We start from the raw sequence: 55185 nt of genomic DNA, 5'->3' as shown, positions 1-55185 counted from the left end.
TTCTCCGCGAGCTCGTCCGACACGCCGGGGTACAGTCCGTTCTTCCGCTGCTTGATGGGCTCGCTCTCGTCCGGGGTCTCCGGTGTGAGCTCCTCGGCCACGGTCATCCTCCTCGATACGGCACTGGACCCCCTCCACTGTACGGCCGTACGAAAGGGGGTCCGGGGCGGTGACGAGGGGTTACTCGAACCGCGCCGCCAGCAGCACCACGTCCTCCTCGCTGTCGGCCGAGGCCCGCCCCCGCGGGAGTACGGCCCGCAGCACATGGTCGGCGACCGCGCCCGGGTCGCCGCGCAGCGCCCGGGGCACCCCGGCCGCCGCCGCGTGCAGCCGGGCGAAGGCGCGGTCGGTGGGGTCGCCGGTACGGTGCAGCAGCCCGTCGGTGTACAGCAGAACCGTCTCTCCGGGCTCCGCGTGGATCTCCACGCTCGGTGCCTCCCAGCAGGCGAGCATGCCCAGCGGCGCGGAGACGGAGGTCTCGACGAACTCCGTGCGCCGGGGGCCGATCAGCAGCGGAGGGCTGTGCCCGGCACCGGCCAGCGTGATCTTGCCGGCGGCCGGTTCGCAGTAGCCGAACAGGGCGGTGGCCGAGCGGGCGGGCTCGGTCAGCCGCAGCAGCAGTTCCAGGTCGGACAGCACGGCGACCGGGTCCTCGCCCTCCATCACCGCGTACGCCCGCAGGGAGGCCCGCAGCCGCCCCATCGCCGCGACCGCGCTGGGCCCCGACCCGGTGACGGAGCCGACGGCCAGCCCGAGCGCGGCGTCGGGCAGCGGCAGCGCGTCGTACCAGTCGCCGCCGCCGCGCGGGCCGGTGCGGTGCCGGGCGGCCAGCTGGACGCCGGGGACGCGGGGCAGGCGCGAGGGGAGCAGTTCCTCGGAGATGGTCGCCATGCACGCGCGCGTGCGCTCGACCTCCAGCAGCCGGGCGAGGTGCTCGGTGGCGTAGCGGGCGTACAGGCCGAGGAGGTGACGGCTGCGCTCGGACGGCTCGGCGGGCTCGTCGTAGAGCCACGCGGCGGCGCCCAGGCGGCCGGCCGCCTCGGTGGACAGGGGGAGGGCGTAGCTGGCGGCGTAGCCGAGGCGGGCGGCGACCTCGCGGTGGCGCGGGTCGAGGCCCTGCTCGGCGAACAGGTCGGGCTCGGTGATCTCGGTGTCGCCGCCCGGCAGTCCGTCGAGGATCCGGCCGTGGGACAGGGACCCGCGCGGCACGGTCTCGATGTGGCCGAGGTCGGAGCGGGTCAGGCCCAGCCCGACGGTGGTGTCCGGGCCGTGGCCGTCGGCCGGTTCGAGGGCGACGAGCCCGCGCCGGGCACCCACCAGGGCGGCTCCGGCGCGCAGCAGTTCCTCGAGGGCGTCGCCGAGCGCGCTGGTGCGGGCGAGGCGTTCGGTGAGTTCGTGGAGGGTCGTCAGGTCCGAGACCCAGCCGGCGAGCCGGTCCTGGAGGACCGCGCCGGGTGCGTTGAGGGGGTTTGGCGAGGAGGTCGGGGAGGAACCCGTCGCGACGGGCGCGACAGTGTGTGCGGGGGCCGGCACCGTTGAATCGATTCCGGCCACTTTCGGAGGGTGCGGGGCGTTCATGGCGTCCGGCTTTCCGACCGGTACGTACTGCTCAAAAGCATCGCAAACCCCCATGTCATTCTGCGTCGCTAGCAGTGTCTCCACATGTACACGCACTCGTGAGGAGATGTCCAGCATTGTCCTGCTGGGATTGCTGGTGTCTGTGTGACGTGAGGGGCCTCCTTGTGAACCCCTTGCAAAAAAGCAAAGTTGGCTGGAAACTGCCGCAGGTGACCGCTTCTTGCGGTCGACTGGGCTTGCTCGACGGAGCGTCACAGCGGTCGTGATGGGTACGTACTCGGTGAAGTCCAGGGGTGGTGGTGAACCACCCGGAACCTGGTGACGGACCCGGGCGTCTTAACCACCGACGGCCGTGCCCCATCCTCCCGTGGCGGAGGCGGAGAGAAACACGCGCGACGGCAAAACGCCAGACTTCGCCACCCCACGCCATGCCCATGCTTCTGGTAGACGCAGTATGGGTGCAGCGGCTGCGGACGCGGCCAGTGCTCGCCCCACAGGGGTCCCCACGCCTCCGGCTGGGGTGTGATGCGCCAACAGGTACGCACAGTGAAGTGATCGACACATGATGTGATGTGGACCACGGTGTTGCCAGGCGTGCAACGGAAAGGAACGAGCGCTGATGCGCGAGATCCTCGGAAGGCGACGCAGGCTCCTGTCCCAGCGCAAGGACGGGAGGGCTGAGTTGATCGGCGCGGCCCTGACCTTCGCGACGAAATGGCAGTGGCCCGTACTCCCGGGCGTGGCGGCAAACCCGCAGGGCAGGTCCCGCTGCGGCTGCCCCGACCCGGACTGCACGGTGCCCGGCGCGCATCCCTTCGACCCCGGTCTCCTCGCGGCGACCACCGACGCGCGCATGGTGCGCTGGTGGTGGACGAACCGGCCGGCCGCACCGATCATCCTGGCCACCGGCGGCAGGGCCCCCTGCGCGGTGTCCCTGCCCGCGCTGCCGGCCGCCCGCGCCCTGGCCGCGCTGGACCGCCTCGGCATGCGGCTCGGCCCGGTCGTCGCCTCGCCGGCCCGCTGGTCGATCCTGGTGAAGCCGTACTCCCTGGAGCGGCTGGGCGAGCTGCTGTACGCCAAGGACTTCGTGCCCGGCTCGCTGCGCTTCCACGGCGAGGGCGGCTACCTGGCCCTGCCCCCGTCCGAGACCGGGCAGGGCGAGATCCGCTGGGAGCGCGCGCCGCTGCCCGGCCCGGCCGCCCCGTGGCTGCCGGACGTCGAGGCCGTGGTGGACGCCGTGGTCGAGGCCCTCACTCGTACGGGTGTGAGCGCGCCCGAGCTCTGAGAGTCCCGGGCGCGCCCGGGGCCGGCGCCCGCCCCGGGGCGTTATCTTCCGGGGCCATGCCGCGTCATGCCCAGGGCCGCCGAGCCCGGGATCCCCGAAGAGTCCGTCCGCTCGCCCTCGCGGGAGCCCTGGCGGCCTGCGCGGTCGCGCTGCCGCTGGCCGTGGCGGCGTCGGGGTCCGTGACCGCCGGGCGTGGCCAGGGCGTCGTGCTGCGCGATGACGGCAGGGGTGCTGCCGCCGACTCCGCCCGTTCCGGCCCGCTGACCGGCCTCTCGCTGCCCGCCGCCGTGCGTTGCGGCCCGGCTCTCTCCTCCCCCGACGGTGTCGAGGCGCGGACGTGTGTCGTCACTGAGGGGCGGCAGACCTGGGCGCGGACCTCCTATCGCAACCTCACCGGGGAGGCGCTGGACGCCGTGCTCAGCCTCATGGGTCCCGGCGGACGGACCGTGCAGATCCACTGCGTGGCCGGTGCCGGGGACGGGCCGGGGACGTGCGAGACACCACGCGAGGCCACCCGGGGCGACCTGGCGGCGTACACCGCGGTGGCGGAGTTCGCCGACCGGACCGAAAGTGGCCCGCTGCTGCTGCGCTCCGGGAGCAACTCGCCGAAGTGAACGGGGAGTTGGTGCGCGAGCGCGGTCGGTGAGCGGCGGCCGTCATGGAAAGACCCGGTTGCTGGCGACGGGGGATGCACCAGCAACCGGGCTGATGGAACGGTAACAAGAGATCGGCGGTTCGCAAATTCGGTCCTGGCGATTCCGGTCACCGACTGGCTTGTCTTCGTGGGGAGTTGAGCGAGGACATGCCACCGGGACGCCGTACGGGACCCCCGCCTGGACCGCGGCGCGCCCGGGTCTCAGCTGAGCGTGATCTGCCGGTTGGTCAGGCCGCCGCGCGCGCGGCGCTCGTCCGAGGTGAGCGGCGCGTCGGTGGCCAGGGCCTCGGCGAGGCGCTCGGCGAACTCGGCGGCCGGCTTCTCCACGTCCTGCGCGCCGACTCCGCTCGGCAGGTCCCACACCGGCACCGTGAGCCCGTGGGCCCGGAAGGAGCCCACCAGGCGGGTGCCCTCACCGAGGCTCGACCGGCCCGCCGCGTGCAGCCGCGCGAGGGCGTCCAGCAGCTGCTCCTCGGGGTGCGGCATGACCCAGCGCAGGTGGTTCTTCTCCGGTGTCTCGCACCAGTACGCGGCCTCCACGCTCTCCAGCCGCACGGTCGGGATCGCCGCGGCGTTGGCCCGCTCCAGGGAGGCGGTCACCTCCGGGGTGGCGTTCTCCGGGTCCGGCACCCAGAACTCGAAGCCGCTGTGCACAACTGGCTCGAACCCGCCCTCCGGGTCGAGCAGGTCCTGCAGCCGCGGTCCGTCGGCCGGGGCGCGGCGGCCCCGCACCGGGGTGCCGGGGTCGGCCGTGAGCGCGCGCTGCAGAGTGTCGGCGAGGTCGCGGCTGATGTCGCCGGAGGCGGTGTCGTTCTGCAGGCCGAGCAGCACCGAGCCGTCGTCGCGGCGCAGGGCCGGCCAGGCCATGGGCAGCACGGTGGCCAGCGTCACCGACGGGACGCCCTCGGGCAGGCCGTCCTTCAGGGTGAGCTCGACGGTGGCCGCCGGCACGAGTTCGCGCAGCGCCACCCAGTCGCACTCGCCCGGCAGGCCCTCGAAGGGGCGCCGCACCAGCTCGGTCACGGCCTGCGCGGCGGCCCGGCCGTGGCAGGCCTTGTAGCGGCGGCCGCTGCCGCAGGGGCAGGGCTCGCGGGCGCCGACCACCGGGATCTCCCCGTTGCTGATCTGCGGGCGCTTGGCCTTCGTCTGGGGGCGCTTCTTGGCCATGGTGGGTGTCTCCCGGTTACGGCTCGTCTCGTACGGGCGCGAGCCTAGTCGTTCGCGCCGGGATGGACGGGGTCCTGTGGACGACGTGCCGGGGGCGTCGTGGCTGCCCGGGGAACAGGGACTCCTGGCCGGCTGGGACACCAGGCCGGACGGAACTCCTGGCCGGCTGGGACACCAGGCCGGACGGAACCCCTGGCCGGCTCCGGCACTCGGCCGGATCAGTCCACGTCCTCGAAGGCGTCCGCGAAGTCCAGTCCCGGTATCTCCGACACGGCCGGAGCCGCGACCCGGGTCGCGAAGTCGTCGCGGCGGTGTCCGGCGTCCGGGTCGTGGACGTCGTCGTGGACGACCACCCACACCGTGACCTCGCCGCGAGCGTCGTCGCGGACGCCCCAGTCGTCGGCCAGCGCGGTGATGATGTTCAGCCCGCGGCCGCCGTGTGCGGTGACCGACGGGGTGGCCGGTGCCGGGCGGGTCGGGCCGCCGCCGTCCGTGACCTCGACGATGAGCCGGCCGCCGGCATCCACGCGCCAGGCGGCACGGACGTCGCCGTCCCCGGCCAGGGCGTCGCCCAGGGGCCGGCCGTGTTTGCACGCATTGCTCAAGAGCTCGGAAAGGATCAGTACGGCGTCGTCGATGACCGATTCCGCGACCCCGCCTCTGCGCAACTGATCACGCATGCGGTGCCGTGCCTTCCCCACGCCCGCAGGGCCATGGGGTACGGCCATGCTCGACGACGTGGGCACCTCCTGTGCCACCACCAACGCCACCCCCGAGACCTCCTTCGCCCCACGCCACGGTGTGGATGCCCCATTGGCCTGTACCGGAAACCGGCCAATCCGTGTCTGGAGACGCATTCACCACGATCGAACACGGACCGAACGCGCCGGAGCACTCCCCGTAACCTTGCGGCTGGATTTCGTCGGTGTGGCCGAGATGTGAGGATGCTGGCCGCTCAGGGTGAGGGTCAAGAGGTGTGCGGTAAAGGTGGGGCAAGAGGGGCTTCTGTGAAGAAGCGGTTCTCTTCGCATGTCCTTCCGCCCAGGCGCGTTGCGGTGCGGATCACCGGCCGAGCTGGTCGAGCACCGCGCGCGGGCGGTTGGTGATGATGGCGTCGACGCCCAGGCGCACGCACAGGTCCACGTCCTCCGGCTCGTTCACCGTCCACACGTGCACCTGGTGGCCGGCCCGCTTCCACCGCTCCACGTACGCGGGATGGCTGCGCACGACGCGGACGGAGGGGCCCGCGATACGGACGCCCACGGGCAGCCGCCCGTCGCGCATCCGGGGCGAGACGAACTGCATCAGGTAGACCGTCGGCAGCGTCGGCGAGGCGGCACGCACGCGGTGCAGTGACCGGGCGGAGAAGCTCATGACGCGCACCGGGGACTCCTCCGCCGAGGCGGGGGCGTCCAGTCCGAACCGCTTCAGCAGGACCAGCAGCCGTTCCTCGACCTGGCCGGCCCAGCGGGTGGGGTGCTTGGTCTCGATGGCGAGCTCCACCCGCCGCCCCGCGTCGGCGACCAGTTCCAGCAGCCGTTCCAGGGTGAGGACGCTGGTCGCCTCCCGGTCCTCCGGGCGATGCTCCCAGTCGGGCTCCTCGTCGCGGCCCCGGAAGGCGTCGCGGTTCTTCCAGGAGCCGAAGTCCAGGGCGGCGAGATCGGCCAGCTCCAGCGCGGAGACCGCTCCGCGGCCGTTGGACGTACGGTTGACGCGGCGGTCGTGGACGCACACCAGGTGTCCGTCGGCGGTCAGGCGCACATCGCACTCGAGGGCGTCGGCACCGTCCTCGATGGCCTTCCGGTACGCGGCCAGGGTGTGCTCCGGGGCGTCCTCGGAGGCCCCGCGGTGGGCGACGACGTCGATCCGGTGCTGTCGTGCGTGGGTCACCGCGTCATGGTGCCACCACGATCGGGTAGACGTCCGGTCGGACGGATTCGGCGGAGGCGGCGGTCCGGACGGAGGCACCGGGATTGCGTCCTTTCTGTGAAGAAGGCCCTATGTAAAGAGCAGAATGCCCTATATAAAGAACGGCCTCGGACCCACAGCCACCGCTTATGGTGCCCTGACGGCCCGTGGGAAAAGCTGACGTCATACAAAAGACGTGCACAGCTGCATCGTGCCGGGCCCGTGGACCAGCGTGAACGAGCGTGAGTGCGTGCGCCCGAGTGCGATCGAGAACAACAGCCGTGGATCGAGGAGAGAAGCTGTGAGCACCGAGAACGAGGGCACCGCGGTACCCCCGGCCCCGTCCGCACCGCCCGCGCCGGTGGATGCTCCCGCTGCTCAGCCGTCGCAGGAGCGCACGGCTACGGCCGGGGGCGGCACCGGCACGCCTCCGGTTCCTCCCCACCCGGCGACCGCACCCGGGGCGCAGGCACCGGGCGGCCAGGACCAGCCGGGTCACGGCTCCCCGTCCGCGCCCGGACCGGCCTCCGGCGGCTTCGGGTCGGCCCCCGACCCCTCCTGGCCCCCGCCCCCGCCGCCGCAGACCCCGTCGTACGGCGGTGGCGGCGGTGCCGGTGGCGGCGGCTGGGGAGCAGCCCCGTACCAGGCGCCGGAGCCGAAGGCCCGCGGGCGGCGCGGCGGGCTCATCGCGGCGGTGCTGGCGGCCGCGCTGGTCGCGGGCGGCCTGGGCGGCGGCCTCGGCTACACCCTGGCCAGGAGCAACGACGACACCGGCTCCACCACCGTCTCCGCCTCCACCAGCGGCGGAGACGTCAAGCGCGACCCGGGCACGATCGCGGCCGTGGCCGCCCGGGCGCTGCCCAGCACGGTCACCATCGAGGCCGAGAGCGACAGCGGCGAGGGCGGCACCGGGACGGGCTTCGTCTTCGACATGCAGGGCCACATCGTCACCAACAACCACGTGGTGGCGGGGGCCGTGGACGGCGGCAAGCTCACCGCGACCTTCCCGGACGGCAAGAAGTACGACGCCGAGGTGGTGGGCCACGCGCAGGGCTACGACGTGGCGGTCATCAAGCTGAAGAACGCCCCCTCGGACCTGAAGCCACTGCGCCTGGGCGACTCCGACAAGGTGGCCGTCGGCGACACCACGATCGCCATCGGCGCCCCCTTCGGCCTGTCCAACACGGTGACCGAGGGCATCATCAGCGCCAAGAACCGCCCGGTGGCCTCCAGCGACGGCACCGGCAGCCAGGCCTCCTACATGAGCGCCCTGCAGACCGACGCCTCGATCAACCCGGGCAACTCCGGCGGTCCGCTGCTGGACGCGCAGGGCAACGTCATCGGCATCAACTCCGCGATCCAGTCCACCGGCAACGGCGGCTTCGGCACCGGCCAGGCCGGCTCGATCGGCCTGGGCTTCGCCATCCCGATCAACCAGGCCAAGTACGTCGCCCAGCAGTTGATCAAGACCGGCAAGCCGGTGTACGCGAAGATCGGCGCGTCCGTCTCCCTGGAGGACGGCTCCAAGGGCGCCCAGATCACCGACCGGGGCGCGGGCGGCTCCGAGCCGGTGGAGCAGGGCGGCCCCGCCGACAAGGCCGGCCTGAAGCCCGGTGACGTGATCACCAAGCTCGACGACACGGTGATCGACTCGGGCCCGACCCTGATCGGCGAGATCTGGACCCACAAGCCGGGCGACAAGGTCACCCTCACCTACGAGCGCGGCGGCAAGGAGCACACCGCCGAGCTCACCCTCGGCTCCCGCGTCGGCGACAACTGACCGGCACACGCGCGTGCCGACCCGTTACCCTTGTCCCCGCGCCGCCGATCCCGGCCGGCGCGGGGAGGTGTGCCCGAGCGGCCGAAGGGAACGGTCTTGAAAACCGTCGTGGCAGCGATGTCACCGTGGGTTCAAATCCCACCGCCTCCGCGCGATGAGCAGTGAGAATGGCCCCTGACCTGGGTGTTTGGTCGGGGGCCGCTCTTACGTCCGCGTGCCGTGACTGCCCGGTGTTCCCCGTGGTTCCCTGCTCGATCGGGCACGGTTAGGGCACGGCCACCTTCTGATCCGTAGCTCTATGTGGATCGGTCGGTGGCGGTCATACCGGTTGCGCTACGGTCCTTCATGGACGCTGCCGGACGGGGCCGGTTGCTGTGGTTGCTGTACTGCTGGCGCATCCGCCTGGCCGAGAGACCTCTTCGTCCCGAAGCAACTTGGGCCGGGGCTCCGCCTTGGGCGGGAGCGCCTCTCACATGGGCTGACGTCCGCAGACGTCCGCGCTTGTCTGCCGTCGTGCGTGGGTGTTGTCACGCAGTTAGACACTCACCCGGTGCCTCCCCTCATGCGTGGGAAACACCGATGCGGTGCACTGAAGGCTGCCCTATCGTCAGCGGTCTGCGTCACCCGGCGCGCCGTAGACCCGCAGCACCGGCCCGTTGTGGAGGCGGTCCGCCCGTTCGAGCCGGGCCCCAGCTGGGAGCTTGGGTGGCGTCCTTGAAATCGGGCGACTTCATCAGAACCCGCCACTCCTCCTTGTCCGCGTCCCCGTCGCGGGGTGCTCAAAGCCGGGCCGCCGCGCGTGGCACTGAACAGTCGGGCGGTGCTTCAACTGGAGTGCCTCGTAGGGTGTTTCGTACGTGACGGCCGGTCAGGCGTGGCGCCTGCCGGTCGCGTGCGACTCCGTTACGTCACACCCCTGAGGCGGTGTTCATGACCCGAGTCATCAGTGTGGTAACGCCCGTCTACGACGGAGGGGAGAAGTACCTGGGCGAAGCGTATGAGTCCGTTCGGGACGAGCGTGCGCGGCTTCCCGATGGGTGGGACCTGCAGTGGCTCGTCCAGGAGGACGGGACCACGGGCAGGCCGCTCGACGTCATCCCGAGTGAGCCCTGGATCTCGCCCGGAATGGCGGACAAGGGCGGCGCCGGGGTGGCGCGCACGTTGACCCTGGCGCGCGCGACCGGCGAGTTGGTACGCAGCCTCGACGCAGACGACTTGATCACCCCCGGGGGCCTGGCCCGGGACATCGCCGCGATGGAAGAGCACCCGGAGCTGGGGTGGTGCATCTCCGCGGGGCTGGACCTGCTGCCGGACGGTTCCACGGTCGCCGGGCCGTACGACCCCCCGGAGGGGCCTCTCACCTACGAGACGTTGCTGGCGGCGTACGACGAGGATCGTTTTCCGGTCATCGGGACACATCTGACCGTGCGTACGCCGCTGCTCCTCGCGGTGGGGGCGTGGCCGGCCCTGCCGGCGTGGGAGACGATCGCCGTCGTCCTCGCCTGTGCTGCCGCCTGTGACGGGTGGATGATCCAAGCGCCGGGTGGCTTATACCGGAAGCACCCTGACCAGACGACCGCGCGGACCGACTACGTCGGCATCGCTGAAGCGGACCGGCTCCGCGTCGTCATCAGGGCGCAGGCCGAAGCCCTGCGCGCCTCCGGCCGGCGGTGGCCGCGGCCGTCCTCCAGCCGCCGCACTTAAGGCGCAGGGCAACGTAGATTTGGACGCGTGAACGCGGCCGGAGTGAAGGCGCTGAGCAGTATCGACGCGACACGGCCGGGCGACACGACGCCGCGGCTGGTGTGGTACACGAGCTACGGCTCGAACACGCACCTGGATCGCCTGGCGTGCTACATCACGGGCGGCCGGCCCCCGGGCGCGGCCAGGTACTACCCCGGGTGCCGCGATCCGCGGATGCCGTCGCGTTCCCTCGCGGTCGAGCTGACCGGCGCGATGTACTTCGCCACCGAGTCTCCCGTCTGGGGCGGCGGCCGGGCGTTCTACGACCCGTACGCGGACGGGCGGGTGCTCGCCCGGGCGCATCTGATCTCCGCCGAGCAGTTCTCCGACATCGCGGCGCAGGAGATGTACCGGGAGCCGGGCGGGACCCTCGACCTCACCGGGGTCATCCGGGACGGCCGGTGCGTGCTGGGCGACGGGCGCTACGAGACGCTGGTCTGCGCGGGGCAGGTCGAGGGACTGCCGGTGCTCACCTTCACCGCGCCGTGGACCATGAAGGACGTGCCGTGGACGCCGCCCTCCGCCGCGTACGTCCGGTACCTGGCGTCCGGCCTGCTGTCCGCCCGCGTCTGGGACGTGCCGGCGGTCGCCTCCTACCTCGCCGCGTGCCCGGGAGCCGACGGCCACTGGACGGTTGCGGCGCTGGTCGATCTGCTGGGTGCCTCCGGGCCGGGCGACGCGAGCTGACCGGTGCGCGATCCCGGGCGGCCGGGACCCCGCCGTGCCCTACGGAGTGCAGGCCTCGGCGATCGAGCGGCTGTTCTCGTAGAGGTGGTGGCGGGTGATGCGGCCGTTCTCGACGGTCAGGTGCAGGGCGAAGGGGCCCGAGAAAGACTTGCCCGTCGTACGGACGGTCCCCGCGAGGTGTCCCATCAGGACGGCGTCGGTGCCGTCGACGAGGAAGGTGTCGACGCGGGCGCGCGCGTCCTCCGGCACGGTGTGCTCCATCAGCTCCGTGAACTGGGCGGCGCACTCCGCCGCGGTGGACCGGGGGCGGATCCACGGGACGCCCGGGTTCTCGGCGAGCAGCCAGTCGACCTCGTCGGCGAACAGTTCGACGAGCCGGCCGGTGTCCCCGGCCAGCCGCGCGGTGAGGAACTCCCGCACGACGGCCCGGGTCTGCTCGGCGGCGGCACAGGCGGTGGTGGCGGGGGACGTGACGGACATGGTGTTCCTCCTCGCGGCAGCAGGGCGCGTACGGCCCCGGACCCCGGCGGGGTTCCGTTGACGGCTTCGATGCTGCCGGGGAGGAGGGGAGTGGTCGATTACCCGGGAGGTAAGCAGACGGCCGTCACGCGGTCTGCCAGGGCCGTTCGCATGGCCGTACGCCGGCGGCCTTCCCGCTCGGTACGCCCTCAGGCGTTCCGCCGGTACGCCGTCATCCGCTCCGCCGACGCGATCGTCGTGCGGGCCTCCCGCTCGGACAGGCCGGTGGCGCGGGCCGCCTCGACCAGGGGGTCCACGAGGGCGGCGCCGATGCCGTCCTCGTAGGCGCGGCAGGCCGCCCAGAACAGGCGGGTGTTGCGCTGGCCCTGGTGCGCGGCGAGGACGAACTGGACGAGGCCCTGGCCGTGGCCGCCCGCCGCCGGGGAGGCGGTGGAGTGCCGGCGGGGCGGAGGCAGCAGCAGCCGCAGGAGGGCCGGCGGGCAGGCGGCGGGGGCGAGGTGCGCGCTGCCGGAGGAGGCGGCGTACACGCCGTGGTCCGTGCGGGAGCCGGGGCCGACGAGGTAGCCGCCGGCGCCGCGGACGTCGATGCCGGGGGCGAGGCGGCCGGCCGAGTTGGGCACGACGACGCCGGGCCGGCCGCGCAGCCACAGGTGGCGGCCGCCGGACGGGGTCAGGACGACCACGGTGGGCGGGATCGTGAACAGGTGGCGCAGGGCCAGTTCGCGCAGGGCGGCCGGCGCGTCCGTGCCGGTCTTCACGTCCAGGTCGATGCCGATCAGGTGGTGCGGGGGCAGGCCGCAGGCGATGCCGTAGCCGGTCGCCCAGGGCGCGGCGGCGAACATCGCGCGGATCCGGGCGGGGTCGGTGGAGGCGTCGTGCACGCCGTGGCCGAAACGGCCGCACTCGCCGCGGCAGGGCGGTCCCACCGGGTCGGGGCCGGCGCGGTGCGGGGAGCGCAGGGCGGGGAGCTTGGCGCGGGACAGGGGGATGACGGCCAGTCCGCGTTCGGCGGCTGACAGGGCGTGTGCGAGGGCCAGGGTGGTGGCCTGCCGGTCGAGGGTCGCCATGCTCCCCATTTTCGTACGCACGTTCGAAAAAGGAAAGGGGGCGTGGGTGGGGCGGGGCCCTCTCCGCCCTGCCGCTCGCCGCCGCCCTCTTCGCCGGTGTCGACCACTTCGGCAACTCCGCCACCGCCCAGCAGCAGGCCGTCGGCGACGGCGCCTCGAACCTGAGGGTGCTGTCAAGGGTGAACAACGTCTGCGCGGCGGTGCTCCGGTGCCGCCGCGCAGGCGTGTGCGGGCCCGGCGCAAGGCGACGGCGCGGCGGCCCCCCAGGGGTGAACCCCCAGGACCCCTCCGCTTCCCGTCCACCTTCAGGAGGTGGGGCGGTGCCCCTCTCTACAACCTGAGGGGGACTGCGCTTCGACACCTGCGGCCGATGAGCGCGAGACCCTCCCGCTCATAGCGTGGAGCCATGACCACACCTGTCTGCACCAGCGCCTCGGACGCCGCTGCGCCAGCGACAGCGACGCGGACCCTTCCGTACCCGTCGTTCACGTCGTACGTCAGGGCCCGCCGGCCGGTGCTGCTGCGCACCGCCCGGTCCCTGACCGGGAACCCCAGCGACGCCGAGGACCTGCTGCAGAGCGCGCTCACCAAGACGTACGTCGCCTGGGAGCGCATCGAGGACCACCGCGCGCTCGACGGCTATGTGCGCCGGGCGCTGGTGAACACACGGACCTCGCAGTGGCGCAAGCGCAAGGTGGACGAGTTCGCCACCGACGAGCTTCCCGAGCCGGAGCCCGCCGTGGGCCACGACGACCCGGCGGAGCGGCAGGCGCTGCACGACGCGATGTGGCGGGCGATCATGCGGCTGCCCGTCCGGCAGCGGGCGATGGTCGTCCTCAGGTACTACGAGGACCTCAGCGAGGCCCAGACCGCCGAGGTGCTCGGCGTCTCGGTCGGCACGGTGAAGTCGGCGGTGTCGCGCGCGCTGGCCAAGCTGCGCGAGGACCCGGAGCTGGGGCTGACCCGGTGAGCCCCCGCCAGGAAGGCACGGGTGCCTGGCCGTGCCGTCCTGAGCTGCTGCTTGTTGGATCGTGGGCCGAAGCGTGGCGTAACGTCACCTGATCGATCAGCCGGGGAGTAGTGACATACCGCGCGGTATGTGCGCAGAATCAGCGCATCCCCTACCGCCGCGTAGGCAATGTCGCCATCCGGGAGGACGCCGTGCTGAGCACCATGCAGGACGTACCGCTGCTGATCTCGAGGATCCTGACCCACGGCTCGACGATCCACGGGACATCACAGGTGACCACCTGGACCGGTGAGGGCGAGCCGCACCGCCGCTCCTACGCCGATGTCGGAGCCCGCGCCGCCCAGCTCGCGCACGCGCTGCGCGAGGACCTCGGGGTGGCGGCCGACGACCGCGTGGCCACCTTGATGTGGAACAACGCCGAGCATGTGGAGGCCTACTTCGCGATCCCCTCCATGGGCGCGGTCCTCCACACCCTCAACCTGCGCCTCCCGGCCGAGCAGCTCGCCTGGATCGTCCAGCACGCCGCCGACCGGGTGATCATCGCCAACGGTTCGCTGCTCCCGCTCCTCGCCCCGCTGCTGCCCCACCTGAAGACGGTGGAGCACGTGGTGGTCGCCGGCCCGGGCGACCGCTCGCTGCTCGCCGAGGCGGCCGTACCGGTGCACGAGTACGAGGACCTGATCGCCGGGAAGCCGGTCACGTACGACTGGCCGGAGCTGGACGAGCGCCAGGCCGCCGCCATGTGCTACACCTCCGGCACCACCGGCGACCCCAAGGGCGTGGTCTACAGCCACCGCTCCATCTACCTGCACTCCATGCAGGTCAACATGGCCCAGTCGATGGGCCTGACCGACCAGGACACCTCCCTGGTGGTGGTCCCGCAGTTCCACGTCAACGCCTGGGGCCTGCCGCACGCCACCTTCATGACCGGCGTCAACATGCTGATGCCGGACCGCTTCCTGCAGCCGGGCCCGCTCGCCGAGATGATCGAGACCGAGAAGCCGACGCACGCGGCGGCCGTCCCGACCATCTGGCAGGGCCTGCTCGCCGAGCTGACCGCCAAGCCGCGGGACGTCTCCTCCCTCACCCAGGTCACCATCGGCGGCTCGGCCTGCCCGCCGGCGCTGATGGAGGCCTTCGACCAGCTGGGCATGCGGGTGTGTCACGCCTGGGGCATGACGGAGACCTCCCCGCTCGGCACGGTCGCCCGTCCCCCGGCCCATGTGGTGGGCACCGAGCAGGAGTTCGCCTACCGCCTCACCCAGGGCCGTTTCCCGGCCGGGGTCGAGGCCCGCCTGACCGGGCCGGGCGGCGAACGCCTCCCCTGGGACGGCACGTCCGCCGGCGAGCTGGAGGTGCGCGGGCCGTGGATCGCCGGCGCCTACTACAACGGCCCGGACGCCGAGCCGCTGCGCCCCGCCGACAAGTTCAGCGAGGACGGCTGGCTCAAGACGGGCGACGTCGGCACGATCTCCCCCGACGGCTTCCTCACCCTCACCGACCGCGCCAAGGACGTCATCAAGTCCGGCGGCGAGTGGATCTCGTCGGTCGAGCTGGAGAACGCCCTGATGTCCCACCCGGACGTCGCCGAGGCCGCGGTCGTCGCCGTCCCCGACGACAAGTGGGGCGAGCGCCCCCTGGCCACGGTCGTCCTCAAGGAGGGCGCCACGGCCGACTTCGAGACCCTGCGCGCCTTCCTCGCCGAGGAGGGCCGGATCGCCAAGTGGCAGCTCCCGGAGCGCTGGACGGTGATCGAGGCGGTGCCGAAGACGTCCGTCGGCAAGTTCGACAAGAAGGTGCTGCGCAGGAAGTACGCGGAGGGCGAGCTGGACGTCACCAGGCTCTGAGGTCCGGCCCCGGGGCGCGGCGGCCGCACGCGATCACCGCCGTACGGCCGTCGTCCCCCACCCCAGCACCAGCCACAGTCCCGCCACCGCGCACACCCCGCCCCAGCCGAAGTGGCTGAAGGCGTACCCGGCCAGGGCCGAGGCGGTGGCGCCGCCCGCGAAGCCCGCGACCACGTAGGCGGTGTTGGCGGTGGCCGGGGTGGCGGTGGTGGTCAGGGCCAGGGTCTGGTTGGCGACGTGGGAGGCGACGAGCGCCGCGTGGATGGCCACGGCGGCGGCGAACAGCGCCACCAGCGCGTGCCCGCCCAGCCAGAACAGCGGCACGGACACGGCCGCCGCGAGGTACGCCGTCCGTACCACCCTGGCCGCGCCGAACCGGTCGACCAGACCGCCCGCCAGCGGGGCCACCGCGGCGGCCGTGAGCCCGAACAGGCCGAACAGCCCGGCGGTGGCGGTGGACATCCCGTAGGCCGGCCCGGTGAGCAGCAGCGCGAGCGAGGTCCACAGCGCGCTCCACGCCCCGAACATGCCGGCCTGCCGCAGGCACGCCCGCCACAGGTCGGGCGAGCGGCGCACCAGGCCGGGCAGCGTGGCGAGCGCCGCGAACAGGGAGGCGCCCGGCCGCCGCTCGGAGGGCAGGACGTACGCGGTGGCGAGTCCCAGCACGGCGGTCAGCACGGCCGCGCCCGCGAACACCCAGCGCCAGCCGAAGGCCTGACCGGCCAGACCGCCGAGCACCCGGGCCGCGACGATGCCCGTGAACAGCCCGGAGATCACGACCGCGACATGACGGGCGCGGCGGTCGGCCGGGGCGCGCTCGGCGACCAGCGGGACCAGCAGCTGGGGGACGACGGTCGCGGCCGAGGCGACGAACACGGCCGCCGCGAGGGCGGTGGCTCCCGGCGCCGCCGCGCTCGCGGCCAGCGCGGCCGTGGTGACCAGGGTGAGGACGCCGACGAGGCGGCGGCGGTTCGCGCTGTCGCCGAGCGGGGCGAAGAACAGCAGGCCGACGGCGTATCCGAGCTGCGCGACGGAGGCGATCCAGGCCACGGCCGACGGCGCGGCATGGAAGTCGCGGGCCATCAGGGACAGCAGCGGAGCGGCGAGGTAGATGTTGGCGGCGGTGACCGCGCTGCACACCGCGACAAGGGTGAGGAAGACAGCGGGGGCCGGTTCGCGGCCCGGGGCCCGGGCCGGGGTCGTGGCCGGCCGGAGGGTCGGTGTCGTCGAGGACATGAGCGGGGGACTCCTTCGAGCCTGCTCTAGCAACTAACTGGTTGGTTGACTACTGCGCAACAGTGTCCGCCGTCCGTCCCTTCCCGTCAACCAACCAGTTGGTTATGTGCGCGCTACCCTGTCCCCATGGCAGCAAGGGACCCCGAGGCCACCAAGGCACGGATCTTCGAGGCGGCGACCGCCGAGTTCGCCCGCCACGGCATCGCCGGCGCCCGGATCGACCGCATCGCCGCCGAGGCCAAGGCCAACAAGCAGCTCATCTACGCCTACTTCGGCAACAAGGCCGAGCTGTTCGCCCGGGTCCTGGAGCGGTCCATGCTCGACCTGGCCGTCGCCGTCCCCGTCGACCCGGACGACATCGACGGCTGGATCGACCGCGTCATGGACTACCACGCCGCCCACCCGGAGGTGCTGCGCCTGCTGATCTGGGAGGGCATGGAGTACGGCAGCGGCATCGAACTGCCCGACGAGGACGAACGCCAGGAGCACTACCGCAGCAAGATCGCCGCCCTGCGCGACGGCCAGGAGCGCGGTGTGATCACCGACGCGATCCCGGCCCGCGATCTGCTCTTCCTGCTCATCGCCCTGGCCAACTGGGCCGCCGTGGTCCCGCAGATGCGCCGCATCGTGGTGGGCGTCGACGGGCCCGACCGGGACCGCCTGCGCGCCTCGGTCCGCGAGGCGGCCCGCAGGCTGATCGCGCCCTGATCCAGGCGTAGTCGGTCCCGACCCCCTAGTTGGTCCCGAATCCCCTAGTTGGTCCCGATCCGGGCCAGCAGGTCGACGATCCGGCTCTGCACCTCGGTGCTGGTGGACCGCTCCGCGAGGAACAGCACCGTCTCGCCCGAGGCCAGCCGCGGCAGGTCGGCCGGGTCGACGGCGGCGGTGTAGACGACGAGCGGGGTGCGGTTGAGCTGCCCGTTCGCGCGCAGCCAGTCCACGATCCCGGCGCGGCGCCGGTGCACCTGCATCAGGTCCATCACCACGAGGTTCGGCCGGAACTGCCCCGCCAGCATCACCGCGTCCGTGTCGCTCGCGGCCCGCGCCACCTGCATCCCGCGCCGCTCCAGCGTCGCGGTCAGCGCCAGCGCGATCTCCGCGTGCTCCTCGATCAGCAGCACGCGCGGCGGGTGCTGCTCACTGTCGCGCGGCGCCAGCGCCTTGAGCAGGACGGCCGGATCGGCACCGTAGGCGGCGTCCCGCGAGGCCTGCCCCAGCCCGGCGGTGACCAGCACGGGCACCTCGGCGGCGACGGCCGCCTGCCGCAGCGACTGCAGCGCCGTCCGGGTGATCGGCCCGGTCAGCGGGTCGACGAACAGCGCGGCGGGGAAGGCCGCGATCTGCGCGTCGACCTCCTCGCGCGAGTGCACGATGACGGGCCGGTAGCCCCGGTCGCTGAGCGCCTGCTGCGTGCTGACGTCCGGCGCGGGCCACACCAGCAGCCGGCGCGGGTTGTCCAGCGGCTCCGGCGGCAGCTCGTCGTCCATCGGCTGCGGGCGCGGCGGATCGGCGACCTCCACGGCCCCGCCGGGGCCGTCCAGCGGCTCGGGTCCCTCGGCGGCGTTCTCGTCCGGGGCGCCTATCGCGTACGACCGTCCGGCCCCCTCGGTCGCCGGCGCGAGCCGGGACTGACCGGCCAGCGAGGCGTGCGGCTGCGACTGAGGCTGGGCCGGGGCCGGGGCCGGTGTCTGCGGCTGCTCCGGCCGGGTGGCCGGGTCGGGCGGCGTACCGAGCTTGCGGCGACGCCCCGAACCGCCCGGCTGGTGCGGGGCCGGCGTCGCCGTGGGCTGCTGCACCTGGGCGGCCTGCCGGGTGAACGGCACGCCCTGTCCCAGCGTCCGCACACTGATCGCGCGCCCCTGCGAGGCGTTCGGATCACCGGCCGCCGCGGCTTCGGCGGGCAGCGGCTGCGCCACCCGCTGCCCCGGCGCCACGCCTCCGGGCGGCAGGGGAACACCGGGGGCGGGCGTCGACTGCTGCGGGGCGGCGGCCCCGTTCGGGGGTACGGGGGTGGCCTGCGGGGTCCCGTTCGATGGTACGGGTGCGGCGGGCGGGGGTACGGCGGTCCCGGGCGGGGTGGCGTGCGGGGGTACGGGCGTGCCCGCACCCGGGGTGTCGGCGGCCGTGGGCCAGGGCTGCGGGGCCGGGGTGCCCTGCCCCGGCTGCTCGGCGGTCGTGCCCGGGTGCGCGGAGGCAGGGCCCTGGTCGGCGGGCATCTGGCCCGGTACGCCCTGCGGCGGCAGCGGTTGCCCGGTGGCAACGGCCTGCTGGGCGGGCAGCCCGACCTGCCCGGACGCGGTGTGCGCCGGGCCGGGCTGGGCCTGGGCCTGCCCGTCGATCTGCTGCGGGGGGACCGGCCCGGGACCGGCGGCCTGCGCGCCCGGCCCGGCCGGGGCGCCCTGAACCGGCACGGCCGCGCCCTGCGCAGGCGTGCCCGCGCCCTGCGGCGGCACGGCCACGGCGTGCGGCGGCACCGCGCCCCCCTGCGGAGGAACGGCGTTGCCCTGCGGAGCGGCCTGGCCCTGCGGGGGAACGGGGGCGGCGCCGCCCTGCGGGGGAACCGGTCCACCCTGCGGCGGGGCCCCCTGAGCGGGGACGGGCGCTCCCTGGGGCGGGACCGTTCCGCCCTGCGGCGGGACCGGGGTTCCCTCGTGCGGGACCGTTCCGCCCTGCGGCGGGACGGGAGTGCCCTGCGGCGGGATCGGGGTTCCCTGGGGCGGGACCGGTCCACCCTGCGGCGGGACGGGGGCACCCTGAGCGGGGACGGGCGCTCCCTGGGGCGGGACCGTTCCGCCCTGCGGCGGGACCGGGGTTCCCTGGGGCGGAAGCGTTCCACCCTGCGGCGGGACGGGAGTGCCCTGCGGCGGGACCGGGGCCCCCGGTGCCGGAACGGCGGCATCACCCTGCGGCGGAACAGAAGCTCCCTGCGGCGGAACCGGAGCCCCCGGTGCCGGAGCGGCACCACCCTGCTGGGCCACCCCGCCACCCTGCGGCGGCACCGGACCGCCCTGGACCGGCGCCGGACCGCCCTGCGGCGGCACCGGGCCACCCTGCGGCGGCACCGGGGCGCCGAGCCCAGGCGCCTGCACCTCCGTACCGTGCGGCGGCGTCACCCCGCCCGCAGCCCCCTGGCCGGGCACGCCCTGCACTCCGCCGGCGACCTGGGCACCGGCCCCCTGCGCACCGGGCACCTGCCCGGCCACGCCCTGCGCGTGCCCGGGCCCGTCCTGGCCGCCCTGCCCGGGGACTCCCTGAGCGGGCGTACCGGTCGCCTCGGCCGGCTGGGCGGGGACCCGTCGGCGGCGCCCGGTCGGCGCGCTCGTGGGGTGCGGCTGCGGCGGGGTGTGGTCCTGGGACTGGTCGTGCGGGACGGCGTCGTGCCGCCCCTCGTCGGGCAGCGCGTCCGCCGCCCCCGCCTGCGGGGGCACCTGCTCGGCCTGCGCCGGGCTCTGGTCGGCCTCGGCGGGCGGCAGTGCGAACACCGTACGCGGCGCCGCCTCCTGCGCGGCGGCCCGCTCGTTCGCCGCGGCCAGGGCACGCCGGCGCCGTCCGGTCGGCTGCGCCGGGGGCTGCTGCGTCCCGGCGTCGCCGGACGGCGCGGGCAGGGCCGGCGGCAGGGCGTGCTGTTCGCCGGACTCGGGGGCGGCCCGTCGGCCGGAGGACACCGGAACGCCCTGCGGCGGCACGGTTCCGCCCAGCCCCGTGCCCGAGGCCGCGGTGCCGGCCGCATGTTCCGCGGCCGTGACGACGGCGCCCTCGGCGACCCCCTGCACGGAACTCCCCACGGCACCCGCGTCACCGCTCGCTCCACCGCCCGCGCCGACGTCCTCGGCGGGCCGGCCGCGCCGCCGCCCGGTCCCCCCGGACACCGGCGCGCCCTCGCCGGACGCCTGCGCGGGAACCGGCGCCGGTTCCCCGGCCGCCCGCCGCCTGCGCCGCCCGGTGGGCGCGGCGACGACCGCGACTTCCGCACCGGGGCCGCCGGCGGCCCCGGTGCCTTCGGCCGGATCCTGTCCCTCGCTCTCCAGGAAGGCATCCACGGAGGCGCGCCGCGCCCGCCGCCGTCCGCCTGCCGCGTTCTGCTCACCGGCGGCACCCGCGCCCTCCGGCACACCGGCCTCCACAGCGAGGCCCGCACCGGCCTGCGCGGCCGGCAGCTGCCCCTGCGCCTGGCCCTGCGCCTGCCCCTGCGCCTGGTCCTGGGCGGCGACGGCCCCGGCGCCGCCCCCGAGCGGCACTTCGAGCACGTACGCGCTGCCGCTCATGCCCGGCACCTCGTGCGTCTGGAGCACACCACCGTGGGCCCGCACGATCCCGCGCACGATCGGCTCGTGCACCGGGTCGCCGCCGGAGTACGGCCCGCGCACCTCGATGCGGACGACCTCACCGCGCTGCGCCGCGGCGACCACGACGGTGTTGTCCATGTAGCCGCCCGCCGACACCGGCGCGTTGCCGGTCGCGTCGACCCCGGCCACGTCCGCGACGAGGTGGGCGAGGGCGGTGGCGAGCAGCCGAGGGTCGACCTCGGCCTCGATGGGCGGCGCGTGCACGGCGAACTGCACCCGCCCCGGGCCGATCAGCTCCACGGCCCCGTCGACCCCGGAGGCGACGACGGCGTCGAGCATCACCTTCGTACGGGAGATCTGCTCGCTGCCCGTGTCGAGCCGCTGGTAGCCGAGGACGTTGTCGATCAGGGTGGTGATCCGCGAGTAGCCGGCCGACAGGTGGTGCAGCACCTGGTTGGCCTCGGGCCACAGCTGTCCGGCGTCGTCGGCGGCCAGGGCCGACAGTTCGCGGCGCAGCTCCTCCAGCGGCCCGCGCAGCGACTGCCCGAGCAGCGTCAGCAGTTGCTCGTGCCGTGCGGCGAGCGCCTCGTAACGGTCCTTCTCCCGCTCCCCGAGCGCGGCGTACCGCTCCTCGTTCGCCGCCAGCTCCTCGGCGTGCTTCTCGCGCAGTTCCTCGAGCTCGGTGACGTGCTGCTGGCGCAGGGCGGTGAGCTCGGAGGCGTGCTCCTCGGCGAGCCGCTCCAGCTCCTCGGCGTGCCGCTTGTCCGCGTCCTCCTTCTCCTTGACGACGGCGTCGTAAGGCCGCCGGTCGGTGAAGGTCAGCACGGCGCCGACGAGCTGGTCCCCGTCGCGCACCGGCGCGGTGGTCAGGTCGACCGGCACCTTCTCGCCGCTCTTGGCGAACATCACCTGCCCGCGCACCCGGTGCTTGCGCCCGGAGCGCAGGGTGTCGGCGAGCGGCGACTCGTCGTACGGGAACGGCGACCCGTCGGCCCGCGAGTGCAGCACCAGCGTGTGCAGTTCGCGCCCGCCGAGATCGCTGGCCCGGTAGCCCAGTATCTGAGCGGCGGCCGGATTGACGAGCACGATCCGCCCGTCGGTGTCGGTGCCGACCACGCCCTCGGAGGCGGCCCGCAGGATCATCTCGGTCTGCCGCTGCGAGCGCGCCAGCTCGGCCTCGGTGTCCACGGTCCCGGACAGGTCGCGGACGACGAGCATGAGCAGCTCGTCGCCGGAGTAGCTGTAGCCGTCGTAGGCCTGCTGCCCGTTCTCCAGGTTGGCGCTGGTGACCTCGACGGGGAACTCGGTGCCGTCGGTGCGCCGCGCGATCATCCGGGTCGGCTTGGTGCGTGCCCGCGGGTCGATGTGGTCCGGGCGCCGCATGGAGCCCGGGATCAGCTTGGAGTCGAACTGCGGCAGCAGGTCCAGCAGCCCGCGTCCGACGAGCGCGGTGCCGGGCGTCTCGAATGCCTCCAAGGCGATGGTGTTGGCGTTGACGACGGTGCCGTTGGCGTTGACCAGCACCAACGCGTCGGGGAGGGCGTCCAGTATGGCTGCGAGGCGAGCAGCGCCTCGGGATGGCCTGCTGCTCACGAGACGCTTCCTCCCTGTTACCGCACCTTGCCGACCGCTCGGGCCATCTTGCCAACCGGCCCGCGGCGTGTCACGCGAGGGAGTCTAAGCGCTGGGATCGCGCGCGCGGCGCCGTATGGGAGGGAGCTCGCACGACGAAGTGACGCCGACGTGAGGACCGCGCGAAGCCGCCCGCGCGGCCCCCTCCGCCCGCCGCCCCGCCTGCCTGCACCGATACCGCAGGACCTTCGCGGGACCTTTACGTCCCCGGCCGCGAACCGTCCGGCGACCCGGCGGCTAGGACGTTCTTACGGTGATCCAGGCTTACGGGGGACACGCCCCATGGCTCCGGTCTCAGACCGGGTCGTCGGACCCCATCTCCGGCAGAAGCGGCACGAGCCGGTTCCAGCGGGCGATCTGACAGCCGTCACGCCGGTCGTAGGTGGCGTCGACGGGGCGTCCGGCCCACGTCCCGGTGACACGCGCGGTGGCCGCGCCGCCGTACTGCAGGGTGCAGACACTGCCCTCGGGCACGGGGGCGAAGGCGTCCCTTCCCCCCCGCGTACTGCGCTCGACGGCGGCACACGCCGCGGTCGGGTCCGGGTGGCTGCCCCGATCGGGATGGCAGTACACGTCGTACGTCCCGTCCACCCCGTCGCCGGCGTTGCGCACGGTGACGGTGAGGTGGTCCCGGCCGGCGCGCTCCTGCTCGGGTACGGGCCGCGGCAGCGGAGCACCGGCACCGGCAGCGGCTCCGGGGAGGGCGTACGCGGCCGGACCCGCGGTGCCCAGCGAGGCGACGGCGGCGAGGGAGACGGCGGCACCGGCGAGGAGCCGCCGCAGCGCGGGCCCGGCAGCGGGGCGGAGGCGCGACGGCGGGCCGGACGGTGAGGGGGTGGTCCGGGGCAGAGCCCGGCAGGTGAACTGCGACATGACCTGCCTAACGCCACAGCGCGCCGGATGTTGCGCGCCCGGGCACCACTCGTGCGGGAAGACACCGGACAGACGCAGGGAAGTCCTTTGCCCTGCGGCCTTCCGGCCTAGTACCGTGGGGGGCGATTGGTGACACCGCGCTCGACTGTGTCATCATCGGCACGCACCACCCACTCGCACTCGCGCGCGGGAGGCTGTGTCTGGAGGCGTCGCCTAGTCCGGTCTATGGCGCCGCACTGCTAATGCGGTTTGGGCCTTAAAGCCCATCGAGGGTTCAAATCCCTCCGCCTCCGCACAAGATCACGAAGCCCCGGCCCTCAAGGCCGGGGCTTCGTCGTTCCCGGGGGTGCATCCCGCCCGTATCGACGTTTCCGCAGGTCACAAGGGGTGCGACAAACGGATTTCACATTGGCGGCGGCAGTCATGTAATGTTCTTCCTGTCGCCGCGAGCGGGCCGGAAGGGCCGGGAGCGGCGAAACAACAGAACAAGCACTCGTAGCTTAACGGATAGAGCATCTGACTACGGATCAGAAGGTTGCAGGTTCGAATCCTGCCGAGTGCGCACAGGACAGAGGCCCCGGAGCGATCCGGGGCCTCTGGCGTTTCCGGGGGCGTCGGCAGCGACGCTCGGCAGACGTACGGCGACCAGGGCGGTCCTCCCGGTGCCGGAGCTGTGCCGACGGTCACAGTGAGCAGGGAGCGCGCGGGGCCTCATACTGAGTCATGACAAAGCCTGCGGCACCGAAGCGCCATTTGCCCACCAGCCCGTTCAAGGCGCCGGTCCCCCCGGCTCCCAAGCACTTCTCCATGGGCGACCAGGTCACCCATGACATGTACGGCCTCGGCCGGGTGGTCGGCATCGAGGACGGGATCGCGGCGCTCGTGGATTTCGGCTCGGGGCACATCCGGATCGTGAGCCCGTACGCCAAGATGACCAAGCTCTGAGGACCGCTGTGCCCGGCCATCTGGCACGCCAGGCCCCGTCAGGGACCTGTAACGAAAGGCAGACTCTCATCGACCCGACGTCGCTGTTCTCCGCCCCGGAAGGGCAAACCCGCCGTTCCACTGCGGTGTCACCGCCTCCGACGATCCAGCCCTTCCAGGCCCCGGACTTCGGAGAAGACGCCATCTTCTTCTCCAAAGACACCCAGGAAGCCGCCCCTGGCACACGTGCTGCGCCGCCCGAGTTCGCCTAGCGGTGGTTCCGCGTCTCACCCAGGCGCCGGCCTCGGCTCTCCGCGATGCGGAGGGTGTTCTCCAGGGCCTCGGTGAGGCGTTCGGCGAGGTAGCGGAGGTCGCCGGGCGGGGTGTCGGGGAGCATGGCCCGGGCGTGGCCGACGAGTTGGGTGCCCATCTGGAGTTGCATCGACTCCATGGCGTCGGCCAGCCGGGAGATCGGTCCGCCGTCGGGGTCGCTGATCAGGTAGCAGGCCTTGCCCTCGGGGCCGGACCAGGGGAGCAGGCGGGGCTCGTCCTGCATCAGGCCGCCTCCAGTCCGTGGATCCAGGGGGTGGTCAGGTACGGGCGTACGGACCTGACGGCTGCGGCGTCCAGGGGCGTGTCGTCGTGCGTGTAGGGGCTGCGGTGGGCTGGGAGCGGCGGGGTGGCAGGCCAGAGGGGGAGGTCCAGTTGGTCTTGCAGGGGTGCGGATGTTGTACGGGGGCCCTTCAGTAGGACGGCCGCCCGGGTGAGGAGTCGGCGGATAAGGTCGGTCATGTCATCAGCTCCGATCGGTTTGGCTGGTGGCCGGACCCCCGGACGGCGGCACCCGTCGCGGGGGTCTCTCGTGGCCGCTTTGTTCGCGGTCTACCGCAGTCTACTGCGGTCGCGCGGTCTACCGCGGAGTTTTAGCGTCCACCGCATGAGTCCCGAGCTTGACCGCACCCGTCCCGTCTGGCGGCAGGTCGCCGCAACCATCGCCACACGCATTGCCGACGGTCAGTACCCGGTGGGTTCCCGTGTGCCGTCTGTCGTCGAGCTGTCCGCAGAGTTCGGCATCGCGACGTCGACTGCGCAGAAGGCGCTCGCGCACCTCAAGGCCGAGGGACTCATCCGTGCTGAGGTCGGGCTCGGTTCGTTCGTCGCCGAGCAGGCCAAAGAGAAGCTCTAGGAGCTAATGGGCCGGGTCCGTGTCGTAGGCCCGGCGGGCCTGTTCCACCTTGGGCAGGTTGTCGGACGCCCACTGGGTCAGGTGCGCGAAGAGCGGGGCCAGGCTGCGGCCGAGTTCGCTGATCTCGTACTCGACCCTCGGGGGGACCTCCGGGTGGTACGTGCGGATGACCAGGCCGTCGCGTTCTAGCTGGCGCAGCCGCTGGGTCAGGACCTTCGGCGTGATCGCGGTGATGCGCCGTTGCAGTTCGACGAAGCGTTGCCGGCCGTAGGTGTGCAGGGTCCACAGGATCGGTGTGGTCCACCGGCTGAACACGATGTCCACGACCGGGGCGATCGGGCAGGCGGCCTCGGGGTCCGTCGCCGTGGACGGCGTCGTCCAGGTCGTGTCACCGGCCATGTGCGTCCCTCCGGGGTAGCCACTTTCCTGTAGGTACCTACTATACCGGCGGTGTTAGCGTCCCCCCGTGGTGCCGAGAGCGGCAACCATCCCGAAGGACAAGGGAGTTGCTCATGTATGTAGTGACGGGGGCGACCGGGAACGTCGGCCGGGCGCTGGTGCAGGCCCTCGTGGCGACCGGGGAGGAGGTGACCGCGACCTCGCGGGGGATCTCGGAGGCGGATGTGCCGCAGGGGGTGCGGCACGGCACGGCCGACCTGACCGAAGCCGAGAGTCTGCGTCCCCTTCTCGACGGCGCCGACGCGCTGTTCCTTCAGAACGGCGGCGCCACCGCGCACCTGATGGATCCTCAGCAGATCCTCGGCGCCGCCAAGGCCGGCGGCGTGCGGCGCGTGGTGCTGCTGTCCTCGCAGGCAGTGGCGACCCGGCCGGAGTCGGCCTCCCACGGGAGGATCGGACGCGCCATCGAGGACGCCGTCCGGGAGTCGGGTCTGGAGTGGACGATTCTGCGGCCGGGCGGTTTCCACTCCAACGCGTACGCCTGGGCCGAGGCGGTGCGGGCGCGGCGGACCGTCGCCGCGCCGTTCGGCGACGTCGGACTGCCGAGCATCGACCCGGGCGACATCGCCGAGGTCGCCGCGGCGGCGCTGCGGCAGGACGGGCACGCCGGGCGGGTCTACGAGTTGACCGGCCCCTTTCTGAGTACGCCCAGGCAACGTGCAGAGGCCCTCGGTGAGGCGCTCGGTGAGCCGGTCCGCTTCGTGGAGCTGAGCCGGGACGAGGCCCGCGCGCAGTTGCTCGCGTTCATGCCCGAGCCGGTGGCCGAGACCACTCTGGACATCCTCGGTACACCCACCCCCGCCGAGCAGCGCGTCAGCCCCGATGCCGAACGTGTCCTCGGTCGCGCGCCCCGTACCTTCGCCGACTGGGCTCGGCGCCACGTCGGTGCCTTTCGCTGACCGAGGTCCGCGCGGTCAGCCCCGGCTCGGCCTCTGTGCCGGTCATGAGGTGCTCCGTCACGTACGAACACCCAGCTCGGCGAGCAGGCCCCGTACGCGGTGCTCGATCTCGTCGCGGATGGGGCGGACCGCGGTGACGCCCTGGCCCGCCGGGTCCTGGAGCTGCCAGTCCAGGTAGCGCTTGCCGGGGAAGACGGGGCAGGTGTCGCCGCAGCCCATCGTGATCACGACGTCGGAGGACCGCACCGCCTCGGTGGTGAGGATCTTCGGCGTCTCGGCGGAGATGTCGATGCCGACCTCCGCCATGGCCTCCACGACGGCCGGGTTGACCGTGTCGGCGGGGGCGGAGCCGGCCGAGCGTACCTCGACCCGGTCGCCGGCGAGGTGGGTGAGGAAGGCCGCGGCCATCTGGGAGCGGCCGGCGTTGTGGACGCAGACGAACAGGACGGAAGGGCGCGGGGCGGGAGTGCTCATGGGGTGAGTTTCCTAGGCGAGTTCGGGCTCGGGGTGCGCGGCGGTGACCTGGTCCGCGGCGGGGGCCGGGCGGCCGTACAGCACGGCCACGGCGCCCAGGCCGACCACCGCTCCGGCCAGTTGGGCCGCGATGAAGGGGGCGACGGAGGCGGGCGCGATGCCGGCGAAGGTGTCGGTGAAGGCGCGACCCAGGGTCACGGCCGGGTTCGCGAAGGACGTGGAGGACGTGAACCAGTAGGCGGCGCCGATGTAGGAGGCGACGGCCGCCGGGGCCAGCCGGGCGCGGCCGGTGCGGGCGAGGCCGAGGACGAGGAGGACCAGGCCGGCCGTGGCCACCGCCTCGCCGAGCCAGAGGTGGGGGGCCGACCGGTCGTGCGTGGACCACCGGACCAGCGGCTCGGCGAACATCGCGTCGGCCAGGACCGCCCCGCCGATCGCGCCGGCGAGCTGGGCGGGGACGTACGCGGCGACGTCCCGCAGGGGGACGCCGCCCGCCGTGCGGCGGCCGGTGAACCAGGCGGCGAGGGTGACGGCCGGGTTGAAGTGCGCGCCGGAGACCGGGCCGAGCAGCGCGATGAGCACGGCGAGGCCGAAGACGGTGGCGAGGGAGTTGGCGAGCAGCTGGACGCCGGCGTCGTGGGTGAGTGCCGTGGCCTGGATGCCGGAACCGACGACGACCGTGACCAGCAGGCCCGTGCCGATCGCCTCCGCGGCGGCGCGGCGGCCCAGCGGGGCGTTCACGCGGGGGCCCCGGCGGTCCGCGAGCCGGTCAGGAACGTGGCGAGCCGGTCCAGGACGCCGGGCCGCACCCAGTAGTAGACCCAGGTCCCGCGCCGCTCGCAGTCGATCAGGCCGGCCTGCCGGAGCAGCTTGAGATGGTGGGAGATCGTCGGCTGGGACAGCTCGAAGGCCGGCGTGAGCTCGCACACGCAGACCTCGCCGCCCTCCCCGCGCGACGCGATGAGCGACATCAGCCGCAGCCGGACCGGGTCGCCCAGGGCCTTGAACACCTTCGCCAGGTCGGCCGCCTGGTCCTCGTCCAGCGGCGCGGTGGACAGGCCCGCGCAGCAGCCGGTGTCCTGGCCGATCACCTCGAGCTGTTGTTTCGACATGCGTCTATGTTGACATCCGTCGATGCAGGGCGCAAGGTTGCATCGATGGATGTCAATACAGGCGCTTCGGGTGTCGTAGCGCCCTGTCACTGGGAGTGGGACATGAGCGAGCAGTCCACTGAGCTGCGGGAATCGGTCCGGCGGCGGTACGCGGCGGCGGCCGCGGCGGTCCTGGACCAGGGCGGCGGGAGCTCCTGTTGCGGGCCGCAGCCGGTCGAGGCCGACGAGCACTTCGGCTCGGCCCTGTACGCCGCCGACGAGCGTGAGGCCCTGCCCGCCGAGGCGGTCGCCGCGTCCCTGGGCTGCGGCAACCCGACCGCCGTCGCCGACCTGCGCGCCGGCGAACGCGTCCTGGACCTGGGGTCGGGCGGGGGCATCGACGTCCTGCTCTCGGCCCGGCGCGTCGGGCCGACCGGCAAGGCGTACGGGCTGGACATGACCGACGAGATGCTCGCCCTGGCCCTGGCCAACGCCCGGAAGGCGGGCGCGGCGAACGTCGAGTTCCTCAAGGGCACCATCGAGGCCGTCCCGCTGCCCGCCGGGACCGTCGACGTGGTGATCTCCAACTGCGTGATCAACCTGTCCGTGGACAAGCCCGCCGTGTTCGCGGAGATCCACCGGGTGCTCCGGCCCGGGGGGCGCGTCGGGATCTCCGACGTCGTCGCCGACGACGCCCTCACGCCCGGGCAGCGCGCCGAGCGTGGTGACTACGTGGGGTGCATCGCCGGGGCGCTGTCCTTCACCGAGTACCGCGAGGGGCTGGAGGCGGCCGGCTTCACGGACGTCGAGATCACACCGACCCATCCGGTGGCGGACGGCATGCACTCCGCGATCGTCCGGGCCGTCAAGCCTGTCGCGGTCGGGGAGACCGGGGGCGGCAGGGAGGCCGTGGGTCGCGCGGAGGTTGTGGAAGGCGCGGAACCCGCGGGCGCCGCGGAGATCGCGGGCGGGGCGGGGGCCGCGGGCGCCGCGGAGGTCGTGGGCGGGCCGGAGGTTGTGGAAGGCGCGGAACCCGCAGGCGCCGCGGAGGTCGTGGGCGGGCCGGGGGTCGTGGGCGGTACGCAGGCCGTGGGCGGCGCGGAGGGGGTGGGGGCCTCCGCGGCCGCCGACTGCTGCGGCGTACAGGCCTGTTGTTCCGTTCGGGAGCGGGCCGCCGACCCGGCGGTCACCGTCGCCGAGGCCAAGGCCGCGAGCGGATGCGGTTGCCAGGGGTGACGGCTCCCGGGTTCAGCCCATGCTCTTCGCGCCGTCCAGGCCTTCGCGGATGATGTCGGCGTGGCCGGAGTGCTGGGCGGTCTCGGCGATGATGTGCAGCAGCACCCGGCGGGCCGACCACCGCTCGTTCTCCTGCCACCACGGTGCCCGGGGCAGCGGCTGGGTGGCGTTCAGGTCGGGCAGGGTGGCGACCAGTTCGTCCGTGCGGCGCGCCGTCTCGGCGTAGGCGGCGAGCACTCCCGCCAGCGTCTCCCCGGGCAGCATGCGGAACTCGTCGGCCCGGCGCGCCCAGTCGGCCTCGGTCATGGCCGTGAAGTCACCCATCGCGGACGGGCCCTGCACGATGAAGGCGGCCCAGTTCCGTTCGACCGCGCTGACGTGCTTGATCAGTCCGCCCAGACACAGCTCGCTGACGGTGGTGCGCAGCCCGGCTTGCTCGTCGGTGAGGTCGCGGGTGGTCTGGCGCAGCATCTGGCGCTGGTGGGCGAGCATCGCCAGCAGGTCCGCACGCTCGCTGGACGGGGCGGAAGCGGGGGCAGCGTCGGTGGTCGACTGGGTGAAGGTCATGGTCGCCGTCCTTTGGTCGGGGCTGGTCTGCGGTCCGTGTGCCGCGGAGTAAGACCAAGCTATGGGCCATATAGGTCGGATCTTGACCTAGATCATCTGCAATGTTCTTCCAGGTACTGCGCCGCGAGCGTGCTCGCGCGGGAGAACCAGTCGTGGAGTACGGCGATCTCGTCGGGGGAGTAGTCGGCGAACAGGGCGTTCAGGCGGGCGTAGTACGGCTCGTAGACCTCTCGGATGCGGGCGACCGCAGCCGGTTCGGCGGCCACGCGGACGCGGCGCCGGTCCGCCGGGTCGGGGCGGCGGGTGATGTAGCCGGCGCGTTCCAGACGGTTGAGGATGCCGGTCACCGCGCCCGTGGTGACGTGGGCGCGTGCCGCCAGATCGCCTGCCGTCAGCAGGTTCTCGCCGGCTTCCAGGACGAAGGCGAAGCAGGTCAGGTCGGTGACGTTCAGGCCTACCTGCTGGGCGATCTCGTGCTGGCCCACGAGGTGGGTCGCGATGAGGTGGTCCATGGCCGACAGCGCCTGCTCGGGGGTGGCGGGCGGACGCGGCTTGGCTTGCATTCCGGCAATCCCTTAGTGTGTGAGAGGTTTATGGGCTAAATTGCTTACGTCGTGAGAGAAGGTGGGAGGCGGCACGTGAGCGCACATCAGTATGACCACGGGCATACGGTCGCGGGCTGGACCGGATTCGGGATCGCCACCGCGGGAGCGGTGCTGCTGGGGGCGGCGGTCTGCCTGGACTCGGCGCTGTTGCTGGCCGCAGGGCTCGCCGTCGGGGTGGTGAGTCTGCTGGTGACGTGGGTGCTGCACCTGGCCGGGTGGGGCAAGGCCCCGGGGCCGCGGCCCCGGCAGGAGTGGGGGTGGCGGGTGCGGGACACGGGGGCGCGCGGCGGGCACGCCGGGTGCCTGGGGTGCCGCCTGGCGGGGCGGGGAGGCCGGAACACTCGGCCGACGCGGTCGTGGCCGTGCCCGCCTCGTCGGGTGAGGCTGCCGCCGCACATCCGGCTGCGGCGGCTGCCGGTGACCGGTGGTCTGAGTAGCGGGTGTCACCAGGCCTCCCGGCGTCGGCGGTGGCAGCTCGGAGCTGCGACGCGCACGAAAGCCCCCATCCTGGGGCAAAGGCATCGAGCTGCCGTCCGCACGGAGAACGAAGGGACGAGGCCACGTGGATGACGAGGAGCGAAGAGAGACCTGGGACGCGTTTGGTGAGCTGGTGAACATGAGCCCGGCCGCGCTGGAGGAGTGGCTGGCCTCGGACGAGTCGTGGAGCGCCGGGCAGCACAAGGACGGCGGTGAGTCCACGGGGCACGCCTCCGGGCGCCGGATCGTGGAGATCCTGCGTACGGAGAGGAGCGGCCTGTCGGACGACGATTACCAGCACATGCGGAAAGTCGTCGGCTACGTCCGGCGGCATCTTGCCCAGCGGCCCTCCGGCGACGTCCAGGACACCCGGTGGAGGCATTCGCTCATGAACTGGGGCCACGACCCGCTGGCATGACGTGCGGCGGGACCCGAGCGGCAGCAGCGATGTCAGTGCCGGGCCCTAGTCTCGGCAGAGATGACCAAGGCGTGGACGTGCTCGGGGCTGCGATGGTCGGTGGACGGCCCCGAGCTGGTGTGGGACGGAGGGCGGCGCACTGCGCTGACCTGGGGGAAACGCGTGGCCTTCGGGGTCGCGGACGGGGGTGGGCGGACGTGTGTGGGTGCGCGGGGACATCCGTGCCCGGTGCGGGCGAGCGTGCCGGGGCGCGGTACGGGGGCGCGCTGCGAGGAGTGCGCGCGGCTGGACCGGGCGCACTCCGTGGCCGCCGACACGCTCGCGGACGACCCGCGGCCGTACCACGTGTACCTGGCGTGGTTCGGGCCCGGGATGGTCAAGGTCGGCATCACCGCCGTCGAGCGGGGCCCCGCCCGGCTGCTGGAGCAGGGGGCGGTCTGCTTCAGCTGGCTGGGGTCCGGGCCGCTGATGGCCGCGCGGCGGACCGAGGAACTGCTGCGGGCCGCACTGCGGGTGCCCGACCGGATTCCGTACGGCCAGAAACGGGTGGTGCGGTCCGCGCTGCCCCGGGACGAGGCGGAGCGGACCGCCGAGATCGCCGAGCTGCACGCGCGGGCGGTGGCGCTTAAGGGGTGGCCGGAGGCGCTCGTGCCCCAGCCGTTCCGGGCGGTGGACCACGTGCGGGTGTTCGGGCTGGCGGAGCTGCCGGCCGCTGCCGGGGAGGTGAGCGAGCTGGTGCCGGGCGGGGTGGTCGGCGGTGAGCTGGTGGCCGCCGCCGGGCCGGACCTGCATCTGGCGACGGAGCGGGGGATCGTCGTCCTGGACACGCGGCTGATGACCGGGTGGGGGCTGGTACCGGCGCTGGTTCCGGCCGGGGAGGCCCGACTCGCCGTGCCCGTCCGGCTGTTCCGGCAGGACACGGGCGTGCAGGACGGGTTGTTCTGAACGGGTTGTTCTGACCCGCCCGCGAGGGCGGGTGCGGCAGGGCCGGGGGCCGTGGGGATCCGTAGCGGCACCTTGTGGCACAGGGCTGGACCCGGTCCGCCGGGAGGGCCGATCGTGGGCGACATGAGCGATCACCGTCCGGCACCTGCCGGCCCCCTCGCCGCCACCCGGCCCGGCCCCCTCGCCGCCACCCGGCCCGGCCCCCTCGCCCCGGCCCGGCCCGTCGCCGCCCACGAACCCCCGTACTACGCGGTCGTCTTCACCTCCGTCCGTACGGACGACGACTCCGGCTACGGCGAGACCGCCGAGCGCATGGAGGAACGGGTGCGGGAGATCCCCGGCTTCCTCGGCCTCGACCACGCGCGGAGTCCGGGCGGGCTGTCCATCACCGTCGGCTACTTCCGCGACGCCGCCGCCATCGAGGAGTGGCGCGGTGACGCGGAGCACCGCACTGCGCAGCAGCGGGGACGCGCCCAGTGGTACGAGCGGTACACCGTGCACGTCGCCAGGGTGGAACGCAGCCACGGCTACGAGCGGGACCAGGACTGACGTACCGCGGCACGAGGCGGGCGACGCGCTCGGCGGACTCCCCCGCGTTCCCTGAGAGGCACCTGTGCGTTTCTCAGGGAAATCACAGAGTGCCGAAAGCCCCCTCTCAGAGCGCCCCGACATCGTGTCCGGTATGACCACGACCTCGCCCCAGGGGCGCACCGAACTGCTGAGGCCGGACGGGAGCCCCGTCCGGGTGCTTGTGGTGGACGACGAGCTGTCGATCACCGAACTGCTGTCCATGGCCCTGCGCTACGAGGGATGGCAGATCCGGACCGCCGGCGACGGGCAGGGCGCCGTGCAGAGCGCGCGGGCGTTCCGGCCCGACGCCGTCGTGCTCGACATGATGCTGCCGGACATGGACGGGCTGACCGTGCTCGGGCGGCTGCGCCGCGAACTGCCGGACGTGCCCGTGCTCTTCCTGACCGCCAAGGACGCGGTGGAGGACCGCATCGCCGGGCTGACCGCCGGCGGTGACGACTACGTCACCAAGCCGTTCAGCCTGGAGGAGGTCGTGGCGCGGCTGCGCGGGCTGATCCGCCGCTCCGGCGCGGCGGACCGCCGTCCCGACTCCCTGCTGGTGGTCGGCGACCTCACCCTCGACGAGGACAGCCACGAGGTCACCCGGGGCGGCGAGTCCATCCACCTCACCGCCACCGAGTTCGAGCTGCTGCGCTTCTTGATGCGCAACCCGCGGCGCGTGCTCAGCAAGGCGCAGATCCTGGACCGCGTGTGGTCCTACGACTTCGGTGGCCAGGCCAACGTGGTCGAGCTGTACATCTCCTACCTGCGGCGGAAGATCGACGCCGGGCGGGAGCCGATGATCCACACCCGGCGCGGCGCCGGTTACCTGATCAAGCCGGCGGTGTCATGAGCGGGCGACGGCGACCGCGGACGCAGCGCACGGGTGCCCGGCGAGCGGGCACGCCGCGCACCCTGCGCACGCGGCTCGTCGTCGCGTCCGTGACGCTGATCGCCGTGGTGTGCGCGGTGATCGGCACGGTGACCACGCTCGCGCTGCGGTCACACCTGTACGACCAGCTGGACGGGCAGCTCCACGAGGTCGCCTCGCGGGCCGCGCTGAGTCCTCCGAAGGAGCCCGGCCGCGGCACCGGCGGCAGCGACGGGGCAGCCTCGCCCGGGCAGCAGAAGCAGTTCAGCCTCGGCGACTTCGTCACCAAGGGCCCGCAGCCGAGCGGGACGATCGTCGCGAAGGTCGAGGGCGGCCGGATCACCGACGCCCGGCGGGGCGAGAAGTCCGACGACTTCCAGATGACCCCCAGGTCGCTCACCCCGGCCCAGCTCGCCGCGCTCGCCTCCGTGCCGCAGGCCGACGGGACCGTACGGACGGCCGAGCTGCCGGGCCTCGGCGACTACCGCGTCGAGTACAAGACGGGCGACAAGGGCAGCTACTACGTCGCCGTCCCCACCGCGGACGTCGACACCACCGTCACCACCCTGATCCTGGTGGAGGTCAGCGTCACCGCCGCCGGTCTCGCCGCCGCCGGCCTGGCCGGTTCCGTGCTGGTCGGCGTCGCCACCCGGCCTCTGCGCCGGGTCGCCGCCACCGCCACCCGGGTCTCCGAACTCCCGCTGCACAGCGGCGAGGTGAACCTCAGTGAGCGCGTCCCCGAGTCGGAGTGCGACCCGCACACCGAGGTCGGCCGGGTCGGCGCCGCGCTGAACCGGATGCTCGACCACATCCACGGCGCCCTGCACGCCCGCCAGCAGAGCGAGATGCGGGTACGGCAGTTCGTGGCCGACGCCAGCCACGAGCTGAGAACACCGCTCGCCTCCATCCGCGGCTACGCCGAACTCACCCGGCGCGGCCGGGAGCAGGTCGGCCCCGACACCCGGCACGCCCTGGGCCGTATCGAGTCGGAGGCGGGCCGGATGACCCTGCTCGTCGAGGACCTGCTGCTGCTCGCCCGGCTGGACGCCGGACGGCCCCTGCAGTTGGGACGGACCGACCTCGTCCCGCTGGTCGTCGACACCGTCAGCGACGCCCGGGCGGCCGGGCAGGACCACATCTGGCGCCTCGACCTGCCCGACGAACCCGCGCCGGTGTCCGCCGACGCGGCCCGGCTGCAGCAGGTCCTGGTCAACCTGCTGGGCAACGCCCGCACCCACACCCCGCCCGGCACGACCGTCACCGCCCGCGTGCGGCGGCGCGGCCCGTGGCTGTGCGTGGACGTGGAGGACAACGGGCCGGGAATCGCGCCCGAGTTGCTGCCGCACGTCTTCGAGCGGTTCGCGCGCGGCGACTCGGCGCGTTCCCGCGCCACCGGCTCGACCGGTCTGGGCCTGGCGATCGTGCAGGCCGTGGCGACCGCGCACGGCGGAGCGGTGACCGTCGACAGCGTGCCCGGGCGGACCGTGTTCACGGTCCACCTGCCCGCGCCCGCCCCGCAGCCGCAGCCGGACCCGAACCGGCGACCGCACTCACAGGCACGCCACAGCGTCACCACACGGGCACAACAGGGCGCCTGACGAAAGTCGGTCCCATGCGAACCGACTCTTCTCCCGGCACCCTGCCGGCGCGGGAGCACCTCCCGGCCGCACCAGCCGGTACGCCTGTCCTGGACGTAGTGGTCCCCGTCTACAACGAGGAGAAGGACCTCGAACCGTGCGTGCGCAGACTGCACGCGCACCTCACGCGCACGTTCCCCTACGCGTTCCGCATCACCATCGCGGACAACGCGTCGACGGACACCACCCCCGAGGTGGCCGCGCGGCTGGCGGCGAAGATCCCCGAGGTCACCGCCTTCCGCCTGGAGCACAAGGGCCGGGGCCGGGCCCTGCGGACCGTGTGGTCCGCCTCCGACGCCCCGGTCCTCGCCTACATGGACGTGGACCTGTCCACCGACCTCAACGCCCTGCTCCCGCTGGTGGCGCCGCTGATCTCCGGACACTCGGACCTCGCGATCGGCTCCCGGCTCGCCCACAGCTCCCGGGTGGTGCGGGGCCCGAAGCGGGAGTTCATCAGCCGCGCCTACAACCTCATCCTGCGCGGCTCGCTCCAGGCCCGCTTCTCCGACGCCCAGTGCGGCTTCAAGGCGATCCGGGGGGACGTCGCCCAGGTGCTGCTGCCCCTGGTGGAGGACACCGGCTGGTTCTTCGACACCGAGCTGCTGGTGCTCGCCGAGCGCGCGGGACTGCGGATCCACGAGGTGCCCGTCGACTGGGTCGACGACCCCGACTCGACCGTGCACATCGTGAGGACGGCCACCGACGACCTCAAGGGCGTGTGGCGGGTCGGCAAGGCGCTGGCCACCGGTGCGCTGCCGCTGGACCGGCTGGCCCGGCCGTTCGGCGACGACCCGCGCGACCGGGAGATCCAGGACGTGCCCAAGGGCCTGGCCCGCCAGCTCGTCGGGTTCTGCGTGGTGGGCGGCCTGTCCACGCTGTGCTACCTGCTGCTGTACACCGTCTTCCGGCAGTTCGGCACCTCGCAGCTCGCCAACGCGCTCGCCCTGTTGCTCTCGGCGGTCGCCAACACCGCCGCCAACCGGCGGCTCACCTTCGGGGTGCGCGGGCGCGGCGGCGTCGTACGGCACCAGACGCAGGGGCTGGTCGTCCTCGGTATCGGGCTGGCCCTGACCAGCGGCTCGCTCGCCGCGCTGGACGCGGCCACCCCGGCCCCGGCGCACTCCACGGAGCTGGCGGTCCTCATCGCCGCCAACCTCGCCGCCACCGTGCTGCGCTTCCTGCTCTTCCGGGCGTGGGTGTTCCCCGACCGGCGGACCGGCCAGGAGCCCGCGGCCGCCGCCCCACCGACCCCTGGGCAGACCATGCCCCACCCCACCACCCCGTATCCGACCAGCACGTTCCGCGCCGGTGACGCCGCGGACGCCGCCTGGTCCGGCCCCGCCTGGCCGGACGCCACCCTGCCCCTGCAGCCGGTGCGCCCGGCCGGCACCGACCCGAGGAACGCCCGATGACGACGACGAACCACGCCCCGGCGAGCCACCGGCGGGACGGCGGCACCGAGCCCTGGGAACCGCCCCCGGCCGCACCCGGGGAGCCCCGGCCGCCCCTGGTCCACAGGCTCTGGCGCGGCCGGCCCGAGGACCCCCGCTGGGCGCGCCCGGCCTTCCTCGGCCTGCTGCTCGCGACCTTCCTGCTCTACCTGTACAACCTCGGCGCCTCCGGCTACGCCAACTCCTTCTACTCGGCGGCGGTCCAGGCGGGCAGCCAGTCCTGGAAGGCGTTCTTCTTCGGCTCGCTGGACGCGGCCAACGCCATCACGGTCGACAAGCCCCCGGCCTCGCTGTGGCCGATGGCCCTGTCGGTACGGCTGTTCGGGCTGAGCAGCTGGGCGATCCTGCTGCCCGAGGTGCTGATGGGCGTCGGCACGGTGGCCGTGGTGTACGCGGCGGTGCGGCGCCGGTTCAGCCCCTCGGCCGGCCTGATCGCGGGCGCGGTCCTCGCCCTGACGCCCGTCGCGGCGCTGATGTTCCGCTTCAACAACCCGGACGCGATGCTGGCGCTGCTCATGGCCACCGCCTGCTCCCTGGTGATCCGGGCGCTGGAGGACGGCCGGACGAAATGGCTGGTGTGGGCCGGGGCCGTGATCGGCTTCGCGTTCCTCGCCAAGACCCTGCAGGCCTTCCTGATCCTGCCGGTGGCGGCGCTCGTGTACGCGGTGTGCGCCCCGGTGCCGCTCAGGAAACGCTTCGGGCAGCTGGCCCTGGCGACCGTCGCGCTGGTCGTCTCCGGCGGCTGGTGGGTGGCGATCGTCGAGCTGTGGCCGGCCTCCTCCCGCCCGTACATCGGCGGCTCGCAGAACAACTCCTTCCTGGAGCTGACCTTCGGCTACAACGGCCTGGGCCGGATCAACGGTGACGAGACCGGCAGCGTCGGCGGAGGCGGCGGGGGCGGCAACGGCGGCGGCATGTGGGGCGAGACCGGCTGGGACCGGATGTTCGGCTCGGCCATCGGCGGCCAGATCTCCTGGCTGATCCCGGCCGCCCTGATCCTGCTCGTCGCGGCCCTGGTGGCCACCAGGAAGTCCGGGCGTACCTCGGTCACCCGCGGCGCGTTCCTGGTGTGGGGCGGCTCGCTGCTGATCACCATGCTGGTCTTCAGCTACATGCAGGGCATCTTCCACGAGTACTACACCGTGGCCCTCGCCCCTTACATCGCCCCGCTGATCGGCATGGGGACGGCGCTGCTGTGGGAGAGGCGGGGCTCGGCGTGGGCGTCGCTGACCCTGGCGGCCGCCGCGACGGCCACCGCGGCCTGGGGGTACGTCCTGCTCAGCCGTTCCGCCGACTACCTGCCCTGGCTGAAGTGGCTGGTCCTGGTGGGCGGCCTGACGGCCGCGCTCGGGCTGGTCTTCGCCGGACGGCTGGGGCGCCGGTTGGCCCTGGGCGTCGCCGGGCTGGGCCTGGCCGCCGCGCTGGCCGGGCCGACGGCGTACACCCTCACCACGCTGGACGAGGGCCACACCGGCTCGATCGTCACCGCTGGGCCGGCGGTCGCGGGCGGCCGCGGCGGCCCGGGCGGCGGAGGCGGGCGCCCCGGCGGGTTCCCGGGCGGCGGCCCCGGCGGCCAGAACCAGCAGGGACAGCAGGGCAACCAGCCCGGCGGCATGCCCGGCGGCGGCTTCCCCGGCGGGGGTCTGCCCGGCGGGCAGAACCAGCAGAACCCGCAGAACCAGCAGGGTCAGCAGAACCAGCAGGGTCAGCAGAACCAGCAGGGTCAGCAGAACCAGCAGAACGGCAACGGCGGCCGGATGGGCGAGGGCGGCGGCCCGGGCGGCGGTGTCGGCGGCCTGCTCAACGGCGCCGAGGTCAGCTCCGCGGCCAAGCAGCTGCTGGAGACCGGCGCCGACCGGTACACCTGGGCCGCGGCGGCCATCGGCTCCCAGAACGCGGCGAGCTACCAACTCGCCACGGGCAAGCCGGTGATGGCGATCGGCGGCTTCAACGGCACCGACCCGTCCCCGACGCTGGCCCAGTTCCAGCAGTACGTGGCCGACGGGAAGATCCACTACTTCATCGCCGGCGGCGGCATGGGCGGGGGCGGCACCTCCGGCAACTCCTCCCGGATCACCGCCTGGGTGGAGGCCACCTTCAAGAAGGTGACGGCCGGTTCGGCCACCTTCTACGACCTCACGCAGAAGGCGAGCACCTGACGGTTCCCCCTCGGGGAGGGGCGGTGGCTCGGCGCCACCGCCCCTCCCCGTAACTCTGTTGTACAGCGTATAGGAACCGTTCTACGGTGTAGAACATGACGACGTCCGCACCGGAACCGCCGCAGACCCAGGACCGGCAGGGGCACCCCCAGCGCTGGCTGATCCTCGGGGTCATCTGTCTCGCGCAGCTCACCGTCCTGCTCGACAACACCGTCCTGAACGTCGCCATCCCCTCGCTCACCCGCGAGATGGACGCGGCGACCTCCGACATCCAGTGGATGATCAACGCCTACTCGCTGGTGCAGTCCGGCCTGCTGCTCACCGCGGGCAGCGCCGCCGACCGCTACGGCCGCAAGAAGATGCTGGCGGCGGGCCTGGCCCTGTTCGGCATCGGTTCGCTGGTGGCCGGACTGGCCTCCTCCACGGGCCAGTTGATCGCGGCCCGGGCCGGCATGGGCGTCGGCGGCGCCCTGCTGATGACCACCACCCTCGCCGTGGCGATGCAGATCTTCACGCCCGAGGAGCAGCCCAGGGCCATCGGCATCTGGGCCGCCGTCAACTCCCTCGGTTTCGCGGCCGGTCCGCTGATCGGCGGCTTCCTGCTGGACCACTTCTGGTGGGGCGCGATCTTCCTGGTCAACCTGCCGGTCGCGGCGCTCGGCCTCGTCGCCGTGGTGGCGCTGGTGCCGGAGTCGAAGAACCCCCGGGGCGACCGCCCCGACCTGCTGGGCGCGCTGCTGTCCACCCTCGGTACGACGTTGCTGGTCTTCGCCATCATCTCCGGCCCGGGGCACGGCTGGACCTCACAGCGGGTGCTGGTCTCCCTGGCGCTGGCGGCGGTGTTCCTCGGCGCCTTCGGCTACGTGGAGAGCCGCGTCCCGTACCCCATGCTGGACATGCACTTCTTCCGCGACCGGCGGTTCACGGGCGCGGTCGCCGGGGCGGTGCTGATCGCCTTCGGCATGGGCGGGGCGCTGTTCCTGCTCACCCAGCACCTGCAGTTCGTGCTCGGGTACGACGCCCTGGAGGCCGGCCTGCGGACGGCACCGCTCGCGCTCACCATCGTCGCCCTCACCTTCTCGGGGGTGGCGGCGAAGTGGACGGCGAAACTGGGGACGCCGGTGTCCATCGCGCTGGGCATGGCCCTGATGTCCGGCGGGCTGGTGCCCATCGCCACGCTCGGGCAGCGCGGCTACGGTCCCACCCTGCTCGGCCTGGTGCTGATCGGCGTGGGCGGCGCGATCGCCAGCCCGGCCATGGCACACGCCATCATGAGCGCGATTCCCCGGGAGAAGGCCGGGGTGGGCGCCGGGATCAACGGCACCCTGGCGGAGTTCGGCAACGGGCTGGGCGTGGCGGTGCTCGGGGCGGTGCTCACCGCGCGGTTCGCGGCGCTGGTGCCGGTGGCGGCCAGTTCGCTGCCCGCGGCGCTGGCGGCGGCGCGGCCGGGCCCGGACAGGGAGCGGGTCCTCGACGCGTTCTCCTCCGGCCTGGAGACGAGCCTGCTGGTAGGGGCGGCGGCCGTGCTGGCCGGTGGGGTGGTCGCCGCGGTGCTGTTGCGGCGGGCCGAGCGGGCGGGCGCGCCAGGGGCGGGGGCCCGCCCGCACAGCGGGGCGGCCCCGCGCACCTGACAGGACACTGGGGTCTGTCGTTCGGATCAAGTCCGGCCCGGCCTGCGGCGCCTTTTGACTGACCCGAGCGGGGTCTGGTGCGTGCAGCTGCAAGGCGGAGGAGGGCGGCGACGCGGAGCGTCGGCAACCGACGACAACGCCGCAGATGTGCGTGCCAGACCCCGCGACGCCGGAATGATCCAAACGACAGGCCCTAGCATGACCGGCGTCGAGCACGTGAGGGAAGGTGCGCCATGGCCGAGGCGGCTCAGGGGGCGGTGGGCGGCAGCGTCTGGCTGAAGGGCACGGCGCGCCGGGGCGGGCGGGGCGGGGGGCAGCCGTCGGGGCTGGACCGCGACCGCATCACCGAGGCCGCCGTCCGGCTGCTGGACGCCGACGGGCTGGCGAAGTTCTCCATGCGCCGCCTGGCCGCCGAGCTCGACGTCACGGCCATGTCCGTCTACTGGTACGTCGACACCAAGGACGACCTGCTCGAACTCGCGCTGGACGCGGTCACGGGCGAGATGCGGCTGCCCGACCCGGACGCCGACGAGGACTGGCGCGACCAGGTGCGCGCCCTCGCCCGGGAGTACCGGGCGCTGCTGGTGCGCCACCCCTGGGTGTCGCCGCTGGTGGGCACGTTCCTCAACATCGGCCCCAACAACCTGGCGTTCTCCCGCACCGTCCAGCGCGTCATCCGCAGGACCGGGCTGCCGGTGCGCCGTCTGACGAGCGCCATCTCGGCCGTCTTCCAGTTCGTGTACGGCTACGGCACGACGGAGGGCCACCTCGTCGCGCGGGCCGCCGCCACCGGCGTGAGTGTGGACGAGTACTTCCAGCGGGCCGTGCGCGCGGTGACCGCGGCCCCCCAGGCCGCCGACGTGCTGCGGGAGTCGCAGGAGATCATGGCGGCCCGCGGCGGCGACACCGTGGCGGAGATGCTCGAGCGCGACTTCGGGTTCGCGCTGGACCTGCTGATCGCGGGCATCGAGGCCATGGTGGAGCGCGGCTGAGCTACTCCTCCTCGGCCAGCCGCGCCGGGAACCCGCCGGTGGCCACCGGCCCCCACCGCTCGGGCGTGATCCGGATGAGGGACTTGCCCTGCTTGACCATCGCCGCCCGGTACTCGTCCCAGTCGGGGTGCTCGCCGGCGATGTTGCGGTAGTACTCCACGAGCGGTTCGACGGAGTCCGGCGCGTCGACGACCTCGGCCGTGCCGTCGATCTGGACCCACGGCCCGTTCCAGTCGTCGCTCAGGACGATCACGCTGACCCGGGGGTCGCGCCGGGCGTTGCGGGTCTTGGCCCGCTCCGGGTACGTGGAGACGACGATCCGGCCCGAGTCGTCGACCCCGCAGGTCAGCGGCGACCCCTGGGGGCTGCCGTCGGCCCGCCGGGTCAGCAGGATCGCGCGGTGCCGGGGGCGTACGAAGTCCAGCAACTCGTCCCGGGAGACGCGGGTGTTGCTCGCGATGTTCCGTGCCATGACCCCAGCCTAGGCTGCCAGCGCCTCGTCGAGGTTGTCGTACACCGGAACATCACGGCGCACTCCGGTCAGCTCCAGAACCCGCCGGGGCACTCCCTCCGCTTCCGCCACCACGTACACCCGGGTCCCCGGGGCCAGACGGCTGCGTACGTCGTTGATGAGGCGGACCCCCTGGGAGTCCATGAAGTGCGTCGCGGTGAGGTCGAGGACCAGCACCCGAAGCCGGTCGCCGCGGGCCTGAGCTGCGGACACGATGAGGGGCAGCAGGCGGGAGGCGTTGCAGATGTCTATCTCGGCGGGCAGGGCGAACAGGACGCGGCCGGGCCGGTCGCGCCGTTCGACGGGATTCGGGAGGAAGGTCACAGCACTCACCTGGCAGACGTTCGTCCGGATTCCGGTAAGGCCGCTTCCTGACCCGTGCGCCATTTCACCACGGCCCAGGGCGGCTGCGGAAGCGCGGGCCCCGGCCCGTCGGCCGGACGTCACCCCGGCGCAACCGAACAGCTAAAGTGCTTTCCGTCCTGTGCTCGCAGTCAGGAATGTGCTGCGGAGCTCTCCTGCGCACGGCCGGCTGGCCGTGCATGCCGAAGAGGTTCGTGGTGGCTGCGTCCGAGTTCTCCGATTTGCCCCGTAATCCGGCTGGCCTCGAGCTGGCGGAGGCGCTCACGGTGGCCGCTCGGCAACTGCACGACACGCACACCCCGCACAGCACCCTGCGCACCGCGGCCCGGCTGGCGGTGCACCTCATGCCCGGCGCGGAGCACGCCGGAGTCTCCGTCATCGACCGCGCCAACCAGCGCCGTACGATCGCCTGGACCGACGAGGTCGTCCGGTCCGCCGAGACCCGGCACCCGGGCCGCGGGCAGCAGCCGTACTGGGAACGGCTGTGGACCAGCCCCGTGGTGAAGATAACGGACAGTGAGACCGACGACGGCGGTGCTGTGCTGAGCGGGCTGGGCCTGCGCTCGGCGCTGTCGCTGCGGCTGCGCGCCGACCGCCGCCGGCTCACCGTGCTGACCGCCTACGCCCGCAAGCCCGGCGTCTTCGACGAGCACGCGACCCGGATCGGGCGGCTGTTCACCGCGCACGTCAGCATCGCGCTGGACTCGGCGACCGTGCGTGAGCAGCTCACCGAGGCCATGCACACCCGGGACCTGATCGGCCAGGCCACCGGCATCCTCATGGAACGGCTGGACATCGACGCGGCCGGGGCCTTCGAGTCGCTGGTGAAGGCCTCGCAGCGGGAGAACGTGAAACTGCGCGACCTCGCCCGCCGCATCGTCGAGGCCCACAACCCCGTGTGAAAGGCGGCCGGGTCGCCCGGTGGCGTCAACGGTCGCGTGCGGGATACCCGTACGGTCATGAGACCGGAGACGTCCGACACGCTGGAAATGGCCATGGTGCGCAGCGGAGGCCTCGACACGCTGCTGCGCGATCTGACGGATCGCGCGGTGCAGGAGGTGCCCGGAGCGGTGGCCTGCAGCATCACCGTGCGGCGCGAGGGACGGCTGCTGACCCTGGCCGGCAGCGAGGGCCTGCCGAACGGCCTCGACCAGCGCCAGTACGAGAACGGTTCGGGCCCCTGCGTCCAGGCCGCCGAGACCGGCATCGAGCAGTACGCCCCCGACCTGTCCGCGGAGACCCGCTGGCCCGAGTACACCGAGTACGCCGTGTCGGCCGGCGTGTGCTGTGTGCTGGCGGTGCCGCTGGAGGTGGCGGACGGCACCGGCGCCGCCATCAACTTCTACGGCCTGCAGCCGGGCGCGCTGGGCCCCGGGCGGGACAAGGCCCGCGGGTTCGCCGCCCGGGCCGCGGACGCGATCGGCATGGCGCTGCGGATAGAGCGCCGGCGCCAGTCGGCGGCCGATGTGCGCACCGCCCTGCTCTCGCGCAGCGTCATCGACCAGGCGATCGGCATCCTCATGGCCCGCGAGCGGATCGACGCCCGTGACGCGCTGGCGCGGCTGCGCCGCGTCTCCCAGGACAAGAACGTCAAACTGCGCGACCTGTGCGGCCAGTTGGTGGCATCGGTCGCCCAGTCCGGCTCACGCGGCCGGCAGTGACGCGCCCTGCACGGCCTGGATGTCCAGCTCGACCCTGAGGGTCGTGCCGATGGCGGCGATGCCGGCCTGGACGACCTGGTTGTAGTGCAGCGCGAAGTCCTCGCGGCGCAGTTCGGCCGTGGCGCGGAACGCGGCCCGCACCCCGCCCCACGGGTCGGGCCCGGTGCCAAGGTAGGCCAGGTCCAGGTCGACCGGCCGCACGACCCCGTGCAGGCCCAGCTCGCCGTGCACGGTCCAGCGGTCGGCGCCGGCGGCCGTCAGCCCGGTGGAGCGGTAGGTGATCTCCGGGAACCGCGCCACGTCCAGGAAGTCCGCGGACCGCAGGTGGGTGTCGCGCATGCCGTTGCCGGTGTCGATGGAGGCGGCCCGGATCACCGCCGCCACCCGCGACCCGGTCACGTCGTCCGGGGCGATCTCCACCTGCCCGGAGAACTTCGTGAACCGCCCGTGCACGCTGGAGATGCCCAGGTGCTGCGCCACGGCGGCCACGCTGGAGTGCGCCGGGTCGATGGTCCACGGCCCCGGCGGCGGCAGTTCGGTGCCGCCCTGCCGGGCCAGCGTCACCGTCCCGACCTCGGCCCGCCGGCTCGCGGTGACGAGCGCGCTCGCGGCGGCGGGCGCGTAGCCCACGGCCGTGACGATGACGGTGTACGCCCCCGGCTTCAGCGGTGTCGCATCCCGCACGGCCCCCTCGGCGTCCGCCTCGGCGCGCAGCACCTGCGTGCCGGTCATGTCGGTCACCGTGACGACCGCGTGCGGCACGGCCCAGCCGTCCCGGGTACGGACCCGCGCGGTCAGTCCCATCTCACCCAGCTCCTCGCAGAAGAACCGGCCCGTGGCGGGGCGCGCCCGAGGATCGCTCAGCGCGCTCGCCCGCCACGGGCCGGGGTCGTGACTTACTCGCCCGGGTGGGCGAGTTCGATGTCGTGGCCGTCGACGCCCTGGCCGCTCACCGTCAGGGCGGTCGCCACCGGCGGGTAGCCCGTGGCGATGACCGTGTACTCGCCGCCGTCGAGGTCGGTGAAGGCGTACGCCCCGTCCTCGCCGGTGGTGGCCGAGCCGACCACGTTGCCCGCCGCGTCGACCAGGGTCACCCGGGCGTCGGCCAGCGGCCCGTGCGGGGCCCGTACGACACCCCGGAGCCGGGCGCCGGCCTCCAGGTCCACCTCGATCCGGGTCACGCCGGCGCCGCCCACCTCGACGGGCAGGGCGCGCGGCCGGTACCCGGCGGCGTTCACCGCGACGGTCACCGCGCCGGGCACGAGCTCGGCGAGGGAGAACTCGCCCTGCTCACCCGTGGCGGCACTGGCCAGCAGGTCGCCGCGCACGTCGGTGACGATCACCATCGCGTCCTTCACCGGCAGCCCGCTCCGGGCGTCCCGGACCACACCGCTCAGGCCGCTGGTGCCGCTGAGCAGGATGTCGTAGGCGACCGGTTCGCCGTCGACCACGACCGTGGACGCCTGCGGCTGGCAGCCGTCGGCGGAGGCGATCAGCACGTACGAGCCGGAACCCGGCGCGTGCAGCGCGTAGGAGCCGTCGGACTGCGCCACGGACCGGCCAAGCTGACGGCCCGTCAGGGAGATCAGCGTGACGGCGGCCTGCGGCACGGGCGCGGACTCGGCGCCGCGCACGAACCCGCGCACCGGGATGCCGGAGGAACCGGAGGCGCCGGAGGTCTCCTCGGCCCGGGCGGCTTCGGCCACGGCCGCGAGCCGCTGCGTGCCCTCGGCGCCCTGGGCCCCGGTCTCCGGCACGGACCGGCCGGGCACCTGCTCGGTCACAGCGGCCACGGCGGCCGGGGCGGCGGCCTCGGCGGGCGTCTCCTGCTCGGAGGCCTGCGCCAGCGCGCCCTTGGTCCTCAGCGGGACCTCCTTGATGAACACGGCCACCAGCAGGGCGAGCAGCGCCAGCGGCGCGGAGTAGAGGAAGACGTCCCCGACCCCGTGGCCGTACGCCGACTCCACCACCGTGCGGACCGGTGCGGGCATCGCGTTGAGGTCCGGGATGTTGCCGTCGCCGGTGCCGGCGTGTCCGAGGGCCGCGCCCTTGGCGCCGAGGCCGGCGAGGCCGTCCTTGACGTAGTCGGTGATGCGGTCGGCCAGGACCGCGCCGAGCGCGGAGACGCCGACGGCACCGCCGAGGGACCGGAAGAAGGTCACCGTGGAGCTGGCCGCGCCCAGGTCGGTCGGGGCCACCTGGTTCTGCGTGCACAGCACCAGGTTCTGCATCATCATGCCGATGCCGAGGCCCAGCAGGGCCATGAAGAGCCCGACCTTCCAGTACGCGGTGTCGTACCGGATGGTCCCCAGCAGTCCGAGGCCCGCCGTCACCAGCACGCCGCCGGCCAGCAGCCACGCCTTCCAGCGCCCGGTGCGGGTGATGACCTGGCCGGAGACGGTGGAGGAGACGAACAGGCCCGCGATCATCGGGATGGTCATGACGCCGGACATCGTGGGGGACTTGTCCCGGGCCAGCTGGAAGTACTGGCTGAAGAAGACGGTGCCCGCGAACATCGCGACGCCGACGAACAGCGAGGCCAGCGAGGCCAGCGTGATGGTCCGGTTGCGGAACAGCCGCAGCGGGATGATCGGCTCAGCGGCCTTCGACTCCACCAGGGCGAACAGCGCGAACAGCACCACCGAGCCGCCGACCATCGCCGCGGTCTGCCAGGACAGCCAGGCGTACTTGTCGCCGGCGAACGTCACCCAGACCAGCAGCAGGCACACGGCGGCGGAGATCAGGAAGGCGCCGCCCCAGTCGACCTTGACCTGCCGCTTGACGACGGGCAGGTGCAGGGTCTTCTGCAGCACGATCAGGGCGATCACGGCGAAGGGCACGCCGACGTAGAAGCACCAGCGCCAGCCGAGCCAGTCGGTGTCGGTGATGACACCTCCGACCAGTGGGCCGCCGACCATGGCGGTGGCGAAGGTGGCGCCGAGGTAGCCGTTGTACCGGCCGCGCTCGCGCGGCGAGATCATCGCCGCCATGATGATCTGGGCCAGCGCGGACAGACCGCCCATGCCGATGCCCTGCACCGCGCGGAACGCGATGAGCATGCCCGGGTTCTGCGACATCCCGGCCGCCGCCGAGCCGGCCACGTACACCACGAGGGCCAGCTGCACCAGCAGCTTCTTGGAGAACAGGTCGGCGAGCTTGCCCCACAGCGGGGTGGAGGCGGTCATCGCCAGCAGCGCGGCGGTCACGACCCAGGTGTAGGCGCTCTGGCCGCCGCCGAGGTCGCTGATGATCCGGGGCAGGGCGTTGGACACGATCGTCGACGACAGGATCGCGACGAACATGCCGAGCAGCAGCCCGGTCAGGGCTTCCATGATCTGCCGGTGCGTCATCGTGGCGCCGTCGGAGGAGCCGTGGGAGCCCGCACTGTGCCTGCCATGAGCCCGCACACCGGCTGGTGTGGTTGTTGCCATGGGTTTCCTATCTCTTACGTGGTCGCGGGTGTACGGGTGGTCTCGGGGAGTACGGGAGGAGCGGCCGGGGCCGGCGGCGCGGCCCGGTGGGCGGGCCGGCAGTCGCCGAAGCTGTCTCTGAGCCGGGCCATCAGCCGGGTGAGCCGGCCGACGTCCTCGTCGGACCAGTCGCTCAGGCGCTCGGCGAGCAGCCGCGTGGTGCGCCGGGACAGTTCGTCGAGCAGGGCGTGGCCCGCCGGGGTGAGGCGCAGGATGCGGGAGCGCTTGTCCGCCGGGTCGGGGGAGCGTTCGATCCAGCCGCGTTCGGCGAGGTGGGCGACGTGGCGGCTGGTGACCGACAGGTCCACCGCCAGCAGTTCCGCGAGCTTGCTCAGACGCATGTCGCCGTGCCGGCCGAGCAGCGTCAGGACGGCTGCCGAGCCGCTGGGGCAGTCGGCCGGCAGGATCCGCCCGAGCTCCCGCTTCACGGCGCCGAATGCGCTGAACTGACGGATCAGCTCCTCGTACTGCGCTCGCTCGGCCATGACACCTCACTTTGTTGCTCAGGGCAACCATCATGGCAAGGTTGGTTACTACAGGCAAATAAATGGGCGGGGTGCGGGGCTAAAAGGTTGGCAAAGGCGCGCAGGGCGGCAGATATGGGCAGGTCGCGGGCGGTGCCGGGCAGGTGCCGGGGCGGGAAGCAGGCGGGACGGAAAGAGGAGCGGGGCGTGCGACCTTGCGGATGCCGGCGGACAGCACGCGACGTACGAGGGACGACCCGAGGAACCGAAGGAGAGGGATCCGGTGCCTACCCTGCTCGACACCCGTGACGGTTCGACCGCTCACCCCGCGCGGACCTCCCGCGACTGGCCGGGGCTGCTGACCACCTTCGATCTGCGGGGAGCCCGCTACCGGGTGCTCCCGCACGCTCCGGAGAGCCGCGTCGAGGAGGCCAGCAGACTCCGGGGCAGCTCGCTGGCGCAGTCGGCCCGGTGCCGGCTGGTCCGGGTCCGGCGCGGCCGCCGCGTCCTGTGCGAGGTGCTCACGGTGGTGCCGGGCGACCGGACGGTCGACCTGGTCGCCGTCGCCCGGCTGTTCGGCGGTACGGCGGCCACGTTCACCCCGCCGCACACCGTCGAGGAGCTCGGCGGCGGCCCGGAGGGAGTGCTCGTTCCCTTCGCCTGCGCACCGGGGGTGGAACTCGTGGTGGAGCCGGCGCTGCTGGAACACGAGGAGATCCACTTCAACGCGGGCCGCCTGGACGTCTCGGTCGCCCTGCGCACCGAGGACTACCGGCGGCTGGCCCGCCCGACGGTGGCGCGGATCGCCGCCTGAGCCGTCGTCGGGGTCGGCCCACTTGTCCGGGATTGTCCGGGGGTTTGTGCGTGCCGTCGGGTCGGGTGCGGTGTGCCCGTCCTGCCGTCGCCCCCGGTCCGAGCCGCCGCCCGTGAGGCGGCCTCGTGGGCCCGGCCGGTTTTCCCCCGGCCGGCCGGGCCCTTCCGGCAGCCGGGGCCCGGGTCCCGTCCGGCCCTGTCGGCCCCGCTGTTCCCGGCTGTTCCCGGCCGTTCCCGGCCCTCCAGCTTCCGGGCCCCGCAGGGGACCTCTCCCCCCGTCGTCTCGCTGCGGGGCCCGGGAACCCACGGGGAAGGGCGGGCGGGAACGAGACGGGAACGGGACGGGAACGCGCCCCGGCATGCTCATCACTCCATGACCAGAGCCGGGTCCTCCGGGCCCGGAAGCGACCTCTGAGAGGACCAAGGCCATGCCCAAGATCGTGCTCGTCTCCGGCAGCATCCGCCGGGAGTCAGCGAACACGGCGGTGATCGCCACCATCCGGCGGCTCATCGAGCAGCGGGACGAGCAGTACGAGATCACCGAGCTGTCTCTGCGGGACTTCCCGTTCTTCGACGAGGACCTGGAGAGCGCCGGCGGCACGCCCGAACTGCTCGCCGCTCACGCGGAGGTCGCCTCCGCCGACGCGCTGATCATCAGCAGCCCCGCCTACAACGGCTACCCGTCGGGCGTCCTGAAGAACGCGCTCGACTGGCTGTCCCGGCCGGCCGGCGCGGACCGCTCGCCGCTCGAGGGCCTGCCCGCCGCCGTCGTCAGCGCCTCGCCCGGCCAGGCCGGCGGGGAGAACGTCCAGCCGCACGTGCGCCAGATCCTGACCAACTGCGGCGCCAAGGTCATCGACTCCGAGCAGGTGGCCGTCGGCAACGCCCTGGAGCTGCGCACGCCCGAGGGCGTCATCACCGAGCCCGCCGTGGTCAGCGCCCTGGCCGGCCTGGTCGACGCGGTCACCGGCCACATCGGCGCGGCCGTTCCCCAGGAGGCGGCGGCGTAACCCACCGGGGTCCCGGCTCACCCACCCCGACGCACGCACTCGGATCCCCCCACCACGAGAGAGGCGGCTCGTGATCATGGCGGCTCGACCGGACGACAAGCGGCTGCTGTTGGTGCTGCCCCGGTACCAGCTGGTACGGAAGGCGGTCGCCGCCGGCTTCGACGTGTGGTCCCTGTGGGATCCCCGCCTGATCGACGCACCGAGCCTGCGCCGCGTCGCGGACGCCTCGCACGAGCTCCTGCTCACGGACCACTCCGACGAGCAGGGGCTTCGTGCGCTGGTCGGCGCCACCGTGCGGCGGCACGGTATCGGTCATGTCGTGCACCTGGGCGCGGACGACCCGCTCGACCTCGTGCTCCCGGCGCTGGAGGAGGCCTGGCGGCTCGGCCGGGCGCCCAACCCCCCTTCCGCGGTACGGGCTTTGAGCCGTGTCGCGGCCACGTCACCACAGCCCGAGCACCACCCCAGTCCCGGTCTTTCCGGCCCCGCGCCGGAGTGGCCGGGATTCAGCGTTCAGGCGTTCTCCGCACAGGGACGGCACCGGGTCATCGGTGTCACCGCCCGCCGGGCGAGGGGCCATCTGCATCCCGCTCCGCCGACGGCGCTGGACCGGCTGGCGGTGGACCGCCCGGCGGTGGACCGGCTCGTTGCCCGGACGCTGGACGCCGCCGGTCACCGCTTCGGCCCGGCGCACCTGGAGATCGCCCCCACCGCCGACGGGCCGTGCGTGGTGCGGGCCCGGGCCGGGCTCGGCGGTGACCGCATCCCGCTGCTGGTGGACATCGCCCACGGCCTCGACCTGGAGACCGCGGTCCTCACGGCGCTGCTGGGCCATGAACTGGGCCCGGTGCCCGAGCCCGCCCGTTTCGCGTCCATCGGGTTCTTCCGTCTCCCCGCCGGACGACTGCGCACGGTGGCGGGAATCGACAGCATCTGCGCCCTGCCTTATACGCAGGCGGTGCATTTCCCGTATGGTCCGGGGGATTTCGTGCCGGTCGCACAGGACGTCCGCAATGGCTATGTGGTGGTCTCCGGAGAAACTCCGGAAGAAGCGGACCGGCGCACCGGTACCGCCCTCGGTCTGCTGCGCGCGGACATACGGGAAGAGCCACGGGAATGAGACGGTAACGGAGGTGATGTCGCAGGTCGGGCGGGAGGAAGGAGAGAGTGGGAAGAGGGGAACGGAAAGGGAGGAGGCTTTGGAAATCTCGGTGGCGTCAGAGGGAATGACATCCATCGAAGGGGCAGGAAATGCGCGGCAAGATGACCGGCGTGATGGGCGTGATCGCTACGGCTGGCATGTGGGGGTTTGCTGTGACAGGTCCGGTCGGCTCGACTCTCGCGGACGACCACGGCCCCTCCCACGCACCCGCCTCCGTCGTGCTCGCCGACGACCACGGCCCGTCGGTGGGGCCGAGGGGATCGGCGCTGCGGGCCGGGTCCTCGGCCGCGTTCCCCCAGATCTGATCAGCCCACCGGCGCGTGCGGCCGGACCCGGTGACCTCGGGTCCGGCGGAGGCTGACGAGAGGTGCCCCAGGGCCCTGGCCAGACGGCCAGGGCCCGACGCGTGCCCCGCGACCGGCGGCCCGGGGGGCCAGGGATCGGGGGTCCTGGGCTCCGTGGCTCCTGGGCTCCGGGCCCGAGCGTGTCACCGGAGCCGGGCGGATACGGACGTACAGGCCGGGGCGCGGGCGGACGCGGAGGCTCGTCCGGGCGTGAGCGGGACGCGGAGGCTCGGGCCGGGGCGCGGGCGGATACGGACGTGCAGGCCAGAGGGCGGGCGGATACGGACTACAGGCCGGGGCGTGGGTGGGGCGCGGACGCTTGGGCCGGGGCGTTGGCGGGGCGCGGAGGCTTGGGCCGGGGCGCGGGCGGATACGGACGTGCAGGCCAGAGGGCGGGCGGATACGGACTACAGGCCGGAGCGCGGGCCGGGCGCGGAGGCTCAGCCGAGCTCAGGCGGACGCGGACGCTCAGGCCCGAGCGCGGGCCGACGGGGACGTACGGGCCCGAGCTCGGGCGGACGCGGACGCTCAGGCCAGGGCGCGGGCGTCCAGCGGCACTCCCATTGCGGTGAAGAGCTCGTCGGCGCGGCGTCGGCAGTCTTCGGAGCTCTCGGCGTCCCCCAGTTCCTTGTCGGTGTCGGCCAGCCCGTGCAGCGCCTGCGCCGTCTCGTAGCGGAACGCTATGCCCGACGACAGCTCCAGCGCCCTGCGGTGCCGGGTACGGGCCTCGGAGAACCGGCCGAGCGCGCGCAGGACCCGGCCCGCCGCGTTCTCCACCGTGGCCCGGCGGGCGGTGGTCTCGTTGGCCGCCAGCTCCGTGGCCCGCTCGATGTAGACCAGCGCCTCCTCCGGCCGGCCCAGCATCACGTGGGCGTCGGCGTAGTACGACAGGATCAGCGCGGTGTTGGCGGGTTTGTCCAGCCGGTCGCAGAGCTCCAGGGCCTCGTCGAGCCGTTCCAGGGCGGTCTGCGGCTGCCGCAGTCCGAGCAGGGCGAGGGACAGGGTGGACAGGGACACGATCGAGTTGCTGATCTCCCCTATCTCCCGGTACAGCGCCAGCGAGCGCGCCGCCGCGTCGGCCGACTCGCGGTACCGGCCCAGCCGGGCGTTGACCGAGCCGAGCAGCCCGAGGCTCACGGCCTCCTCGCGCACCTGGCCGAGCTCGTGCTGGAGCTCGGCCGAGCCGGTGAGCAGCTCCAGCGCCGCCCCGAACTCGCCCAGGCTGTTGTAGACCTGGCCCAGCCGGCTCATGCACACCGCTTCGCCGAGCCGGTCACCGGCGCGGGCCACCTCCAGCGCCTCCCGCAGGTGCGCCGCGGACTCCTCGTACAGGCCGAGCCGCCACTGCCCCATGGCCAGGTTCGTCAGGCTGATGCGCAGCAGGACCGGCTGGCGCAGACTGCGGGCCGCCGCCACGGCGGCACGGTTGGTCTCCTGCAGGTCGTGCGGGTAGTTCCTGATGTGGGAGTGGAAGCCGAGGGCCCGCGGCAGGTACGCGGCGTGCAGCAGCAGCTCCCTCTCCACGGCCAGGTCCACCGCGGACAGCAGGTTGTCGCGCTGCCGGTCCAGCCACCGCAGGGCCTCGTCGGCGGTGGCGAAGTCGGGGTGCAGGGACCACCCCTCGGGGAGGAACTCGGGGAACCGGGGCCGCTTCGGGAAAAGTGTGTCGCAGGCGTTCTCCGCCGTGAGCAGGTAGTGGTCCAGCAGCCGCCGTACCGCCTGGTTCTCCTCCTCCTCGGCCTGCCGGGTGCCGAGCAGCCCGCGGCAGAAGCTGCGCACGAGGTCGTGCATCCGGTACCAGCCGGGCTCGTGCTGCTCCAGCAGGTGCGCGTCGAGCAGGTGCTCCAGGATCTCCTCGGCGTCGTCGGGACGGCAGTCGAACAGCGCCCCGGCGTCCGCCGGGTCGATGTTGCGCCCGGGATGCAGGCCCAGCAGCCGGAAGGCCGTGCGCCTGTCCTCGTCCATCGCCTGGTACGACATCCGCAGCACGACCGCGACGCTCCTGCCGGTGGAGTTGAGCTCGTCCAGTCTGCGGGTCTCGTCGCACAGCCGGTCCACCAGCCGCTGGATGGTCCAGTGCGAGCGGTTCCTGAGCCGGGCGGCGGAGATCCGGATCGCCAGGGGGAGGCCGCCGCACAGCCCTATCAGCTGGGCGCAGGCCTCCGGTTCGCGGTCGAAGCACTCCTCGCCGAGCGTCCGGCCGAGCAGCTCCCGGGCGTCGCCGTCGGTCAGGACGTCCAGCGTCAGCCACCGGGCACCGTCCAGGTCCACCAGGCGGGGCCGGCTGGTGACGATGGTGAGGCAGTTGGGGGAGGCCGGGATCAGCGGCATGACCTGCTCGGCGGTGGCCGCGTTGTCGAGGACGATCAGCAGTCTGCGCCGGGCGGTGATCGACCGCCACAGCACGGTGCGGGCGGCGGGGTCGTCGGGCAGTTCCTCGCTGGGTACCCCCGCCGACGCCAGCAGCGCGTCCAGCGCGGCGGCCGGACTCAGCGGCTCCTGGCCGGGGGTGAAGCCGCGCATGTCCACGAAGAGCTGGCTGTCCGGCCAGTACGGGGCGAGCTGGTGGGCGGCCTGGACGGCCAGCGCGGTCTTGCCGCTGCCGCCCATGCCGTCGATCGCGATGATGTGGGCCCAGCCGCCGTCCTGGTCGAGGGCCGTCTGCCGGATCCACTCCAGCTCGGCCGCCCGGCCGGAGAAGTCCGGCAGGGCGTAGGGCAGGGTGCTCGGCGACGACGGCAGCGCGGGTCCGGGCGCCGTCGGCTGCGGTGGTGCGGGCGGCATCGCCCGCGGCGGTAAGAGGGCCGTCGGCTCCGACGCGGAGGGCGCCGGCGGCTGGGCGGCGGAGGGGCCCGGCGGTGGCGGCGGAAAGGCCGGCGCGCCTGCCTCGGCCGGGGACGCCACGGGGCCGGAGGGGAGCACGGCCGGCTCGCGCAGCGGTTCGGGCGGGCCCAGTTCGGGGCTCTGCCGCAGGATCTTCTCGTACAGGTCGGTCAGGGTCGCGCCGGGGTCGATGCCCAGCTCCTCGGCGAGCAGGTGCCGGACGCGTCCGTACTCCTCCAGGGCCTCGGCCTGCCGTCCCGTGCGGTACAGCGCCAGCATCAGCTGGCCGCGCAGGGTCTCGCGCAGCGGGTGCTGGTTGACCAGGACCCGCAGCTCACCCACGATCAGCCCGGCCTCGCCGGAGGCCAGTTGCAGGCTGAACAGCTGCTCGGCGGCGGCCAGGTGCTGCTCCTCCAGGGCCGCCGAGGCGGCGTCGATGACCGAACCGCCGAACCCCGCCATCACCGGCCCGCGCCACAACTCCATCGCGGCGCGCAACTCATCGGCGGCCGCGCCGCGTTGGCCCTCCTCCGCCGCCTTGCGCGCCCGTCGCAGCCGGGACCGGTACTGGCTCAGGTCCAGGTGGTCCTCGCCCACCGCCGCCCGGTACCCGGGGCCGTCGGTCAGGATCATCTCGGCGCCGCCCGGGATGCGCTGCCGCAGTTCGGCGACCGCCTTGCGGATCTGGTGCGGGGCGCTGGTGGGCGGACACCCGTCCCAGGCCGCCTCGACCAACCGGGGCACCGGCACCACCCGGTTCGCCTCCAGCAGGAGCATC

The 55185-nt window shown here is 73.3% G+C and carries 50 protein-coding genes, 3 tRNA genes and 2 pseudogenes (1 of these 55 only partly in view); 31 read left to right on the top strand and 24 right to left on the bottom strand.

The window, feature by feature from the left end:
- Nucleotides 1-107, bottom strand: partial view of an aminopeptidase P family protein gene (locus AB0K80_RS15110; protein ID WP_365669509.1) — the start only. 1354 nt of this gene lie to the left of the window's left edge; only the first 107 of its 1461 coding nucleotides appear in the window; it begins with the start codon at nucleotides 105-107; its stop codon lies beyond the left edge, outside the window.
- Between the two features lie 73 nt (nucleotides 108-180).
- On the bottom strand, nucleotides 181-1695 hold the full coding sequence (locus AB0K80_RS15105; protein WP_365669507.1) for a PP2C family protein-serine/threonine phosphatase: 1515 nt from the start codon (nucleotides 1693-1695) through the stop codon (nucleotides 181-183).
- A 502-nt stretch (nucleotides 1696-2197) separates the two neighbouring features.
- Here AB0K80_RS15105 and AB0K80_RS15100 point away from each other — a divergent pair.
- Nucleotides 2198-2863, top strand: coding sequence for a bifunctional DNA primase/polymerase (locus tag AB0K80_RS15100; RefSeq protein WP_365669505.1), 666 nt, complete (start codon nucleotides 2198-2200; stop codon nucleotides 2861-2863).
- A 56-nt stretch (nucleotides 2864-2919) separates the two neighbouring features.
- On the top strand, nucleotides 2920-3477 hold the full coding sequence (locus tag AB0K80_RS15095; protein ID WP_365669503.1) for a hypothetical protein: 558 nt from the start codon (nucleotides 2920-2922) through the stop codon (nucleotides 3475-3477).
- A 242-nt stretch (nucleotides 3478-3719) separates the two neighbouring features.
- Here AB0K80_RS15095 and AB0K80_RS15090 read toward each other — a convergent pair whose 3' ends face one another.
- From AB0K80_RS15090 to AB0K80_RS15080, 3 genes are all read right to left on the bottom strand, one after another.
- A complete protein-coding gene (locus tag AB0K80_RS15090) occupies nucleotides 3720-4685 on the bottom strand; it encodes a DUF5926 family protein (RefSeq protein WP_365669501.1) in 966 nt (321 codons plus the stop codon).
- 218 nt (nucleotides 4686-4903) lie between these two features.
- Nucleotides 4904-5542 carry an ATP-binding protein gene (locus AB0K80_RS15085; RefSeq protein WP_365669499.1) on the bottom strand — a complete coding sequence of 213 codons (639 nt, stop codon included), beginning with the start codon at nucleotides 5540-5542 and terminating at the stop codon, nucleotides 4904-4906.
- Nucleotides 5543-5747: 205 nt separating this feature from the next.
- On the bottom strand, nucleotides 5748-6575 hold the full coding sequence (locus AB0K80_RS15080) for a glycerophosphodiester phosphodiesterase (RefSeq protein WP_365669498.1): 828 nt from the start codon (nucleotides 6573-6575) through the stop codon (nucleotides 5748-5750).
- Between the two features lie 319 nt (nucleotides 6576-6894).
- Here AB0K80_RS15080 and AB0K80_RS15075 point away from each other — a divergent pair, with 319 nt between their 5' ends.
- The 4 genes from AB0K80_RS15075 to AB0K80_RS15060 all read left to right on the top strand — a co-directional run bounded on the left by AB0K80_RS15075 (nucleotide 6895) and on the right by AB0K80_RS15060 (nucleotide 10803).
- Entirely contained in the window at nucleotides 6895-8373 is a 1479-nt protein-coding gene (locus AB0K80_RS15075) for a trypsin-like peptidase domain-containing protein (protein WP_365669496.1), read from the top strand.
- Between the two features lie 63 nt (nucleotides 8374-8436).
- A tRNA-Ser gene (locus AB0K80_RS15070) sits at nucleotides 8437-8523 on the top strand.
- Nucleotides 8524-9303: 780 nt separating this feature from the next.
- The gene (locus AB0K80_RS15065) at nucleotides 9304-10077 is read left to right on the top strand and encodes a glycosyltransferase (RefSeq protein WP_365669495.1); all 774 of its coding nucleotides are present in this window, start codon (nucleotides 9304-9306) and stop codon (nucleotides 10075-10077) included.
- Between the two features lie 42 nt (nucleotides 10078-10119).
- A complete protein-coding gene (locus AB0K80_RS15060; RefSeq protein ID WP_365669716.1) occupies nucleotides 10120-10803 on the top strand; it encodes a histone deacetylase in 684 nt (227 codons plus the stop codon).
- Between the two features lie 39 nt (nucleotides 10804-10842).
- Here the strand turns inward: AB0K80_RS15060 and AB0K80_RS15055 are convergent, their stop codons facing one another.
- A complete protein-coding gene (locus AB0K80_RS15055; protein ID WP_365669493.1) occupies nucleotides 10843-11283 on the bottom strand; it encodes a nuclear transport factor 2 family protein in 441 nt (146 codons plus the stop codon).
- Nucleotides 11284-11471: 188 nt separating this feature from the next.
- Nucleotides 11472-12350 (bottom strand): bifunctional DNA primase/polymerase, encoded by an 879-nt coding sequence (locus AB0K80_RS15050; protein WP_365669491.1) that lies wholly within the window; start codon nucleotides 12348-12350, stop codon nucleotides 11472-11474.
- A 406-nt stretch (nucleotides 12351-12756) separates the two neighbouring features.
- On the opposite strand from AB0K80_RS15050, the gene AB0K80_RS15045 reads away from it, so the two are divergent.
- Nucleotides 12757-13320 carry a SigE family RNA polymerase sigma factor gene (locus AB0K80_RS15045; protein ID WP_365669489.1) on the top strand — a complete coding sequence of 188 codons (564 nt, stop codon included), beginning with the start codon at nucleotides 12757-12759 and terminating at the stop codon, nucleotides 13318-13320.
- A gap of 191 nt (nucleotides 13321-13511) precedes the next feature.
- The gene (locus tag AB0K80_RS15040; RefSeq protein WP_365669487.1) at nucleotides 13512-15167 is read left to right on the top strand and encodes a long-chain fatty acid--CoA ligase; all 1656 of its coding nucleotides are present in this window, start codon (nucleotides 13512-13514) and stop codon (nucleotides 15165-15167) included.
- Between the two features lie 33 nt (nucleotides 15168-15200).
- Here AB0K80_RS15040 and AB0K80_RS15035 read toward each other — a convergent pair whose 3' ends face one another.
- Nucleotides 15201-16403: an MFS transporter gene (locus tag AB0K80_RS15035; protein WP_365669486.1), complete on the bottom strand. Its 1203-nt coding sequence runs from the start codon at nucleotides 16401-16403 to the stop codon at nucleotides 15201-15203.
- 126 nt (nucleotides 16404-16529) lie between these two features.
- On the opposite strand from AB0K80_RS15035, the gene AB0K80_RS15030 reads away from it, so the two are divergent.
- A complete protein-coding gene (locus AB0K80_RS15030; protein ID WP_365669484.1) occupies nucleotides 16530-17111 on the top strand; it encodes a TetR family transcriptional regulator in 582 nt (193 codons plus the stop codon).
- A 44-nt stretch (nucleotides 17112-17155) separates the two neighbouring features.
- On the opposite strand, the gene AB0K80_RS15025 is transcribed toward AB0K80_RS15030, so the two are convergent.
- Both AB0K80_RS15025 and AB0K80_RS15020 read right to left on the bottom strand, forming a co-directional pair.
- Nucleotides 17156-22282: a PAS domain-containing protein gene (locus AB0K80_RS15025; protein WP_365669482.1), complete on the bottom strand. Its 5127-nt coding sequence runs from the start codon at nucleotides 22280-22282 to the stop codon at nucleotides 17156-17158.
- A gap of 333 nt (nucleotides 22283-22615) precedes the next feature.
- On the bottom strand, nucleotides 22616-23194 hold the full coding sequence (locus AB0K80_RS15020; protein ID WP_365669480.1) for an SSI family serine proteinase inhibitor: 579 nt from the start codon (nucleotides 23192-23194) through the stop codon (nucleotides 22616-22618).
- Between the two features lie 202 nt (nucleotides 23195-23396).
- Between AB0K80_RS15020 and AB0K80_RS15015 the strand changes: the two genes are divergently transcribed.
- The 3 genes from AB0K80_RS15015 (at nucleotide 23397) to AB0K80_RS15005 (ending at nucleotide 24139) form a co-directional block, all read left to right on the top strand.
- Nucleotides 23397-23487 (top strand) — tRNA-Ser (locus AB0K80_RS15015).
- A 196-nt stretch (nucleotides 23488-23683) separates the two neighbouring features.
- Nucleotides 23684-23756, top strand: a tRNA-Arg gene (locus tag AB0K80_RS15010).
- 161 nt (nucleotides 23757-23917) lie between these two features.
- Nucleotides 23918-24139, top strand: a complete 222-nt coding sequence (locus AB0K80_RS15005) for a hypothetical protein (protein WP_365669478.1) — start codon at nucleotides 23918-23920, stop codon at nucleotides 24137-24139.
- Between the two features lie 247 nt (nucleotides 24140-24386).
- Here AB0K80_RS15005 and AB0K80_RS15000 read toward each other — a convergent pair whose 3' ends face one another.
- Entirely contained in the window at nucleotides 24387-24674 is a 288-nt protein-coding gene (locus AB0K80_RS15000) for a hypothetical protein (protein WP_365669477.1), read from the bottom strand.
- A complete protein-coding gene (locus tag AB0K80_RS14995) occupies nucleotides 24674-24910 on the bottom strand; it encodes a hypothetical protein (RefSeq protein ID WP_365669476.1) in 237 nt (78 codons plus the stop codon). Before AB0K80_RS14995 ends, AB0K80_RS15000 begins: the two co-directional genes overlap by 1 nt.
- Nucleotides 24911-25055: 145 nt before the next feature.
- Here AB0K80_RS14995 and AB0K80_RS14990 point away from each other — a divergent pair, with 145 nt between their 5' ends.
- A complete protein-coding gene (locus AB0K80_RS14990) occupies nucleotides 25056-25304 on the top strand; it encodes a winged helix-turn-helix domain-containing protein (RefSeq protein ID WP_365669475.1) in 249 nt (82 codons plus the stop codon).
- A gap of 3 nt (nucleotides 25305-25307) precedes the next feature.
- Here the strand turns inward: AB0K80_RS14990 and AB0K80_RS14985 are convergent, their stop codons facing one another.
- Nucleotides 25308-25703: a helix-turn-helix domain-containing protein gene (locus AB0K80_RS14985; protein ID WP_365669474.1), complete on the bottom strand. Its 396-nt coding sequence runs from the start codon at nucleotides 25701-25703 to the stop codon at nucleotides 25308-25310.
- Nucleotides 25704-25816: 113 nt separating this feature from the next.
- On the opposite strand from AB0K80_RS14985, the gene AB0K80_RS14980 reads away from it, so the two are divergent.
- A complete protein-coding gene (locus AB0K80_RS14980) occupies nucleotides 25817-26662 on the top strand; it encodes an NAD(P)H-binding protein (protein WP_365669472.1) in 846 nt (281 codons plus the stop codon).
- Nucleotides 26663-26719: 57 nt separating this feature from the next.
- Here AB0K80_RS14980 and AB0K80_RS14975 read toward each other — a convergent pair whose 3' ends face one another.
- From AB0K80_RS14975 to AB0K80_RS14965, 3 genes are read right to left on the bottom strand one after another with little or no spacing between them, the layout of a single operon-like run.
- Complete coding sequence (locus tag AB0K80_RS14975; protein WP_365669470.1) at nucleotides 26720-27136, bottom strand: arsenate reductase ArsC; 417 nt, start codon at nucleotides 27134-27136, stop codon at nucleotides 26720-26722.
- A gap of 12 nt (nucleotides 27137-27148) precedes the next feature.
- The gene (locus tag AB0K80_RS14970; RefSeq protein WP_365669468.1) at nucleotides 27149-27877 is read right to left on the bottom strand and encodes an MIP/aquaporin family protein; all 729 of its coding nucleotides are present in this window, start codon (nucleotides 27875-27877) and stop codon (nucleotides 27149-27151) included.
- Complete coding sequence (locus AB0K80_RS14965; protein WP_365669466.1) at nucleotides 27874-28248, bottom strand: metalloregulator ArsR/SmtB family transcription factor; 375 nt, start codon at nucleotides 28246-28248, stop codon at nucleotides 27874-27876. Before AB0K80_RS14965 ends, AB0K80_RS14970 begins: the two co-directional genes overlap by 4 nt.
- Before the next feature lie 102 nt (nucleotides 28249-28350).
- Between AB0K80_RS14965 and arsM the strand changes: the two are divergent.
- Nucleotides 28351-29100 (top strand): annotated as a pseudogene (arsM, locus tag AB0K80_RS14960) (arsenite methyltransferase); the annotation flags it as partial.
- A gap of 375 nt (nucleotides 29101-29475) precedes the next feature.
- Here arsM and AB0K80_RS14955 read toward each other — a convergent pair.
- Both AB0K80_RS14955 and AB0K80_RS14950 read right to left on the bottom strand, forming a co-directional pair.
- Nucleotides 29476-30030, bottom strand: coding sequence for a DinB family protein (locus AB0K80_RS14955; protein WP_365669464.1), 555 nt, complete (start codon nucleotides 30028-30030; stop codon nucleotides 29476-29478).
- A 92-nt stretch (nucleotides 30031-30122) separates the two neighbouring features.
- A complete protein-coding gene (locus tag AB0K80_RS14950; RefSeq protein ID WP_365669463.1) occupies nucleotides 30123-30593 on the bottom strand; it encodes a MarR family transcriptional regulator in 471 nt (156 codons plus the stop codon).
- Between the two features lie 75 nt (nucleotides 30594-30668).
- Here AB0K80_RS14950 and AB0K80_RS14945 point away from each other — a divergent pair.
- From AB0K80_RS14945 to AB0K80_RS14900, 10 genes and pseudogenes are all read left to right on the top strand, one after another.
- Nucleotides 30669-31072 (top strand): annotated as a pseudogene (locus tag AB0K80_RS14945) (HGxxPAAW family protein).
- A 125-nt stretch (nucleotides 31073-31197) separates the two neighbouring features.
- Nucleotides 31198-31530 carry a DUF3140 domain-containing protein gene (locus tag AB0K80_RS14940; protein WP_365669461.1) on the top strand — a complete coding sequence of 111 codons (333 nt, stop codon included), beginning with the start codon at nucleotides 31198-31200 and terminating at the stop codon, nucleotides 31528-31530.
- Between the two features lie 60 nt (nucleotides 31531-31590).
- Nucleotides 31591-32475 (top strand): DUF2797 domain-containing protein, encoded by an 885-nt coding sequence (locus AB0K80_RS14935; protein ID WP_365669460.1) that lies wholly within the window; start codon nucleotides 31591-31593, stop codon nucleotides 32473-32475.
- Nucleotides 32476-32598: 123 nt separating this feature from the next.
- Complete coding sequence (locus tag AB0K80_RS14930; protein WP_365669458.1) at nucleotides 32599-33024, top strand: antibiotic biosynthesis monooxygenase; 426 nt, start codon at nucleotides 32599-32601, stop codon at nucleotides 33022-33024.
- Between the two features lie 133 nt (nucleotides 33025-33157).
- Nucleotides 33158-33898: a response regulator transcription factor gene (locus tag AB0K80_RS14925; RefSeq protein WP_365669456.1), complete on the top strand. Its 741-nt coding sequence runs from the start codon at nucleotides 33158-33160 to the stop codon at nucleotides 33896-33898.
- Entirely contained in the window at nucleotides 33895-35514 is a 1620-nt protein-coding gene (locus AB0K80_RS14920; protein ID WP_365669454.1) for a HAMP domain-containing sensor histidine kinase, read from the top strand. The genes AB0K80_RS14925 and AB0K80_RS14920 overlap by 4 nt, the downstream gene beginning before the upstream one ends.
- A 14-nt stretch (nucleotides 35515-35528) precedes the next feature.
- On the top strand, nucleotides 35529-36965 hold the full coding sequence (locus tag AB0K80_RS14915; protein WP_365669453.1) for a glycosyltransferase: 1437 nt from the start codon (nucleotides 35529-35531) through the stop codon (nucleotides 36963-36965).
- Entirely contained in the window at nucleotides 36962-39163 is a 2202-nt protein-coding gene (locus tag AB0K80_RS14910) for a glycosyltransferase family 39 protein (RefSeq protein WP_365669451.1), read from the top strand. The genes AB0K80_RS14915 and AB0K80_RS14910 overlap by 4 nt, the downstream gene beginning before the upstream one ends.
- Nucleotides 39164-39258: 95 nt before the next feature.
- Complete coding sequence (locus AB0K80_RS14905) at nucleotides 39259-40794, top strand: MFS transporter (protein WP_365669450.1); 1536 nt, start codon at nucleotides 39259-39261, stop codon at nucleotides 40792-40794.
- A gap of 233 nt (nucleotides 40795-41027) precedes the next feature.
- Nucleotides 41028-41786, top strand: a complete 759-nt coding sequence (locus tag AB0K80_RS14900) for a TetR/AcrR family transcriptional regulator (RefSeq protein WP_365669448.1) — start codon at nucleotides 41028-41030, stop codon at nucleotides 41784-41786.
- Between the two features lies 1 nt (nucleotide 41787).
- On the opposite strand, the gene AB0K80_RS14895 is transcribed toward AB0K80_RS14900, so the two are convergent.
- A complete protein-coding gene (locus AB0K80_RS14895; RefSeq protein ID WP_365669446.1) occupies nucleotides 41788-42258 on the bottom strand; it encodes a PPOX class F420-dependent oxidoreductase in 471 nt (156 codons plus the stop codon).
- Nucleotides 42259-42267: 9 nt separating this feature from the next.
- Nucleotides 42268-42630 carry an STAS domain-containing protein gene (locus tag AB0K80_RS14890; protein ID WP_365669444.1) on the bottom strand — a complete coding sequence of 121 codons (363 nt, stop codon included), beginning with the start codon at nucleotides 42628-42630 and terminating at the stop codon, nucleotides 42268-42270.
- A gap of 209 nt (nucleotides 42631-42839) precedes the next feature.
- Between AB0K80_RS14890 and AB0K80_RS14885 the strand changes: the two genes are divergently transcribed.
- Both AB0K80_RS14885 and AB0K80_RS14880 read left to right on the top strand, forming a co-directional pair.
- The gene (locus AB0K80_RS14885) at nucleotides 42840-43562 is read left to right on the top strand and encodes an ANTAR domain-containing protein (RefSeq protein ID WP_365669442.1); all 723 of its coding nucleotides are present in this window, start codon (nucleotides 42840-42842) and stop codon (nucleotides 43560-43562) included.
- Between the two features lie 57 nt (nucleotides 43563-43619).
- Nucleotides 43620-44321: a GAF and ANTAR domain-containing protein gene (locus tag AB0K80_RS14880; protein WP_365669440.1), complete on the top strand. Its 702-nt coding sequence runs from the start codon at nucleotides 43620-43622 to the stop codon at nucleotides 44319-44321.
- On the opposite strand, the gene AB0K80_RS14875 is transcribed toward AB0K80_RS14880, so the two are convergent.
- The 3 genes from AB0K80_RS14875 to AB0K80_RS14865 form a co-directional block, all read right to left on the bottom strand.
- Nucleotides 44304-45125 carry a YceI family protein gene (locus AB0K80_RS14875; RefSeq protein ID WP_365669438.1) on the bottom strand — a complete coding sequence of 274 codons (822 nt, stop codon included), beginning with the start codon at nucleotides 45123-45125 and terminating at the stop codon, nucleotides 44304-44306. The two genes, AB0K80_RS14880 and AB0K80_RS14875, sit on opposite strands and share 18 nt — an antisense overlap.
- A 92-nt stretch (nucleotides 45126-45217) precedes the next feature.
- Complete coding sequence (locus AB0K80_RS14870) at nucleotides 45218-47752, bottom strand: MFS transporter (protein WP_365669436.1); 2535 nt, start codon at nucleotides 47750-47752, stop codon at nucleotides 45218-45220.
- A gap of 14 nt (nucleotides 47753-47766) precedes the next feature.
- On the bottom strand, nucleotides 47767-48276 hold the full coding sequence (locus tag AB0K80_RS14865; protein ID WP_365669434.1) for a MarR family transcriptional regulator: 510 nt from the start codon (nucleotides 48274-48276) through the stop codon (nucleotides 47767-47769).
- Between the two features lie 262 nt (nucleotides 48277-48538).
- Here AB0K80_RS14865 and AB0K80_RS14860 point away from each other — a divergent pair, with 262 nt between their 5' ends.
- The 4 genes from AB0K80_RS14860 (at nucleotide 48539) to AB0K80_RS14845 (ending at nucleotide 51545) form a co-directional block, all read left to right on the top strand.
- On the top strand, nucleotides 48539-49069 hold the full coding sequence (locus tag AB0K80_RS14860; protein ID WP_365669432.1) for a YbaK/EbsC family protein: 531 nt from the start codon (nucleotides 48539-48541) through the stop codon (nucleotides 49067-49069).
- Between the two features lie 427 nt (nucleotides 49070-49496).
- Nucleotides 49497-50078 (top strand): NAD(P)H-dependent oxidoreductase, encoded by a 582-nt coding sequence (locus tag AB0K80_RS14855; RefSeq protein ID WP_365669430.1) that lies wholly within the window; start codon nucleotides 49497-49499, stop codon nucleotides 50076-50078.
- Between the two features lie 76 nt (nucleotides 50079-50154).
- A complete protein-coding gene (locus AB0K80_RS14850) occupies nucleotides 50155-51198 on the top strand; it encodes a phosphoribosylglycinamide synthetase (RefSeq protein WP_365669429.1) in 1044 nt (347 codons plus the stop codon).
- A gap of 131 nt (nucleotides 51199-51329) precedes the next feature.
- Nucleotides 51330-51545: a hypothetical protein gene (locus tag AB0K80_RS14845; protein ID WP_365669427.1), complete on the top strand. Its 216-nt coding sequence runs from the start codon at nucleotides 51330-51332 to the stop codon at nucleotides 51543-51545.
- Between the two features lie 567 nt (nucleotides 51546-52112).
- On the opposite strand, the gene AB0K80_RS14840 is transcribed toward AB0K80_RS14845, so the two are convergent.
- The gene (locus tag AB0K80_RS14840) at nucleotides 52113-55184 is read right to left on the bottom strand and encodes a BTAD domain-containing putative transcriptional regulator (RefSeq protein ID WP_365669425.1); all 3072 of its coding nucleotides are present in this window, start codon (nucleotides 55182-55184) and stop codon (nucleotides 52113-52115) included.
- Between the last annotated feature and the right edge of the window lies 1 nt (nucleotide 55185).

It is taken from the genome of Streptomyces sp. NPDC052682 (assembly GCF_040678435.1).
Taxonomy (GTDB): Bacteria; Actinomycetota; Actinomycetes; order Streptomycetales; family Streptomycetaceae; genus Streptomyces.
Note: the sequence above shows the minus strand (reverse complement) of the source record. Positions and strands in the feature narration are given on the sequence as shown.

What these genes read in the sequence shown, in the direction of transcription:
- AB0K80_RS15105 (WP_365669507.1), bottom strand. Translation starts at nt 1,695, where the DNA reads ATGCTGGACATCTCCTCACGAGTGCGTGTACATGTGGAGACACTGCTA.
- AB0K80_RS15100 (WP_365669505.1), top strand. Translation starts at nt 2,198, where the DNA reads ATGCGCGAGATCCTCGGAAGGCGACGCAGGCTCCTGTCCCAGCGCAAG.
- AB0K80_RS15095 (WP_365669503.1), top strand. Translation starts at nt 2,920, where the DNA reads ATGCCGCGTCATGCCCAGGGCCGCCGAGCCCGGGATCCCCGAAGAGTC.
- AB0K80_RS15090 (WP_365669501.1), bottom strand. Translation starts at nt 4,685, where the DNA reads ATGGCCAAGAAGCGCCCCCAGACGAAGGCCAAGCGCCCGCAGATCAGC.
- AB0K80_RS15085 (WP_365669499.1), bottom strand. Translation starts at nt 5,542, where the DNA reads ATGCGTCTCCAGACACGGATTGGCCGGTTTCCGGTACAGGCCAATGGG.
- AB0K80_RS15065 (WP_365669495.1), top strand. Translation starts at nt 9,304, where the DNA reads ATGACCCGAGTCATCAGTGTGGTAACGCCCGTCTACGACGGAGGGGAG.
- AB0K80_RS15055 (WP_365669493.1), bottom strand. Translation starts at nt 11,283, where the DNA reads ATGTCCGTCACGTCCCCCGCCACCACCGCCTGTGCCGCCGCCGAGCAG.
- AB0K80_RS15050 (WP_365669491.1), bottom strand. Translation starts at nt 12,350, where the DNA reads ATGGCGACCCTCGACCGGCAGGCCACCACCCTGGCCCTCGCACACGCC.
- AB0K80_RS15045 (WP_365669489.1), top strand. Translation starts at nt 12,757, where the DNA reads ATGACCACACCTGTCTGCACCAGCGCCTCGGACGCCGCTGCGCCAGCG.
- AB0K80_RS15035 (WP_365669486.1), bottom strand. Translation starts at nt 16,403, where the DNA reads ATGTCCTCGACGACACCGACCCTCCGGCCGGCCACGACCCCGGCCCGG.
- AB0K80_RS15030 (WP_365669484.1), top strand. Translation starts at nt 16,530, where the DNA reads ATGGCAGCAAGGGACCCCGAGGCCACCAAGGCACGGATCTTCGAGGCG.
- AB0K80_RS15020 (WP_365669480.1), bottom strand. Translation starts at nt 23,194, where the DNA reads ATGTCGCAGTTCACCTGCCGGGCTCTGCCCCGGACCACCCCCTCACCG.
- AB0K80_RS15005 (WP_365669478.1), top strand. Translation starts at nt 23,918, where the DNA reads ATGACAAAGCCTGCGGCACCGAAGCGCCATTTGCCCACCAGCCCGTTC.
- AB0K80_RS15000 (WP_365669477.1), bottom strand. Translation starts at nt 24,674, where the DNA reads ATGCAGGACGAGCCCCGCCTGCTCCCCTGGTCCGGCCCCGAGGGCAAG.
- AB0K80_RS14995 (WP_365669476.1), bottom strand. Translation starts at nt 24,910, where the DNA reads ATGACCGACCTTATCCGCCGACTCCTCACCCGGGCGGCCGTCCTACTG.
- AB0K80_RS14990 (WP_365669475.1), top strand. Translation starts at nt 25,056, where the DNA reads ATGAGTCCCGAGCTTGACCGCACCCGTCCCGTCTGGCGGCAGGTCGCC.
- AB0K80_RS14985 (WP_365669474.1), bottom strand. Translation starts at nt 25,703, where the DNA reads ATGGCCGGTGACACGACCTGGACGACGCCGTCCACGGCGACGGACCCC.
- AB0K80_RS14980 (WP_365669472.1), top strand. Translation starts at nt 25,817, where the DNA reads ATGTATGTAGTGACGGGGGCGACCGGGAACGTCGGCCGGGCGCTGGTG.
- AB0K80_RS14975 (WP_365669470.1), bottom strand. Translation starts at nt 27,136, where the DNA reads ATGAGCACTCCCGCCCCGCGCCCTTCCGTCCTGTTCGTCTGCGTCCAC.
- AB0K80_RS14965 (WP_365669466.1), bottom strand. Translation starts at nt 28,248, where the DNA reads ATGTCGAAACAACAGCTCGAGGTGATCGGCCAGGACACCGGCTGCTGC.
- AB0K80_RS14955 (WP_365669464.1), bottom strand. Translation starts at nt 30,030, where the DNA reads ATGACCTTCACCCAGTCGACCACCGACGCTGCCCCCGCTTCCGCCCCG.
- AB0K80_RS14950 (WP_365669463.1), bottom strand. Translation starts at nt 30,593, where the DNA reads ATGCAAGCCAAGCCGCGTCCGCCCGCCACCCCCGAGCAGGCGCTGTCG.
- AB0K80_RS14935 (WP_365669460.1), top strand. Translation starts at nt 31,591, where the DNA reads ATGACCAAGGCGTGGACGTGCTCGGGGCTGCGATGGTCGGTGGACGGC.
- AB0K80_RS14930 (WP_365669458.1), top strand. Translation starts at nt 32,599, where the DNA reads ATGAGCGATCACCGTCCGGCACCTGCCGGCCCCCTCGCCGCCACCCGG.
- AB0K80_RS14925 (WP_365669456.1), top strand. Translation starts at nt 33,158, where the DNA reads ATGACCACGACCTCGCCCCAGGGGCGCACCGAACTGCTGAGGCCGGAC.
- AB0K80_RS14920 (WP_365669454.1), top strand. Translation starts at nt 33,895, where the DNA reads ATGAGCGGGCGACGGCGACCGCGGACGCAGCGCACGGGTGCCCGGCGA.
- AB0K80_RS14915 (WP_365669453.1), top strand. Translation starts at nt 35,529, where the DNA reads ATGCGAACCGACTCTTCTCCCGGCACCCTGCCGGCGCGGGAGCACCTC.
- AB0K80_RS14910 (WP_365669451.1), top strand. Translation starts at nt 36,962, where the DNA reads ATGACGACGACGAACCACGCCCCGGCGAGCCACCGGCGGGACGGCGGC.
- AB0K80_RS14905 (WP_365669450.1), top strand. Translation starts at nt 39,259, where the DNA reads ATGACGACGTCCGCACCGGAACCGCCGCAGACCCAGGACCGGCAGGGG.
- AB0K80_RS14900 (WP_365669448.1), top strand. Translation starts at nt 41,028, where the DNA reads ATGGCCGAGGCGGCTCAGGGGGCGGTGGGCGGCAGCGTCTGGCTGAAG.
- AB0K80_RS14895 (WP_365669446.1), bottom strand. Translation starts at nt 42,258, where the DNA reads ATGGCACGGAACATCGCGAGCAACACCCGCGTCTCCCGGGACGAGTTG.
- AB0K80_RS14885 (WP_365669442.1), top strand. Translation starts at nt 42,840, where the DNA reads ATGCCGAAGAGGTTCGTGGTGGCTGCGTCCGAGTTCTCCGATTTGCCC.
- AB0K80_RS14880 (WP_365669440.1), top strand. Translation starts at nt 43,620, where the DNA reads ATGAGACCGGAGACGTCCGACACGCTGGAAATGGCCATGGTGCGCAGC.
- AB0K80_RS14875 (WP_365669438.1), bottom strand. Translation starts at nt 45,125, where the DNA reads ATGGGACTGACCGCGCGGGTCCGTACCCGGGACGGCTGGGCCGTGCCG.
- AB0K80_RS14870 (WP_365669436.1), bottom strand. Translation starts at nt 47,752, where the DNA reads ATGGCAACAACCACACCAGCCGGTGTGCGGGCTCATGGCAGGCACAGT.
- AB0K80_RS14865 (WP_365669434.1), bottom strand. Translation starts at nt 48,276, where the DNA reads ATGGCCGAGCGAGCGCAGTACGAGGAGCTGATCCGTCAGTTCAGCGCA.
- AB0K80_RS14855 (WP_365669430.1), top strand. Translation starts at nt 49,497, where the DNA reads ATGCCCAAGATCGTGCTCGTCTCCGGCAGCATCCGCCGGGAGTCAGCG.
- AB0K80_RS14850 (WP_365669429.1), top strand. Translation starts at nt 50,155, where the DNA reads ATGGCGGCTCGACCGGACGACAAGCGGCTGCTGTTGGTGCTGCCCCGG.
- AB0K80_RS14845 (WP_365669427.1), top strand. Translation starts at nt 51,330, where the DNA reads ATGCGCGGCAAGATGACCGGCGTGATGGGCGTGATCGCTACGGCTGGC.
- AB0K80_RS14840 (WP_365669425.1), bottom strand. Translation starts at nt 55,184, where the DNA reads ATGCTCCTGCTGGAGGCGAACCGGGTGGTGCCGGTGCCCCGGTTGGTC.